The sequence below is a fragment of the Variovorax sp. HJSM1_2 genome (assembly GCF_049316285.1).
Lineage (GTDB): Bacteria > Pseudomonadota > Gammaproteobacteria > Burkholderiales > Burkholderiaceae_C > Rhodoferax_B.
The window spans coordinates 114,412-170,170 of sequence record NZ_JBMOXA010000008.1 but is presented as its reverse complement, the minus strand read 5'-3'; the positions used below and the strand labels follow the sequence as shown (position 1 = coordinate 170,170).

56 protein-coding genes and 1 tRNA gene (2 of these 57 running past the window's edge) are annotated in these 55,759 nt (G+C 60.9%); 16 read left to right on the top strand and 41 right to left on the bottom strand.

Annotation, left to right across the window (positions count from 1 at the left end):
- From lepA to ACFQ95_RS11310, 13 genes are all read right to left on the bottom strand, one after another.
- Positions 1–111: the beginning of a translation elongation factor 4 gene (gene lepA / locus ACFQ95_RS11370; protein WP_422831011.1), read on the bottom strand. It extends 1,698 nt beyond the left edge of the window; only the first 111 of its 1,809 coding nucleotides appear in the window; its start codon is at positions 109–111; its stop codon lies off the left edge, out of view.
- Positions 112–654: 543 nt separating this feature from the next.
- A complete protein-coding gene (locus tag ACFQ95_RS11365; RefSeq protein WP_422831009.1) occupies positions 655–2,133 on the bottom strand; it encodes a DegQ family serine endoprotease in 1,479 nt (492 codons plus the stop codon).
- A gap of 118 nt (positions 2,134–2,251) precedes the next feature.
- Positions 2,252–3,280, bottom strand: a complete 1,029-nt coding sequence (locus ACFQ95_RS11360; RefSeq protein WP_422831008.1) for a MucB/RseB C-terminal domain-containing protein — start codon at positions 3,278–3,280, stop codon at positions 2,252–2,254.
- Positions 3,281–3,357: 77 nt separating this feature from the next.
- Positions 3,358–4,191, bottom strand: a complete 834-nt coding sequence (locus tag ACFQ95_RS11355; RefSeq protein WP_422831006.1) for a sigma-E factor negative regulatory protein — start codon at positions 4,189–4,191, stop codon at positions 3,358–3,360.
- A 72-nt stretch (positions 4,192–4,263) separates the two neighbouring features.
- Positions 4,264–4,965, bottom strand: coding sequence for an RNA polymerase sigma factor RpoE (gene rpoE / locus ACFQ95_RS11350; protein ID WP_422831005.1), 702 nt, complete (start codon positions 4,963–4,965; stop codon positions 4,264–4,266).
- Between the two features lie 572 nt (positions 4,966–5,537).
- On the bottom strand, positions 5,538–6,782 hold the full coding sequence (gene fabF, locus ACFQ95_RS11345; RefSeq protein ID WP_422831003.1) for a beta-ketoacyl-ACP synthase II: 1,245 nt from the start codon (positions 6,780–6,782) through the stop codon (positions 5,538–5,540).
- Positions 6,783–6,929: 147 nt separating this feature from the next.
- Positions 6,930–7,169: an acyl carrier protein gene (gene acpP / locus ACFQ95_RS11340; RefSeq protein WP_422831002.1), complete on the bottom strand. Its 240-nt coding sequence runs from the start codon at positions 7,167–7,169 to the stop codon at positions 6,930–6,932.
- 124 nt (positions 7,170–7,293) lie between these two features.
- Positions 7,294–8,040, bottom strand: coding sequence for a 3-oxoacyl-ACP reductase FabG (gene fabG, locus ACFQ95_RS11335; RefSeq protein ID WP_422831001.1), 747 nt, complete (start codon positions 8,038–8,040; stop codon positions 7,294–7,296).
- A complete protein-coding gene (gene fabD / locus ACFQ95_RS11330) occupies positions 8,037–8,975 on the bottom strand; it encodes an ACP S-malonyltransferase (RefSeq protein ID WP_422831000.1) in 939 nt (312 codons plus the stop codon). Before fabD ends, fabG begins: the two co-directional genes overlap by 4 nt.
- A 51-nt stretch (positions 8,976–9,026) precedes the next feature.
- On the bottom strand, positions 9,027–10,004 hold the full coding sequence (locus ACFQ95_RS11325; protein ID WP_422830999.1) for a beta-ketoacyl-ACP synthase III: 978 nt from the start codon (positions 10,002–10,004) through the stop codon (positions 9,027–9,029).
- Between the two features lie 4 nt (positions 10,005–10,008).
- On the bottom strand, positions 10,009–11,058 hold the full coding sequence (gene plsX, locus ACFQ95_RS11320; protein ID WP_422830997.1) for a phosphate acyltransferase PlsX: 1,050 nt from the start codon (positions 11,056–11,058) through the stop codon (positions 10,009–10,011).
- 103 nt (positions 11,059–11,161) lie between these two features.
- Positions 11,162–11,344, bottom strand: a complete 183-nt coding sequence (gene rpmF / locus ACFQ95_RS11315) for a 50S ribosomal protein L32 (RefSeq protein WP_422830996.1) — start codon at positions 11,342–11,344, stop codon at positions 11,162–11,164.
- 188 nt (positions 11,345–11,532) lie between these two features.
- Positions 11,533–12,081, bottom strand: coding sequence for a YceD family protein (locus ACFQ95_RS11310; protein WP_422830994.1), 549 nt, complete (start codon positions 12,079–12,081; stop codon positions 11,533–11,535).
- Between the two features lie 25 nt (positions 12,082–12,106).
- Between ACFQ95_RS11310 and ACFQ95_RS11305 the strand changes: the two genes are divergently transcribed.
- Together ACFQ95_RS11305 and ACFQ95_RS11300 are read left to right on the top strand one after the other, a co-directional pair.
- Complete coding sequence (locus ACFQ95_RS11305; protein ID WP_422830992.1) at positions 12,107–12,706, top strand: Maf family nucleotide pyrophosphatase; 600 nt, start codon at positions 12,107–12,109, stop codon at positions 12,704–12,706.
- Complete coding sequence (locus ACFQ95_RS11300) at positions 12,706–13,488, top strand: SAM-dependent methyltransferase (RefSeq protein WP_422830990.1); 783 nt, start codon at positions 12,706–12,708, stop codon at positions 13,486–13,488. Before ACFQ95_RS11305 ends, ACFQ95_RS11300 begins: the two co-directional genes overlap by 1 nt.
- 6 nt (positions 13,489–13,494) lie before the next feature.
- Here ACFQ95_RS11300 and ACFQ95_RS11295 read toward each other — a convergent pair whose 3' ends face one another.
- The 5 genes from ACFQ95_RS11295 to ppc all read right to left on the bottom strand — a co-directional run bounded on the left by ACFQ95_RS11295 (position 13,495) and on the right by ppc (position 20,180).
- Positions 13,495–14,538 (bottom strand): S49 family peptidase, encoded by a 1,044-nt coding sequence (locus ACFQ95_RS11295; protein ID WP_422830989.1) that lies wholly within the window; start codon positions 14,536–14,538, stop codon positions 13,495–13,497.
- Positions 14,539–14,584: 46 nt separating this feature from the next.
- Positions 14,585–14,953: a Rieske (2Fe-2S) protein gene (locus ACFQ95_RS11290; RefSeq protein ID WP_422830988.1), complete on the bottom strand. Its 369-nt coding sequence runs from the start codon at positions 14,951–14,953 to the stop codon at positions 14,585–14,587.
- 35 nt (positions 14,954–14,988) lie between these two features.
- Positions 14,989–15,651, bottom strand: a complete 663-nt coding sequence (locus ACFQ95_RS11285; protein WP_422830986.1) for an HAD family hydrolase — start codon at positions 15,649–15,651, stop codon at positions 14,989–14,991.
- Between the two features lie 10 nt (positions 15,652–15,661).
- The gene (locus ACFQ95_RS11280; RefSeq protein ID WP_422830985.1) at positions 15,662–17,131 is read right to left on the bottom strand and encodes a mannose-1-phosphate guanylyltransferase/mannose-6-phosphate isomerase; all 1,470 of its coding nucleotides are present in this window, start codon (positions 17,129–17,131) and stop codon (positions 15,662–15,664) included.
- Positions 17,132–17,252: 121 nt separating this feature from the next.
- The gene (ppc, locus tag ACFQ95_RS11275) at positions 17,253–20,180 is read right to left on the bottom strand and encodes a phosphoenolpyruvate carboxylase (protein WP_422830984.1); all 2,928 of its coding nucleotides are present in this window, start codon (positions 20,178–20,180) and stop codon (positions 17,253–17,255) included.
- A gap of 44 nt (positions 20,181–20,224) precedes the next feature.
- Between ppc and hemC the strand changes: the two genes are divergently transcribed.
- The 4 genes from hemC to ACFQ95_RS11255 are packed head-to-tail and all read left to right on the top strand — an operon-like array spanning position 20,225 to position 24,340.
- Complete coding sequence (hemC, locus tag ACFQ95_RS11270; RefSeq protein ID WP_422830983.1) at positions 20,225–21,160, top strand: hydroxymethylbilane synthase; 936 nt, start codon at positions 20,225–20,227, stop codon at positions 21,158–21,160.
- A gap of 20 nt (positions 21,161–21,180) precedes the next feature.
- Positions 21,181–21,972: a uroporphyrinogen-III synthase gene (locus tag ACFQ95_RS11265; RefSeq protein ID WP_422830982.1), complete on the top strand. Its 792-nt coding sequence runs from the start codon at positions 21,181–21,183 to the stop codon at positions 21,970–21,972.
- A complete protein-coding gene (locus ACFQ95_RS11260; protein WP_422830980.1) occupies positions 21,969–23,060 on the top strand; it encodes a uroporphyrinogen-III C-methyltransferase in 1,092 nt (363 codons plus the stop codon). Before ACFQ95_RS11265 ends, ACFQ95_RS11260 begins: the two co-directional genes overlap by 4 nt.
- Before the next feature lie 2 nt (positions 23,061–23,062).
- A complete protein-coding gene (locus ACFQ95_RS11255) occupies positions 23,063–24,340 on the top strand; it encodes a heme biosynthesis HemY N-terminal domain-containing protein (RefSeq protein ID WP_422830979.1) in 1,278 nt (425 codons plus the stop codon).
- Positions 24,341–24,710: 370 nt separating this feature from the next.
- Here the strand turns inward: ACFQ95_RS11255 and ACFQ95_RS11250 are convergent, their stop codons facing one another.
- Positions 24,711–27,851 (bottom strand): Rne/Rng family ribonuclease, encoded by a 3,141-nt coding sequence (locus tag ACFQ95_RS11250; RefSeq protein ID WP_422830978.1) that lies wholly within the window; start codon positions 27,849–27,851, stop codon positions 24,711–24,713.
- A gap of 545 nt (positions 27,852–28,396) precedes the next feature.
- On the opposite strand from ACFQ95_RS11250, the gene ACFQ95_RS11245 reads away from it, so the two are divergent.
- From ACFQ95_RS11245 to ACFQ95_RS11215, 7 genes are all read left to right on the top strand, one after another.
- Positions 28,397–29,416, top strand: coding sequence for an RluA family pseudouridine synthase (locus tag ACFQ95_RS11245; protein ID WP_422830977.1), 1,020 nt, complete (start codon positions 28,397–28,399; stop codon positions 29,414–29,416).
- A gap of 79 nt (positions 29,417–29,495) precedes the next feature.
- Positions 29,496–31,235, top strand: coding sequence for a type IV-A pilus assembly ATPase PilB (pilB, locus tag ACFQ95_RS11240; protein WP_422830975.1), 1,740 nt, complete (start codon positions 29,496–29,498; stop codon positions 31,233–31,235).
- Positions 31,236–31,268: 33 nt separating this feature from the next.
- Entirely contained in the window at positions 31,269–32,486 is a 1,218-nt protein-coding gene (locus ACFQ95_RS11235; RefSeq protein ID WP_422830974.1) for a type II secretion system F family protein, read from the top strand.
- On the top strand, positions 32,486–33,337 hold the full coding sequence (locus ACFQ95_RS11230) for a prepilin peptidase (protein WP_422830973.1): 852 nt from the start codon (positions 32,486–32,488) through the stop codon (positions 33,335–33,337). The genes ACFQ95_RS11235 and ACFQ95_RS11230 overlap by 1 nt, the downstream gene beginning before the upstream one ends.
- A 3-nt stretch (positions 33,338–33,340) precedes the next feature.
- A complete protein-coding gene (gene coaE, locus ACFQ95_RS11225; protein WP_422830971.1) occupies positions 33,341–33,955 on the top strand; it encodes a dephospho-CoA kinase in 615 nt (204 codons plus the stop codon).
- 25 nt (positions 33,956–33,980) lie between these two features.
- On the top strand, positions 33,981–34,736 hold the full coding sequence (gene zapD / locus ACFQ95_RS11220; protein ID WP_422830970.1) for a cell division protein ZapD: 756 nt from the start codon (positions 33,981–33,983) through the stop codon (positions 34,734–34,736).
- A 45-nt stretch (positions 34,737–34,781) separates the two neighbouring features.
- Positions 34,782–35,018: a DNA gyrase inhibitor YacG gene (locus ACFQ95_RS11215; RefSeq protein ID WP_422830968.1), complete on the top strand. Its 237-nt coding sequence runs from the start codon at positions 34,782–34,784 to the stop codon at positions 35,016–35,018.
- A gap of 78 nt (positions 35,019–35,096) precedes the next feature.
- Here the strand turns inward: ACFQ95_RS11215 and ACFQ95_RS11210 are convergent, their stop codons facing one another.
- From ACFQ95_RS11210 to ACFQ95_RS11190, 5 genes are all read right to left on the bottom strand, one after another.
- Positions 35,097–35,582: an NUDIX domain-containing protein gene (locus ACFQ95_RS11210; protein ID WP_422830967.1), complete on the bottom strand. Its 486-nt coding sequence runs from the start codon at positions 35,580–35,582 to the stop codon at positions 35,097–35,099.
- Positions 35,579–36,457 carry an ATP-binding protein gene (locus ACFQ95_RS11205; protein WP_422830966.1) on the bottom strand — a complete coding sequence of 293 codons (879 nt, stop codon included), beginning with the start codon at positions 36,455–36,457 and terminating at the stop codon, positions 35,579–35,581. The genes ACFQ95_RS11210 and ACFQ95_RS11205 overlap by 4 nt, the downstream gene beginning before the upstream one ends.
- A gap of 71 nt (positions 36,458–36,528) precedes the next feature.
- Positions 36,529–37,758 carry a bifunctional glutamate N-acetyltransferase/amino-acid acetyltransferase ArgJ gene (gene argJ, locus ACFQ95_RS11200; RefSeq protein WP_422830964.1) on the bottom strand — a complete coding sequence of 410 codons (1,230 nt, stop codon included), beginning with the start codon at positions 37,756–37,758 and terminating at the stop codon, positions 36,529–36,531.
- 104 nt (positions 37,759–37,862) lie between these two features.
- Positions 37,863–40,634 (bottom strand): preprotein translocase subunit SecA, encoded by a 2,772-nt coding sequence (gene secA / locus ACFQ95_RS11195; protein WP_422830962.1) that lies wholly within the window; start codon positions 40,632–40,634, stop codon positions 37,863–37,865.
- Positions 40,635–40,808: 174 nt separating this feature from the next.
- Positions 40,809–41,744, bottom strand: coding sequence for a M23 family metallopeptidase (locus tag ACFQ95_RS11190; RefSeq protein WP_422830960.1), 936 nt, complete (start codon positions 41,742–41,744; stop codon positions 40,809–40,811).
- Positions 41,745–41,789: 45 nt separating this feature from the next.
- On the opposite strand from ACFQ95_RS11190, the gene ACFQ95_RS11185 reads away from it, so the two are divergent.
- The gene (locus tag ACFQ95_RS11185; RefSeq protein WP_422830959.1) at positions 41,790–42,095 is read left to right on the top strand and encodes a DciA family protein; all 306 of its coding nucleotides are present in this window, start codon (positions 41,790–41,792) and stop codon (positions 42,093–42,095) included.
- A gap of 150 nt (positions 42,096–42,245) precedes the next feature.
- Here the strand turns inward: ACFQ95_RS11185 and ACFQ95_RS11180 are convergent.
- From ACFQ95_RS11180 to petA, 6 genes are all read right to left on the bottom strand, one after another.
- A tRNA-Thr gene (locus ACFQ95_RS11180) sits at positions 42,246–42,321 on the bottom strand.
- 52 nt (positions 42,322–42,373) lie between these two features.
- Entirely contained in the window at positions 42,374–42,919 is a 546-nt protein-coding gene (locus tag ACFQ95_RS11175) for a ClpXP protease specificity-enhancing factor (protein WP_422830957.1), read from the bottom strand.
- Positions 42,920–42,938: 19 nt separating this feature from the next.
- On the bottom strand, positions 42,939–43,550 hold the full coding sequence (locus tag ACFQ95_RS11170; RefSeq protein WP_092758180.1) for a glutathione S-transferase N-terminal domain-containing protein: 612 nt from the start codon (positions 43,548–43,550) through the stop codon (positions 42,939–42,941).
- A gap of 100 nt (positions 43,551–43,650) precedes the next feature.
- A complete protein-coding gene (locus tag ACFQ95_RS11165; RefSeq protein ID WP_422831126.1) occupies positions 43,651–44,406 on the bottom strand; it encodes a cytochrome c1 in 756 nt (251 codons plus the stop codon).
- A 25-nt stretch (positions 44,407–44,431) separates the two neighbouring features.
- Positions 44,432–45,823, bottom strand: a complete 1,392-nt coding sequence (locus tag ACFQ95_RS11160; protein ID WP_422831124.1) for a cytochrome b — start codon at positions 45,821–45,823, stop codon at positions 44,432–44,434.
- 40 nt (positions 45,824–45,863) lie between these two features.
- Entirely contained in the window at positions 45,864–46,463 is a 600-nt protein-coding gene (gene petA / locus ACFQ95_RS11155) for a ubiquinol-cytochrome c reductase iron-sulfur subunit (RefSeq protein ID WP_422830955.1), read from the bottom strand.
- 161 nt (positions 46,464–46,624) lie between these two features.
- Here petA and mscL point away from each other — a divergent pair, with 161 nt between their 5' ends.
- Complete coding sequence (gene mscL, locus ACFQ95_RS11150) at positions 46,625–47,053, top strand: large conductance mechanosensitive channel protein MscL (protein ID WP_422830953.1); 429 nt, start codon at positions 46,625–46,627, stop codon at positions 47,051–47,053.
- A gap of 33 nt (positions 47,054–47,086) precedes the next feature.
- Here mscL and pdxA read toward each other — a convergent pair whose 3' ends face one another.
- Genes pdxA through ACFQ95_RS11135 form a run of 3 tightly spaced genes read right to left on the bottom strand, consistent with a single transcriptional unit; the run spans position 47,087 to position 50,321 of the window.
- Positions 47,087–48,151 carry a 4-hydroxythreonine-4-phosphate dehydrogenase PdxA gene (gene pdxA, locus ACFQ95_RS11145; RefSeq protein WP_422830951.1) on the bottom strand — a complete coding sequence of 355 codons (1,065 nt, stop codon included), beginning with the start codon at positions 48,149–48,151 and terminating at the stop codon, positions 47,087–47,089.
- Positions 48,152–48,159: 8 nt separating this feature from the next.
- Positions 48,160–48,930: a Nif3-like dinuclear metal center hexameric protein gene (locus ACFQ95_RS11140; RefSeq protein WP_422830949.1), complete on the bottom strand. Its 771-nt coding sequence runs from the start codon at positions 48,928–48,930 to the stop codon at positions 48,160–48,162.
- A 50-nt stretch (positions 48,931–48,980) separates the two neighbouring features.
- Positions 48,981–50,321: an MFS transporter gene (locus tag ACFQ95_RS11135; RefSeq protein ID WP_422830947.1), complete on the bottom strand. Its 1,341-nt coding sequence runs from the start codon at positions 50,319–50,321 to the stop codon at positions 48,981–48,983.
- 380 nt (positions 50,322–50,701) lie between these two features.
- On the opposite strand from ACFQ95_RS11135, the gene ACFQ95_RS11130 reads away from it, so the two are divergent.
- Positions 50,702–51,847, top strand: coding sequence for a trypsin-like peptidase domain-containing protein (locus ACFQ95_RS11130; RefSeq protein WP_422830945.1), 1,146 nt, complete (start codon positions 50,702–50,704; stop codon positions 51,845–51,847).
- Positions 51,848–51,962: 115 nt separating this feature from the next.
- Here the strand turns inward: ACFQ95_RS11130 and tatC are convergent, their stop codons facing one another.
- From tatC to hisF, 8 genes are all read right to left on the bottom strand, one after another.
- Positions 51,963–52,760: a twin-arginine translocase subunit TatC gene (tatC, locus tag ACFQ95_RS11125; protein WP_422830943.1), complete on the bottom strand. Its 798-nt coding sequence runs from the start codon at positions 52,758–52,760 to the stop codon at positions 51,963–51,965.
- A 113-nt stretch (positions 52,761–52,873) separates the two neighbouring features.
- Positions 52,874–53,338, bottom strand: a complete 465-nt coding sequence (gene tatB, locus ACFQ95_RS11120; RefSeq protein ID WP_422830941.1) for a Sec-independent protein translocase protein TatB — start codon at positions 53,336–53,338, stop codon at positions 52,874–52,876.
- 15 nt (positions 53,339–53,353) lie between these two features.
- Positions 53,354–53,587 (bottom strand): Sec-independent protein translocase subunit TatA, encoded by a 234-nt coding sequence (gene tatA / locus ACFQ95_RS11115; RefSeq protein ID WP_422830939.1) that lies wholly within the window; start codon positions 53,585–53,587, stop codon positions 53,354–53,356.
- A 104-nt stretch (positions 53,588–53,691) separates the two neighbouring features.
- On the bottom strand, positions 53,692–54,060 hold the full coding sequence (locus ACFQ95_RS11110) for a histidine triad nucleotide-binding protein (RefSeq protein WP_422830938.1): 369 nt from the start codon (positions 54,058–54,060) through the stop codon (positions 53,692–53,694).
- Positions 54,061–54,090: 30 nt separating this feature from the next.
- The gene (locus ACFQ95_RS11105; RefSeq protein ID WP_422830936.1) at positions 54,091–54,480 is read right to left on the bottom strand and encodes a DUF4870 family protein; all 390 of its coding nucleotides are present in this window, start codon (positions 54,478–54,480) and stop codon (positions 54,091–54,093) included.
- A gap of 3 nt (positions 54,481–54,483) precedes the next feature.
- The gene (locus ACFQ95_RS11100) at positions 54,484–54,873 is read right to left on the bottom strand and encodes a phosphoribosyl-ATP diphosphatase (protein ID WP_422830935.1); all 390 of its coding nucleotides are present in this window, start codon (positions 54,871–54,873) and stop codon (positions 54,484–54,486) included.
- Positions 54,874–54,877: 4 nt separating this feature from the next.
- Positions 54,878–55,282 carry a phosphoribosyl-AMP cyclohydrolase gene (hisI, locus tag ACFQ95_RS11095; RefSeq protein ID WP_422830933.1) on the bottom strand — a complete coding sequence of 135 codons (405 nt, stop codon included), beginning with the start codon at positions 55,280–55,282 and terminating at the stop codon, positions 54,878–54,880.
- A gap of 148 nt (positions 55,283–55,430) precedes the next feature.
- A protein-coding gene (hisF, locus tag ACFQ95_RS11090) for an imidazole glycerol phosphate synthase subunit HisF (protein WP_422830931.1) crosses the window boundary here: on the bottom strand, positions 55,431–55,759 show its 3' portion. The gene runs 451 nt beyond the window's last position; only the last 329 of its 780 coding nucleotides appear in the window; its start codon lies off the right edge, out of view — the gene reads right to left on this strand; it ends in the stop codon at positions 55,431–55,433.

The window sequence follows — 55,759 nt, the reverse complement described above, 5'->3', positions numbered from 1 at the left end:
CTCCATCTCGCGCTCGGCGAGACCGCCGCAGCGCTGGATCAATCGATCGGCCAACGTTGACTTGCCATGGTCAATGTGCGCGATGATGGAAAAATTTCTGATGTGATTCATCAACGAGAAGCTTTAAGTAATTGAATTTAATGAACACGTAAACGAAAAAAGGGCGCGTTTGGTAGAACGCGCCCTGAACCAACAATCTTTGGCAACTGCGATAGTTGGAACTTCATTGTAGGCAAAAAGGCTGATTCGCAAACCCCAACCCAGACCGGCCAGGCATCGTTGCAGTGTCACAACATGCATTTTATACACAACTTATACACAGCAACGGTGGATAGATATCTGGACAACTTGTGGGTGAACTGTGGATCACCTGTGCTCGACCGCATTCTGTCTCGCATGGTGGTTTTCACAAAACTCGATATGCCCAGAATGACTAGAGCAAGGCCTTGATTCTATACAAATTCGTCATAAGCCTTTTTAACAAGTTAGCAAGCACCAACACACCAACACCAAATTTAGCCCCGAATAATTTGTTACGACGCCCCAAAACCCTGGCAAATACCCCTTTGAAACCACCCAAAACCCGAGCTTCAGCCAGGGGCTTTGGGGGCATTCGGGAAGCGGTTGAGACCTTTAGCGACTGTCGGTCTGGGCCTACTTGGTGGGGCGAATGACGGCGTACTGTGCCCAGTCGCCACGTCGCACCAACACATTCACAGGCTTGGTTTTATCGGCCTTGGCGAGCGCGGCTTCAAACTCTTTGACACTGGCCACCTCGGTATTGGCAATGGCCAGAATCACGTCGCCTTCGCGCACACCGGCGCGCGCAGCACCTTCCACGGCAGCTTCCACCTTCACGCCGCCCTTGACCTTCAGCTCCTTTTTCTGCGCATCGTTCAGGTCGCTGACCGTCAGCCCCAGCACTTGGCCCGCCGCAGACGACTTGCTCGGCTTGTCTTCTTTGGCGGCCGCTTTCTTCACCGGCTTATCGGCTTCGACCTCGGCAATCGTCAGGCTCAAATCCTTGGTTGCACCGCGGCGGAACACGGTCACCGTGCTCTTGCTGCCGGGCTTGGTGTTGCCCACCATACGCGGCAGATCAGAGAACTTGTCGATCGCCTTGCCGTCAAACTTGACCACGATGTCACCCGCCTCTACACCGGCCTTTTCGGCAGGTGAGCCAGGCTCCACGCCGCTGACCAAGGCACCTTGCGGTTTACCCAGGCCGATCGACTCAGCCACATCCTTGGAAACTGGGCCGATCTGCACACCGATACGTCCACGCGACACCTTGCCGGTGGTGCGCAGTTGCTCGCTGATGCGCGTGGCCTCATCGATAGGGATCGCAAACGAGATGCCCATGAAACCACCGGAGCGTGAATAGATTTGGCTGTTGATGCCCACCACTTCACCACGCATATTGATCAGCGGGCCACCCGAGTTGCCGGGGTTGATGGCCACGTCGGTCTGAATGAACGGCAGGTAGTCGCCGGTGTCGCGCTGCTTGGCACTGACGATGCCGGCGGTGACGGTGTTCTCCAGCCCAAACGGCGAACCAATGGCCATCACCCATTCACCAACCTTCAAGCGGCCTATGTCGCCGATTTTCACCGCGGGCAGGCCGCTGGCTTCGATCTTGACGACGGCCACGTCGGTACGTTTGTCGCTGCCTATGATCTTGGCCTTGAACTCACGCTTATCGGTCAAGGTGACCAGCACTTCGTCGGCGCCCTCGACCACGTGGGCATTGGTCATGATCAAACCATCGCTGCTGAGAATAAAACCCGAGCCGACACCACGCGGCTGCTCTTCATCCGGCTGCTGGCGTGGCGTGCGCGGCCCTTGCTGGCGCGGCCCGTTCGGCGTATTCGGAATCGGCACACCAAAACGCCGGAAGAACTCCAGCATCTCTTCGTCCATGCCATCGGTGTCATTCTTGGCGGACACTTTCTCCAGCGTCCGGATGTTGACCACCGAAGGCCCGACCTGCTCCACCAGGTCGGTGAAGTCCGGCAACACCCGCGTTTGCGCGCTGACGGCTTGCACGGGTGCCAGCGTCAGGCCGGCCGTGCTGGCCATGGCGCAGGCCAGAGCCAACACACGCAGTTTTTTGGTATGAGCTTGCAGCAACATCTTCTCGCCTACTTTCAAAATGACAGAACAGTACCGGGCCAATATGGGGTCATGCGGGATGCATCCAATAGCCCAGCCGCGACATGCAGAAAATGGCCGACGGCTGGAATAACAGGCTTTAGTTCTTGCGCTCCAAGGCTCGGGCAAAGCTTTCCAGCGTGCGCGGTGGCACCTCGCCCACAATCGTCACCCACCAATCGCTGTTGCGCACCGACAAGGATTGTGTGGCGCCCAAGGCCATGTAGCCCGACTGCAAGTGCCGCTGCGGGTCGAACGCCTCAACAAACAAGGACACCGAGGCCAGGCCATCCGAGAAGATCCACTGCAGCGTGCCATTCGACAGCTCTGGCTGGGTGGCGGACACCTGGCGGCGGTAGCAGTTGAGCGGCTGAAAGCCGGGTATGTCGTTCTTCAGCACCCAGCCCTCTTCCAGAGCCGTAGTCTTGGTCATGGCGATCTTTTGGATCTTGTAGCCATTGGTGTTGGCCATCATCTGGGTCAGCTTGTCGATGCGCACGGGCGCATCGATCTGCAACTCGGAAAACTCCGCCTGCTCCAGCACCTTGCCCTTGCCGTCCAGGGTTTGCAGCTTCACCACCAGGCCGGACTTCTTCTCGCTCCAGATGCGGTAGCCGTAACGCAGCGCATCGCGCGGCTTCAGCAGCACCACATCTGCGTCATATCCGGCGACGCGGTCGCGGCCTATGCGTTTGGCGGTGTAGAGCGATGGAATCGCCGACCCGCTGGACTGCAGCAGATTGGTGAAAAGCCCCAGCGAGTCACGGCGCTCCATGACCGCGACCTTGCTGTCCGGCAGCAAAGTGACCACCTGGTTGTTGCGGCGGAACGTGGTGCGTGGCGCTCCCGTCAGCGCTTCCATGCGCTCGACCTGGTCTTCGCCTTCACACGCATGCCAGATGCGCGCACTCGACAAATTGCCCATGCCGGACGACACCACAAACGTGCCGATGTAGTCGCGCTTGCGTGACGCCTCGTGCATGCGCAGCAACCATTCGGCGACGCCGCGTTCGGACTCCGTCGCCTCCGATGCCACGGGCGCGCGAGCCTCGGCCGCCGGTGCCGATGCGGGCCAAAACGACCCATTGCCAGGGTTGGCCGTTTGCGCCGACACCACCCATGGAGCCATGCAGCAAGCCACAACGCTCACCCAACGGCCCAACAACTCACTTCGCATCAATAACTTTCCAACCAGTGCGCATGGGTTTACTGCTCAGGCGACTCAAACGTCGCTTCACGCAAGAATGGCGCAGGTGTTTGCAGGGCAGACGCCCCGCCAAACTGTTTGTGCGCCGCCATCAAGGCGTCCAAGCGAGGATTGCGGATCATGACCTGGGGTTCGCCGCTGGGCAAAGTGACGGTTTGCGCCGTCACACCTGCAGGCAAGCCTGCCACCGAGGCAGAAGCCGGCTCGGCGTAGGGCAACGACAGAGTCGATTCTGGCGCACCGAAGGTGGTGGAAACCAACACCGGCCCGGCGCCCTGCACCTCCGAAGCCAGCACCAGAGGAGAAGCCGAGGCATGGAAGGTGTCCGAGGCCAGGGCCAATTGCGCACCATTCAAGGCCGGTGCCGACACCGCCAACATGTTCCAGCCTATGGCAGACACAGCAGCCAACGAGGCAAAACCCGCCACCAGCTTCCAGCGGAAGCTGCTTTCGTTGGCCGCCTTGTCGACTTTGGTCTGGGCTTTACTCTTGGCATCAAATATGCTCTTCACGCCCGGTGCAGCTGCGGAGGACACTACCAATTCCGCAGCAAATTGCGGCGTGACTTCAGGCAAGGACGCAGGACGGTCAAAACGCGGCTCCTGCGCCAGACGGGCCTGGAAACGCGACAGAAATGCCGCGTCGCCAGCGCAGTCCGCCAGATCGGGCGCGCGCAAGACATCGCCCAGCAAGTGGTAACAATGCCAGTCTGCCTGCGCCGCTTTATCGTCGGCGAGATGCGCCAGTGTCTCTGCAAAAGCCGCGCCCTGCAGCTGTCCGTCCATCAGCGCAGACAACATTTCACGCTGCGTTTTGGTTTGTTCCGTATTCATTTCCATCACCCCGTATTCGGCGTCTCGGGCTCAAGCCAACCTGGCCGGCCGCCCCTTGCCATTTCCTTGCTCTCACCATCTTTTGCCTGTCTGTTTTTCCAGCAGTGGCTTGACCCGCGCGGAAATGGCTTCGCGCGCCCTGAAAATCCGTGACCGCACCGTCCCTATCGGGCAATTCATCGCCTCGGCGATGTCCTCATAACTCATGCCTTCGATCTCACGCAAGGTCACTGCCTGGCGCAAATCCTCTGGCAACGCATCCATGGCGGTGTTCACCATATTGGAGATCTGCTGCGCTGCCAGCACGGTATCGGGGGTCTCGTCACTGATTGGTTCGTTATCCCGGAAAGAAGTTTCATCATCTTCATCAGATGAACGTAACGCCGCCTCGCTGATGGTCGGGTCGCGCTTCAATTCCAGCAGGGATTTTTTGGCCGTGTTGACGGCAATACGGTACAGCCAGGTATAAAACTGCGCGTCGCCACGGAACTTGGGCAGCGCGCGGTAAGCGCGGATAAAGGTTTCCTGGGCGATGTCTTCCACCAGGTCGACATCACGCACCATACGGCCAATCAGGCGCTGAATCCGCCGCTGATACTTCACCACCAACAGCTCGAACGCTTTTTGGTCGCCCGCGACCGTGCGCTCGATCAGCATCAAATCGCTGTCGTTGGCCGCATTGCTGGTGACCTGCCGCACCGGCGCAGGGGTGGCTGGCGGGGGCAGAGCGGCAGCTTCAGGCGGCAGGGGCGGCAAAGGAGGCAAGCTCGTCATTCTTCAGTTCGCACCCATTCCGGTATCAGACGCTGCAGGCGGGTTACCCGAAGCGGTGCCGGAGGAATATAGCGCACGCCGCAAATCCCCCCAGCGCGCAGGATCATCGGCGCGCTGCAAGCCGCACCAACGTGACGTGCCGCCTTCAGCCGCGTCCAGACGCAGCAGGAACAAGCCCGCCACATCAAGACACAACAATGGCTGTACGGCAAAAAAAACTTCTGGCGCGGTGGGGTTGGCGGCAGTGGATTCAGCCCACCACACCTGCCCGTCCCAATGCAAGGCACCGGTGAAAAGTCGACGCCAACTGGCCCAGGCGGCTGCGCCACAGAGCAGAAGGGCAGCGCCACAGGCCGCCTGACGCCATGTCCATGGCGTGGGCTGCGAGCACCACCAGGCACAGGCTGCGGCTGCGCAAAACCAGATGGACCCCAGCCCCCAGCCCAGTGGGCGCGGGCGGCGCGCCGGAAACCGAACGGCTGGCGCGCGCTGCATGGTGGATTCAAACCAGATCCGCTAGGTCGCGCAAGGTGCGCTGCAATCCACACAAGCGATCAAGCGAGCTCAATCGATCAAACGCGCTTGAAAACCAGCGTGCCATTGGTGCCGCCAAAACCAAAATTGTTTTTGACGGCAATGTCGATCTTCAGGTCACGCGCGGTGTTGGCGCAGTAATCGAGATCACACTCTGGATCTTGGTTGAAGATGTTGATCGTCGGCGGGCTCTTCTGGTGGTACACAGCCAAGGCGGTGAAGACACTTTCAATACCGCCGGCACCGCCCAGCAAGTGACCGGTCATCGACTTGGTGGAGTTGACCACCGTTTTCTTCGCGTGGTCGCCCAGCGCCAGTTTGATGGCATTGGTTTCGTTCAGGTCACCCAAGGGCGTGGAAGTTCCGTGAGCGTTGAGGTAGTCGACCTGGTCAGGGTTCACGCCGGCGTTCTTCAAGGCCATCTGCATCGAACGGCGTGGGCCATCGACGTCGGGCGCCGTCATGTGGAACGCATCACCCGACATACCAAAGCCGGTGATCTCGGCATAGATCTTGGCGCCGCGCTTCACCGCATGTTCGTATTCTTCGAGCACCAACACACCGGCACCTTCGCCGAGCACAAAACCATCACGGTCTTTGTCCCATGGACGGGATGCGGTTTGTGGGTCGTCATTGCGGAAGCTCAGCGCGCGAGCGGCCGCAAAGCCACCAATGCCCAGCGGCGACATCGTGGACTCGGCACCGCCGGCCACCATCACGTCGGCGTCGCCGTATTCGATCATGCGCGCAGACAAGCCAATCGCGTGCAAACCGGTGGTGCAGGCGGTGACCACGGCGACGTTCGGGCCCTTGAAGCCAAAACGAATCGACACGTGGCCGGAAATCATGTTGATGATGGAAGCCGGCACGAAGAACGGCGACACCCGGCGTGGGCCGCGGTTTGTCAATTCTGCGTTGGTTTGCTCGATCATCGGCAGGCCACCAATGCCCGAGCCGATGTTGCAGCCAATACGCGTGGCTTCTTCTTCAGACAACGCATCGCCCGTAGCCAAGCCGGAATCGGCCACAGCTTCAATCGCCGCGCCCATGCCGAGGTGGATGAAGCGGTCCATATGGCGCGCTTCCTTCTCCGGCATGATGTCAGTGACATTGAAGCCTTTGACTTCACCACCAAACTTGCACGCAAAGGCGCTCGCATCAAAGCTGCGAATGGTATCAATACCGGACTTCCCAGCCAGCAAGGCCGACCAGGAATCGGCGACTGTGTTACCCACAGGGCTCAGGCATCCTAAGCCTGTGACAACGACACGACGACGGGACATAGTTGATTTTTTTGGTTAACCGCAAGAATGCGGGGAATGCCGCAAGTTGCGGCGCCGGCTTATCAAGAGCGAGAGCGGCGGACCATGGCGCCGGTCTCAGGCCGGAAAACTGCGCGACACCTAGAGGGGCATCGCGCCGCAACCGGCTTAGGCCTTTTGGTGGCTCGAAGCGTAATCGATGGCGTTTTGCACCGTGGTGATCTTCTCTGCGTCTTCGTCAGGGATCTCGATGCCAAACTCATCTTCCAGGGCCATCACGAGTTCAACCGTGTCCAGCGAATCGGCACCGAGGTCGGCCACGAAGGCTTTTTCTGGGGTCACTTGGGTTTCTTCCACACCCAGTTGTTCTGCAATAATTTTCTTAACGCGTGCTTCGATATCGCTCATGGTTCCCTCTAAGGGTTATAAAAGAATCCGCAATTCTAGCCAAGCCAGGAATTAGTTCCCGATTACGGCTGCCGAACGGATGGACCGGCTTGATCTTTACATGCTGCTCGACGGGTCGAACGGCTTACATATACATGCCGCCGTTGACGTGCAACTCTTGCCCCGTCACATAACCGGCGGCGGGAGACGCCAAGTAGGCCACAGCGTGTGCCACGTCTGAGGGCTGCCCCAAATGACCCAGCGGAATTTGACCGAGCAAGGCTTTTTGCTGCTCGTCGGCCAGCGCCGCGGTCATGTCGGTGTTGATGAAACCGGGCGCCACACAATTCACGGTGATGTTACGCGAACCGAGTTCACGCGCCAGGGCACGGGTCATTCCGGCCACACCAGCCTTGGCAGCTGCGTAATTGGCCTGCCCTGGATTGCCTGAAGCGCCGACCACCGAGGTGATGCTGATGATGCGGCCATAACGCTGCTTCATCATCGTACGCATCACGGCGCGGCTCATGCGGAACACCGCCTTGAGGTTGGTGTCCAGCACCGCATCCCAGTCGTCGTCTTTCATACGCATGGCCAGGGTGTCGCGGGTGATGCCGGCGTTGTTCACCAACACCTGCAAACCGCCCATTTCCTTGGCGATGCCATCGACCAGCGCTTCTGCAGCAGCCGCATCGTTCACGTCCAGCTTGGCACCCTTGCAGCCCGGGAAAGCCGCCAGCGCCTGGCTGATCTTGGCTGCGCCGTCGTCGGTGGTGGCCGTGCCAACCACCTTCAGGCCACGCAGCGCCAATTCATGGGCGATGGCTGCACCAATGCCACGCGATGCGCCGGTCACCAAGGCCACCTGGCCGGCAAACAAAACTTCACTCATGCCAACAATCCTTTCACTTCAGCCAGGCTGGCAGGGTCAAACAGCGGCACGCCGGTCAACTCTGCATCGATGCGTTTGGTCATGCCGGCCAGCACCTTGCCCGGACCGCATTCAACCAAGGTGGTCACGCCGCGTGCCTTGATGGCTTGCACACATTCCACCCAACGCACCGGGCCGAATGCCTGGCGGTAAAGGGCTTCGCGGATGAGGTCGGCATCGGTCTGCACGGCCACGTCGATGTTGTTGACCAGCGGAATCTGCGCTGCGGCAAAGGTCACCGTGGCCAGCTTTTCGCGCAGACGCTCGGCCGCCGGCTTCATCAGACTGGAGTGGAATGGCGCAGAGACCGGCAGTGGCAAAGCGCGCTTGGCACCAGCAGCCTTCAGCGCTTCACAAGCCTTTTCCACACCGGCCTTGCTGCCGGCGATGACGGTCTGGCCGGGGTCATTGAAGTTCACCGCCTCGGCGACTTCACCTGTAGCCTGCATCACTTCGGCGCAAATCGCCTGCACCTTGTCGGCGGGCATGCCCAGAATCGCGGCCATGGCACCGGTGCCTGCGGGCACGGCGTCCTGCATGGCCTGCGCGCGGAAACGCACCAGAGGCGCGGCCTGGGCCAACGTCAACACGCCGGAAGCGACAAGCGCCGAGTATTCACCCAGGGAATGGCCCGCCACCACGGCCGGCGCAGCACCGCCCTCGGCCAACCACACGCGGTAAGCCGCCACGGCCGCCACCAACATCACCGGCTGGGTGTTGACGGTCAGTGCCAGGGCTTCTTTCGGGCCTTGCTGGATCAGCAGGCCTACATCTTCAGACAAGGCATCCGAAGCTTCTTGAAGCGTTTCTTGCACCACGGGGTGATCAGCCCAGGCGTCGAGCATGCCGACGGACTGCGATCCCTGTCCCGGAAAGACAAAAGCAAATGAGTTCATGAACTTATAGATCAAAAATAGCGTTTACGCAGGCAGTACCTGCGGAGACAACTATAGTTTCAGGAGCACTGCACCCCAGGTGAAACCACCACCGACGCCTTCCAGCATCAGCGTGTCACCCTTCTTGACTTGGCCGCCCCGCACCGCAGCGTCCAAGGCCAGCGGAATCGATGCGGCAGAGGTGTTGCCATGTTGGTCCACGGTCACCACCACCTTGTCCATGGACAATTTCAGGCGCTTGGCCGTACTTTGCATGATGCGGATATTGGCCTGGTGCGGAATCAGCCAGTCGATATTGGCTTCGGTCAATTCGGCTTTGGCCAAGGTGGCGCGAGCGGCTTGCTCCAGCACACCCACAGCGAGCTTGAAGACGGCCTGACCATCCATCTTCAGGAAGGCAGTACCCAATACATCGCCACCCGACACATTGCCTGGCACACACAGGATGTCTACGTGTTTGCCATCGGCGTGCAGGTCGCTCGCCAGAATGCCTGGGGTCGCCGAGGCTTCGAGCACCACGGCGCCAGCACCGTCGCCAAACAACACACAGGTGGTGCGATCGGAGAAATCCAGAATGCGCGAGAACACTTCGGAGCCGACCACCAGGGCTTTGTTGGCGGCACCGGCCTTGATCATGGCGTCAGCCACGGTCAAGGCATATACAAAACCGCTGCACACGGCCTGCACGTCAAACGCAGCGCAGCCATTGGCGCCAAGCTTGTTTTGCAAAATGCAGGCAGTCGACGGGAACACCATGTCGGGCGTGGACGTGGCGACGATGATCAGGTCAATATCGGTGGCTTGCAGACCGGCAGCCTGCAGCGCGTTTTGCGACGCCTGCAATGCCAAATCACTGCTGACGACATCGGCGGCCGCAAAATGGCGCGCACGGATGCCGGTGCGCTCGACGATCCACTCGTCCGAGGTTTCAACGCCGCGGGCAGCCAGCTCGGTTGCCAGATCCGCATTGGTCACGCGACGCGGGGGCAGATAACTTCCGGTTCCGGTGATACGGGAATATCGTGTCATAGTTTTAGTGAGAGGCGGTCGCGGCCGCTGGCGCTACCCCTTCAGCGCGACGCAACAGCGGCGCTGCATGGGCAATACGCGCCTGAACGCGGTCCAACAGTTGATGGCGAGCCGCATCATACGCCCGGTTCAAAGCCTGCTCGAAAGCGAAGGCATCGGCCGAACCATGGCTTTTAAAGACCAGGCCCCGCAGCCCCAGCAGTGCGCCACCGTTGTGCCGACGGTAGTCCATACGACTCTTGAGCGCACTTAACACCGGATAAGCGACCAATGCCGCCATTTTGGTGAGTAAATTGCGCGAGAACTCAACTTTCAGAAAGTTCACGATCATCGTCGCAACACCTTCACTGGCCTTGAGCGCCACATTCCCCACAAAACCATCACACACCACCAGGTCGGCCACACCTTTGTAGATGTCGTTGCCTTCGACGTTGCCGATGAAGTTCAGGTCGCCCGCTGCGGCGGCCGCACGCAACAACTCACCGGTGCGCTTGATGGTCTCGTTGCCCTTGATGGCCTCTTCACCAATGTTGAGCAGGCCGACGGTCGGGTTTTCGTTTTCGGTGAGTGCGGCCACCAGGGCCGAGCCCATGACGGCAAACTGCAACAGGTGTTCAGGCTCGCAATCGACGTTGGCGCCCAGATCGAGCACCGTCGTGGCACCACCTGTGGCGTTCGGGATTTGTCCGGCGATCGCGGGGCGGTCTATGCCGTCCAGCGTTTTCAGCACATAGCGTGAAATCGCCATCAACGCGCCGGTATTGCCCGCAGACACGGCGGCTTGCGCAGCGCCATCCTTGACTTGCTGGATGGCCACACGCATGGACGAGTCTTTTTTGCGGCGCAGAGCCACCTCGAGCGGATCGTCCATGGCCACCACTTCGGTGGCCGGCACAAAGCGCGCGCGCGGATGCGCGAAACCCTTCAAACTGTCGGGCAAACCGACCAGCAGCAACTCGACGTCAGGGTGCCGCTCGAGAAATTGGCGGCAAGCAGGAAGGGTAACCTTGGCGCCATGGTCCCCCCCCATGCAATCAACAGCAATGGTGATCATGCGGGATCAATACAGCTCAAGTGCTGAAAGCGAATCACAGCGGGCAAGAAAAATGGCCCTTTGCCACCAGAGTAGCGCCGGGCCATGCGAGCTGAAAGCCAGATCAGGCTTCAGACTTGTTCTTCAGCACCTGACGGCCACGGTAAAAACCGTTGGGGCTGATGTGGTGACGCAGGTGGTTTTCACCGGTGGTGGGCTCAACAGCCACGCCAGGCACGTTCAGTGCGTTGTGCGAACGGTGCATACCGCGCTTGGAAGGAGACTTTTTGTTCTGCTGGACGGCCATGATTGGCTCCTGAGTAAATACGCTTAGAAGCTAAGCGGTTGAAATAGAGAGGAGTGGGCGAAATGGAGAATTTTGAACACCCCATACAGGAGCACCTCTAACCCTCCGCTCACCCAAGAATTATTCCATGGGCCATTTCGCACGAAGCCTTAGATTATAGCCCAAGTCTTTCGGAAGACCAAAACCGCTTATTCGAGCCCGCCACCGCGCAGCTTGGCCAGGGCCGCAAATGGTTTGGGCTTGTCGGCCATGGCCTTGTCAAAGCCCTCGTCCACCGCCTCGAATTTGACCTCGCTGGGGCAAACGTCATGCACCGGCACCAGAGGCATTTCCATCAGCAGTTCGTCTTCGATCAACGCGGCCAAGTCGAATTCGGGGTCCAGGGCCAGCACGTCTTCTTCGGCCTCGTCGTCTTCAGCCTCAGCCGTGGCCTCGTCAGCCACAAAACGGTAGGAACGATCGACCTCCAGCGCAACCTCCACGTCGGCCAGGCAGCGCTGGCAGGTCATGGGTAGACGTGTGTGGGCCTGCAAATGCAGCCAAATTTGGCCCGGACCACCCGTGACCGGGCGCAACTCGCCCTGCGCCGACCACTCCACCGGCACCTCGGCCGCCTCCTCACCCACGTCTTGCAACAAACGCTCGTATTTTTGCAGCGGATCGCTGGCGGAACGCTGGCCCGCGCTTTGGGCGAAGGCGCGTACGTCGAGGGGAATGGCGGAGGACTCTTTCTTCATCTGGCCAGTGTAAGAGAATCGCCCCATGCATTCCACAAACCCTTCTCAGAACCCAGTCGTCGTTCTTGGCTCCACCTCGCGCTACCGGCGTGAACTGATGCAACGTTTGCGCATCCCGTTTGACGTGGCAGACCCCGGCGTGGATGAAACCCCGCTGGCCAACGAATCCCCGCGCGACCTGGCGCTACGTTTGGCGCTGGCCAAAGCCCAAGCCGTGGCGCAAAGGTTTCCGAACGCGGTGGTGATCGGCTCCGATCAAGTCGCAGACCTGAATGGCGAGCCCATAGGCAAACCCGGCGACCACGCCCGCGCCACGGCGCAACTGCGCCGCATGCGCGGCCAGTCGCTGGTATTCCAGACGGCCGTGGCCGTGGTTTGCCAGGCCACGGGCTTCAGCCAAAGCGCACTGGCACCGGTGCGCGTGCGCTTTCGCGACTTGAGCGATGCCGAGATTGAGTCCTACCTGCTGGCCGAGCAGCCCTACGACTGCGCCGGCAGCGCCAAAAGCGAGGGGCTGGGCATCAGCCTGGTCGAAGCGATCGAAAGCGACGACCCCACCGCACTGGTGGGCTTGCCGCTGATCCGCACCTGCCAGTTGCTGCGCGCCGCAGGGGTGCAGATCTGATGAGCAGCACGCCAACCACCCCACGCGGCCGGCTCTACCTCGTCCCCGCCCCGCTGGACTTTGGCTGCGACAGCCAAGCGCCCCTGGCCGACGCCCTGCCCCAGGCCACGCTGCAAACCGCCGCACGCCTGTCGCACTGGATTTGCGAAAACGCCAAAAGCACCCGCGCCTACCTGAAGCGTGTCGACGCCTTGTTTCCATTGGCTCAGCCTGTGCAGGCGCAGCAGATTCAAGAATTGCCACGCGAAGTGCATAAAAAAGGCGATCACACCGGCAACTTCGATGCCACACCCTTGCTGGCGGCGGCACTGCAAGGCCACGACATCGGCCTGGTCAGCGAAGCCGGCATGCCCGCCGTAGCCGACCCCGGTTCGTCCGTGGTGCGCGCCGCACACGCCCTGGGTTTGGAAGTTGTGCCCTTGGTCGGCCCGGTGTCGCTGCTGCTGGCGTTGGCCGCCAGCGGCCTGAACGGGCAGAACTTCGCGTTTGTCGGCTACTTGCCGCAAGAGCCCGCTGCCCGCAACCAGCGCATCAAGGAGTTGGAGTCCCTGGCATTAAAAACCGGGCAGACCCAGATATTCATTGAAACGCCGTACCGCAACGCGTCCTTGCTGCAGGGCTTGCTGCAAACTTTGCAGCACAACAGCCGCCTGGCCGTGTGCAGCGGGTTGACGCTGGCCGATCAACGCATAGACAGCCGCAGCATCAAGGCCTGGCGCCAACTGCCCACACCGGAAGCGGCTGTGGGTGGACGCCCGGCGGTATTCCTGATTGGTCGCTAAGGCCTTTCAGCGCAGCGCAGGCGCGGTGTGCAAGGCACGCATGGCGCTGTCGCCGATGGCGGCGCCGAAGCGCTTCACCAAACGCTCGGCCACGTTGTCGCGGCGCGTGTAATCCACCAGCTCTTCGGCCTTGACCACTTCGCGCGCCACGTAGTCCAGGTTGCCCAAGCGGTCGGCCAGGCCAAGTTCGACGGCCTTTTCGCCGGTCCAGAACAGGCCGCTGAAGGTTTCTTCGTTCTCTTTCAGACGCTGACCGCGACCGGCCTTCACCGCAGCAATGAACTGGCTGTGAATCTGGTCCAGCATGTTTTGGGCAAACTCTTTTTGTTTGTCAGACAGCGGACTGAAAGGGTCGAACAAGCCCTTGTTCGCGCCCGCGGTCAGCAAGCGGCGTTCAACGCCGAGTTTGTCCATCAAGCCAGTGAAGCCAAACCCGTCCATCAACACACCAATGCTGCCGACGATGCTGGCCTTGTCCACGAAGATCTGGTCGGCCGACACGGCAATGTAATAGGCCGCCGAAGCGCAGGTTTCTTCGACCACGGCATACACCGGCTTCTTGTGCAGCGCCTTGAGGCGACGCACTTCGTCATTGATCATGCCGGCCTGCACCGGGCTGCCGCCGGGCGAGTTGATCAGCAGCACCACGGCCTGCGCGCCTTCGTCTTCAAACGCCGCCCGCATGGCGGCGTTCACAAATTCGGCACTGGCATCTGCACCAGCGGCAATTTCGCCTTTGATCTCGACCACGGCCGTGTGGGCGGTGGACTTGTCGGGCGCGGGCACGGCACGTGACAAGCCTATCCATGCGAGCGCGATGAAAAACGCCAGCCAGGCCAGGCGCACAAAAGTCTTCCAGCGGCGGGTGGATTTTTGCTCGGCCAGCGCGGCAAACGCCAGCTTCTCCAGCGTAGCGCGCTCCCAGCTTGGGTTTGCGGCATCTTTGGCGGAGGCCGCCGGTGCGGGCGCCTGGGTGGGCGCCGAAGCTGAAAACGAAGGCTCTCGATCGTAATGACTCTCGGGGCCTTGGGGTTGAGTGGGTTCGGTCATGGTCGCCAGTGTAAGAAACTTAAGTTGGTCCGTGCGGGATTCGTGGCTAAAACGCCAGCGCTTGCAGGGGATGTCGCGGGTGCCAATGCACCACACCATCGAATTCGGTGAGCTCTATCTTCACCAGCCCGCCGCGGCAGGGGCCACCGGCACAGGCACCGGTTTCTGGCCTGTAGGCAGCGCCGTGTGTGGCGCACAACAGCCAGTCGCCAGTGTCGTCAAAAAACCGATTCGGCTGGTAGTCCATTTCCATGGCGACGTGGCTGCAGCGGTTGAGATAAGCATGCGCCTGGCCCTTGTAGCGAATGGCGAAGGCGCGGCAGGTTTGGCCCAGATAGACCACGTCAAACGGCACGGCATCCCCACCGTTGACCAAGTCGCGGGCATTGCACAGGGGGATGGCAGCTTCGCTCATGGAGTGTGTTCAGCGCCGGTCTATCCAGCTGGCGCTCAAGCGTTCGCCAATAGCCAGGTGTGCAGATCTTTCACCGAATGCGCCACATACAGCGGCTGCAAGGCATGAAAGGCCGAAGGCTCGTGGGCGCCATAACTCACGCCCACACTGGCGCAACCGGCGTTCAAGGCCATTTGCAGATCGTGTGTGGTATCGCCAATCATCAGCGTGCGCTCTGGCGCCACACCAAACTCGCGCATCAATTCGACCAGCATGCGGGGGTGCGGCTTGCCGGCTGTTTCGTCGGCGGTGCGCGAGCCGGCAAACATGTCTTTCAGCGCCTCGGTGTGCAGCACTTCGTCCAAACCCCGGCGGGATTTGCCCGTGGCCACGGTGAGGATCTGGTTACGCGCTTTTAAGGCCGTCAGCATGGGCAACACGCCCTCGAACAGGCTGATGTCATCCTGGTGCTGCAGGTAATGGAAGCGATAACGCGCACCCAATTCGGGGTACTTCTCGGGCGGCACATCGGGCGCGGCATGGGCCAGCGCCTGCATCAAGGCCATGCCTATCACGTAGGAAGCGGCCTCCTTGGTGGGTACCGCACCACCCACATCACGCACCGCCTCCTGAATGCAGCGTGTGATGATGGCCGTGGAATCAAACAGGGTGCCATCCCAGTCGAATGCGATCAAATCAAATTTACTACTGGACGGCATGAAAATCCTGTTAACCGGCCGAGCGGCCGTAGACGTCCTGGAAACGCACGATGTCGTCTTCACCCAGGTAGCTGCCAGACTGTACTTCAATCATCTCCAGCTCGACGCGGCCCGGGTTCTCCAGACGGTGCGTCGTGCCCAGCGGAATGTAGGTGGATTCGTTTTCCGACACCAGAAACACCTCTTCACCACGCGTCACACGTGCGGTCCCGCTGACCACGATCCAGTGTTCGGCGCGGTGGTGGTGCATCTGCAGCGACAGGGAGCCGCCTGGCTTTACCACAATACGTTTGACCTGGAAACGTGCGCCATGGTCCACGCTGTCGTACCAGCCCCAGGGGCGGAACACCTTGCGGTGCAACTGGCCTTCGGAACGTGCGGACGACTTGAGCTTGTCGACGATCTTCTTCACGTCCTGGGTTTTGTCTTTGTGCGCCACCAAAATCGCGTCGGCGGTCTCCACCACCACGATGTTGTCCAGGCCTACGCAGGCCACCAGCCGGCCTTCAGACAAGGCCAGTGTGCCGGTGCAGTCGTGCATCAGCACATCACCCAGCGCCACGTTGGCACCTTCACTCTTGGGCAGCACCTTCCACAAGGCATCCCAGGCCCCGACATCGGACCAGCCTGCCGCCAAAGCGATCACCACACCCGGCGGCAGGCCGGGTTTGCCGCTGGCCTCGCCGCCGGCAATACGTTCCATCACCGCGTAGTCGATCGAGTCGCTGGGGCAGGTGCCAAACACCTCTTTGTCGACACGCACAAATTCACCATCGGCCGCCCCGCCCTTCCAGGCGGCTTCGCAGGCGGCCAGAATGTCCGGGCGGCACTGGCCCAGCGCGGCCAGCCAAACCGAGGCGCGCAGCATGAACAGACCGCTGTTCCAGGCGTAAGTGCCCGCGTCCAGGTATTGCTGGGCGGTGGCCAGGTCGGGTTTCTCCACAAAACGTGCAATCAGCCGCGCGGGGTTGGCCGGGTTGGCGTTGCTGAATACCTCACCCGACTGGATGTAGCCGTAGCCGGTCTCCGGGGCATCGGCGGTGATGCCAAAGGTCACCACCGCGCCATCCTGCGCCAAGGCAGCACCCTGGCGCACCACGGCCTGGAACGCGGCGGTATCCAGGATCACATGGTCAGCCGGCATCACCAGCAGAATCGGGTCCAAGCCATCGCGCCGCGCGGCCAAGGCCGCCAGCGTCAACGCCGGCGCAGTGTTACGCCCCACGGGCTCTAGCACCACGGTGCCGGGTTGTTTGATCAGGCGCAGTTGTTCGGCAATAACAAACCGGTACTCCTCATTGCACACCACCATGGGAGCGGCCAAAGTCACGCCATCAATGCCTTGCAGGCGGCGTACCGTGGCTTGCAGCAAGGTGTCATCGCCAATCAGCGGCAACAGTTGCTTGGGGTATTTTTCGCGTGACAGCGGCCACAGGCGAGTGCCTGAGCCACCGGAGAGGATGACCGGTTGAATCTGCATATAACTCCCTAAATGAAAGACGACAGCTTGCCAAGCCTGGCAGCCCGACTCAAATTGTTGTCAAACGATTATTGCAGAGGACTATCCCGGTTGGCACAGCGGTCCTTCGGTGCTAATCAGCTCAACCCGTGTTGCGCAGGCCCGCTGCAATGCCGTTGATCGAGATGTGAATCCCGGTCTGCACCCGCTGGTCTGACTGGCCCGTGCGGTAACGGCGCACCAACTCCACCTGCAAATGGTGCAGCGGGTCGATGTAAGGAAAGCGGTGACGGATAGACCGCTGTAACGAAGCGTTACCCGATAGGCGTTGTTTTTCACCCGTGATCAGCCCCAGCGCGTTGGCCGTGCGGTGCCATTCGGCCTCGATCGCCGTGAAGATCTTTTTGCGCAGGCGCGCATCAGCCACCAGCTCGGAGTAGCGTGAAGCCAGCGCCAGATCGCTCTTCGCCAGCACCATGTCCATATTGCTCAGCAAGGTACTGAAGAACGGCCATTGCTTGTACATTTTTTGTAGCAGCTGCAGCTGAGCCTTCTTGCCCTCTGGCCCGTTTTCATTCAGAAACTGCTCCACCGCCGCACCAAAGCCAAACCAGCCCGGCAGCGTCAAGCGGCACTGGCCCCAGCTAAAGCCCCAGGGAATGGCGCGCAGGTCTTCGATCTTTTGCGAGGCCTTGCGCGAAGCCGGGCGCGAGCCGATGTTCAGCTCGGCAATTTCGCGGATCGGTGTCGAGTCGAAGAAGTACGACGTGAAGCCCGGGGTCTCGTACACCAGCGCGCGGTAGGCCGCCATGCTGGCCAGCGACAAGCTGCTGGCCGCCTGCAAAAAGGCCGGCGTGGCCGGTTTGGTGGGCTGCAGCAGTGTGGCCTCGAGTGTGGCGGCCACCAGTGTCTCCAGGTTGCGCCGGCCAATCTCGGGGTTGGCGTATTTGGAGCCAATCACTTCGCCCTGCTCGGTCAGGCGGATCTGCCCGCGCACCGTGCCCGGCGGCTGCGCCAGAATCGCCTGGTAGCTCGGACCACCGCCGCGCCCCACCGTGCCGCCCCGGCCGTGGAACATGCGCAGCGTGATGTTGTGGCTGTTCGCCAATTGGTCGAACAGGTCGACCAGCGCAATCTCGGCGCGGTACAACTCCCAGTTGCTGGTGAAGATGCCACCGTCCTTGTTGCTGTCCGAGTAGCCCAGCATGATGTCCTGCTCTGCACCGCTGCGGCGCACCAGATCGGCCACGCCCGGCAGCGCATAGAACTCGCGCATGATGGGCGCGGCATTGCGCAGGTCTTCAATGGTTTCGAACAGCGGCACAACAATCAAGTCGTTGATGGCGCCAGCGGCCCCCACCTCGTCCAGCGTGCCGCGCATCAAGCCGACTTCTTTTTGCAGCAGCAGCACTTCCAGCAAGTCGCTCACAGTTTCAGTGTGGCTGATGATGTAGTGGCGAATGGCTTGCACGCCGTAACGCGCACGCACCGTGCGGGCGGCTTCAAAAATCGCCAATTCGCCACGTGTATGTTCGGAATACTCGGTGCCCAACACGCGCAGCGGGCGCGCGTCGTTCAGCAAGCGCACCAGCAACGCACGCTTGGCGGCTTCATCCAGCGCCGAGTACTTGGGTTCTATACGCGCCACGGCCAGCAACTCGGCCACAACCTCCTCGTGTTTGTCGGAGCTTTGGCGCAGGTCGACGGTGGCGAGGTGGAAGCCAAACACCTCGACCGCGCGAATCAGCGGTTGCAGGCGCTGGGTGACCAGCACCGCACCATGGTGCGCGCGCAGCGAGGTTTCAATGGTGCGCAGGTCGGCCAAAAACTCCTCGGCCTTGAGGTAGGGGTTTTGCGGCGCCACAGCGTGGCGTGCGGCCTCGCCGCCCGACAAGTCCTTCAAGGTGGCCGCCAGCCGCGCGTAGACACCGGTCAGCGCACGGCGATAAGGCTCGTCTTGGCGATGCACATTGCTGTCGGGCGAACTTTCGGCCAGGGCCTGCATCTCCGGGCTGATATCCACCAGCCGGGCCGAGAGCGACAACTCGCCGCCCAGGTAATGCACTTCCGTCAGATAGTGGCGCAACGCCATATCGGATTGGCGGCGCAGTGCGTATTCGAGGGTTTGCGCGCTGACATTCGGGTTGCCGTCGCGGTCGCCGCCAATCCACTGGCCCATGCGCAGAAAGCTGTGCACCGGGTTGTTGCCGAGTTCGCGTTCCAGGTTGGCGTAGATGCGCGGAATCTCGCGCAAAAACGTCGCTTCGTAATAACTCAGCGCGTTTTCAATCTCATCAGCAACCGTGAGCTTGGAGTAACGCAGCAAGCGCGTTTGCCACAGTTGCATCACACGCGCGCGCAATTGCGCCTCGTTGGCAGCCAGCTCGCGCGGCGTGAGCGCGTCGCGGTTGGTCGGCGTCATGGCGGCACGCGCGCGGATTTCGTCGCGTGTGGTCAACAGCAAGGCAATGCCGCGCTCGGCATCCAGAATGCTCTTGCGCTGCACTTCCGTGGGGTGCGCCGTCAACACCGGCGACACAAAGGCGTGCGCCAGGGTCTGCGCAATGGTTTTGGGGCCAATGCCGGCCCAGCGCAGGCGCGACAGCGCCACTTCTATGCTGCCCTCCTGTGTGTCACCAGCACGTTCGTGGATGGAGCGGCGGCGGATATGGTGGCGGTCTTCGGCCAGGTTGGCCAAATGACTGAAGTAGGTAAAAGCGCGTATCACGCTCACGGTCTGGTCGCCGCTCAAACCCTTCAGCAACTTTTTCAGTGCCTTGTCGGCTTCGGCATCAGCATCGCGGCGAAACGCCACCGAAAGCTTGCGCACCTGCTCCACCAGCTCAAAAGCGGCGTCGCCTTCCTGCTCGCGGATCACGTCGCCAAGCAGGCGACCGAGCAGGCGTATGTCTTCCACCAGCGGACGTTCGTTGTCCTTGGATCGCCCTCCGGCACGTGCCGTTTTTTCAGGTGTTAGCGCGGTTTTTTTAAGGGATGCGCTGGAGGGTTCTGCCGTGGTCATGCAATGCTTCCTGTTAGGGTCGAAACGAGGGTGACGAACGGCCCCCATGCTAGCATTGACGGCACTTACAAATTACAGACAGGTTACGTGTTTTGAGCCTCGCCGCCCCCTCCCACGCCTCCCGCTCCAGCATCGTCATCGCCACGCGGGAAAGCCGCCTGGCGCTATGGCAAGCGGAGCATGTGCGCAGCTTGCTGACACAGCGCGGCCACACCGTTGAGCTGCTGGGCATGACCACGCGTGGTGATCAAATTCTGGACCGTACGCTGAGCAAAGTCGGTGGCAAGGGCCTGTTCGTCAAAGAGCTGGAAAACGCGCTCGAAGACGGCCGCGCCGATCTGGCCGTGCATTCGCTCAAGGATGTGCCGATGGCGTTACCCGAAGGCTTCAGCTTGGCTTGTGTGCTGGAGCGCGAAGACCCACGCGACGCGTTTGTTTCCAACCGCTACGCCAGCCTGCAAGAGATTCCCCATGGCGGCGTCATCGGCACCTCCAGCCTGCGCCGCCAGGTGTTGATTCGTGCGCTGCGCCCCGATCTGCGCATAGAGCCGCTGCGCGGCAACCTCGATACACGTTTACGCAAGCTAGACGAAGGCCAGTTCGACGGCATTGTGCTGGCCGCCGCCGGCCTGATCCGCCTGGGCCTGCAAGACCGCATCCGCCACGCCTTTGAACCCGACGCCATGCGCCCCGCCGCCGGCCAAGGCGCGCTGGGTATAGAGATCCGCAGCGACAGAGCCGACCTGGCCGCACTGCTGCAGCCCCTGGCCCACCAGCCCACCTGGCTGGCCGTGGCCGCCGAGCGCGCCGTGAGCCGCGCCATGGGTGGCAGTTGCTCGATGCCATTGGCGGCGTTTGCCAGCTGGGACGGGCCGGTGCTGCGCCTGGACGCGGCCTGGGGCGATGCCGAAGGCCACACCAGTGCTTTGCTCACGGCCCACACCAGCGCGGCCATCACCGACACCGCCAGCGCCGAAGCGCTGGGTCAACAGGCCGCCACCACGCTGCAAGCCGCTGGCGCGCGGTAAACCCTCATTCGAGCTACACGATGCGTGTCATCGTCACCCGCCCCGAACCCGAAGCCACACGCTGGGTCGCCGCATTGCAGGCGCGTGGGTTTGATGCCGCCGCTTTGCCGCTGATCGACATCACGCCTGCTCGCAACCCTGCGCTTGTACACGCCGCCTGGCAAGGGCTCGCAAGCTACCAAGCGCTGATGTTTGTGAGTGGCAGCGCCGTCACGCACTTCTTTGAACAAAACAGGCCTTCAGCGCAATCTGAATATGCGCAAGCAGCTCCCGATATAGGAGCGACCAGGGCTTGGGCCACCGGCCCCGGCACCCAGGCCGCGCTGCTACAACTTGGCCTGACTGCTAGCCAAATCGACGCACCCGCGCACAGCGCTGGTCAGTTCGACTCCGAAGCCCTATGGCAATTGGTTGCGCCGAATGTGACGCCCGGCACCCGCGTGCTGGTGGTGCGCGGCGGCGGCGTTGACGGCGAAAGCGCGGGCCGCAGTTGGCTCACCGAGCAACTCGCCGCAGCGGGTGCCGTGGTCGACACCGTGGTGGCCTACGAGCGCCACCCACCGCAATTCACACCCGCACAACTGGCGCTGGCACAGAGCGCCACCCACGATGGCGCGGTCTGGCTGCTCAGCAGTTCTGAGGCCATTGGCAATCTCGAAGTTTGCTTGGCCGGGCACACCCTGGCCGCCGCCCGCGCCGTGGCCACACATCCGCGCATTGCCGATGCGGCGCATGCGGCCGGTTTTGGTGTTGTTTGCTCGTCACGTCCTACCCTGGACGATGTAGCCGCATCGATAGAATCCCTGATATGAACGCCGAGCTTCCCCCTACCGACGCAGCAGCGCCAGCCACGGCCTCCACGGCTGCGCCCGCCGCTGCTGCAACACCAGCCCCCGCCGCCACTCACGCTCCGGCCACACGCAGCAGCGGCTTCCAGCCCTTGGTGTGGATCGTGGGTGCCGTTGCGGTCGCCGGTTTGGCTGGCAGCGGCCTGCTGTGGCAAAAGCTCAGCACCATACAGGAACAACTGGCGCGCCAAAGCGGCGATGCCGGCACCAAATCCATAGAAGCCCACACCATCGCCAAGCAGGCGCAAGACCTGGCGCGCGACACCGCCTCGCGCGTCGCCGTGGCGGAGTCCCGCCTGTCGGAGGCCATGCTGCAGCGCGCGCAGATTGACGACCTGGTGCAAGGCCTGACGCGCTCGCAAGACGAAAACCTGGTGGTCGACCTTGAATCCTCATTGCGCCTGGCGCTGCAGCAGGCCCAGGTCACCGGCAGCGTCGAGCCGCTATTGGCCGCACTGGCCAGCGCCAACGAACGCATCACCCGCACGCCACACCCGCGCCTGGCCGGTCTGCAGCGCGCCATGACACATGATGTGGACCGCATCAAGGCGGCCAATGTCGTCGACACCCCCGGCCTGCTGGCCCGGCTCGACGACTTGTTGCGCCAGGTGGACGACCTGCCCACCTTGAACACCGCGCAGTTCCCGGGTGCACCTGCCGCGCTGCAGGCCGCCGCGCCAGTGCCTAGCGAATGGTGGCAACGCTGGCTGGGCAGCATTGCAGAAGAAGCCCGCAAGCTGGTGCGCGTCAGCCGCGTCGACCAGCCAGAAGCCGCCTTGCTCTCGCCCGAACAAACCGTTTTCTTGCGTGAAAACCTCAAGCTGCGCCTGCTCAACGCCCGCCTGGGCCTGTTGGCGCGGCAGATGGAATCGGTGCGCAGCGATCTGGGCGCGGCAACCACCATGCTCAACAAATACTTCGACCCGGCCTCGCGTAAAACACAAATCTCCGCCGGGCTGCTGCTGGACGTGCAAAGCCGGCTGAAGACCACCGAGTTGCCGCAATTGACCGAAACCCTGGCGGCCCTCTCCGCCGCCACGGCAGGACAATAAACATGCGTGTGATTGTTTGGCTCCTGGCGCTGTTTGCCACTGCCGTTGCCGTGGCCCTGATGATGGGCAACAACCAGAGCAACGTCACGCTGTTCTGGCACCCTTACCGCGTCGACCTTTCACTCAACCTGGTGCTGATCGCGCTGGTGGTTGGTTTTGTGGTGTTGCACCTGGCGTTACGCGCCCTGTCGGCCCTGTTCGCCATGCCCCAACAAGCGCTGCGCTGGCGCCTGCAGCAACGCGAACGTGCGATGCACGCCGCCCTGCTGGACGGCCTGTCGCACCAACTCGCAGGTCGCTTTCTGCGCGCCCGCAAGGCCGCCGAGGCCGCGCTCGAACAAGAGAAAGCCCTGGCGGCCAGCGGCCACCATATTGCCCATGCCGAAAAGCTGCGCGCGTTGTCGCACCTGGTGACGGCCGAAAGCGCCCACGCGCTGCAAGACCGCAGCACACGCGACGAGCACCTGCAACTGGCGCTTGCCAGCAGCGACCAGCGCGACGCCCAGGAAACCCGCGAAGGCGTGCAGATGCGCGCCGCACGCTGGGCCCTGCAGGACCGCGATCCGCAGCAGGCCTTGACGTGGCTCGACGGCATGTCCAGCGGCGCCGGCCGCCGCACGCTGGCGCTGCGCGCACGCTTGAAAGCCGCCCGCCTGGCCGGCCATACCGACTCCGCACTGGAAACCGCGCGCTTGCTGGCCAAACATCGCGCCTTCTCCGATGCCGCGGCACAGAGCCTGCTGCGCAGCCTGGCGCTGGAAACCATCAGCGACGCCTACGACGTGGCCCAGTTGCAAAGCGCCTGGGCCCGGCTAGACCGCAACGAACACCAGATGCCCGAGGTCGCCATCCATGCCGCTCAGCGCATGGTGCAACTTCAAGGCCCGGTGCACCAGGCGCGCCAATGGTTGCTGCCCGTGTGGGAACACTGGATGGCCCAGCCCGATAGCTGGACCGAAAGCCAGACCATCAAGCTGATCCACGCCCTGGAAGACGGCTTTGCCGCCTCCGACCAAGCCATAGACCTGCCCTGGCTGCAGCGCATAGAACAGGCGCAGCAACGCTTTCCACGCGACGCCAACCTGCAGTACCTGGCCGGCATGGCCTGCATGCAGCAGCAACTCTGGGGCAAGGCCCAGCAATTGCACACACAAAGTGTGCAACACCTGCAAGACCGCGAACTCAAACGCCGCTCGCTACGTGCGCTGGCGGTGTTGGCCGAGCAGCGTGGTGATGAAGCTGCGGCACAGGATGCCTATCGCCAGGCGGCGATGGTGTGATGGCCCAAGCCCTGTCCATGGGCTTGCCAGTGATACGCAGACCTTCTCAGACATGACCAACAGCGGCAGGCGCGCCTAGTCGATTCGATCGATATTCGATCGTTTCAACTACCGCCCCCTGCGCCGAAGGTCCACTGCTCGTTCTCCACACCCTTGCCCAAGGGGTCGCCAGGCGGCTAACACCTCAGCCGCCGTTGGGCTGTGCGCAGCTGAGCGCGTGGGGCAAGCTCCACACCGCCTTCAGGCCCCAGAGCAACAGGCATCAGCCCGCGCCAGGCCAGACCCGGCCGCTGCTTCACGCCATACCCATGCCCCCAAGCCCCAAAAAGAAAAGGACCCGAGGGTCCTTTTCTTTTGGCTCAGCCGACGTTTAGAACGGCAGCTGCATGTTGCGCAGATCACGCTTGGTTTCCACCAGCACCAGGGGCTCGGTGTCGATCACGACCGCCGGTGGGCGTTCGCGTGGCACGTGCACGGGCTGGGGTTCGGCGGCAATCGCCGCTTGCACCGCAGCAGCGCGGTCAGCGTCGGTGCGCACCCATTGCAGGCCAGAACTTTGCGCCACCTGGTCCAGCGCCGCCAGAGGCAGTTCGAACGTGGCAACCTTGGGCAGACCGCCCTGAGCGACAGCAGGTGCAGCCACAGCAGCCGTCGCCGCCTTGGGCACTTCGATCTGCGCAGCAGGCGCCGTGGTCAACGCGGCCACGGGGGCGGCAACAGGCGCAGCCACAACGGCCGTTACCGCAGACTCAGCGGCCGGCGCCGGGGCGGCCGCCAGTGCTACGTCGTTAGGTACAAAGGCGGCGGGCGCCTCGGAAGCATCGGCGTTTTCGCGTGGTGCGCGGTCTTTGCGGTCACGGCCATAACGGTCACGCGAACGTTTCTCGCGGCGTTGTGGTTCTGCGCCCTCGACAGCGGCTTCACCGCGTTCGATGGCTTGCGCATCACCGCCGACATCTGCAGCGCCGTCGGCCTCTTGCGCAAACGATGGCTGAGGCGCTTGCGACTCTTCCGCTGCGGCTACAGGTGCTGCAGCGGTTTGCGCGAAGTACGACGGACGCGCCGGGCGCTCGGTGGGCTCTTGCATGGGGCGATCGCTACGCTCTGCGCGGTCACCACGTTCCTGGCGCTCACCACGCTCTGCACGGGGTGGACGCTCGCCGCGGGGCTCACGCGGTTCACGGGCTTCACGCGGCTCGCGTGGTTCACGGGCGACTTCCTGACCGTTTTCGTCACGTGCAACGTCTTCACGCGGGCCACGGCCACCACGGTTGCCACGGCCGTTACGGCCTTGGCCTTCACCACGTTCGGTACGCTCGCCACGCTCGGCGCGTTCAGCACGGGCCTCGCCTTCGGTCACTTCAACGCTGCCAGATGCCACGGCACCAGTGGCTGCGGCTGCGGCGACTTCGGCGTCCGAACGGTTGCGACCACCACGGCCACCGCGTTCGCCGCGACCGTTGCGGCCACGGCCTTCTTCACCAGCGGCTTGTTCAGCACGGGGCTGACCTTCGCCACGGGCTTGACCTTCACCGCGCGGTGGGCGCTCGCCACGGGCTGGGCGTTCACCACGTTCGGCACGCTCACCAGCGTTGCGTGGGCCGCGGCCTTCCTGGCCTTCACGGGCTTCGCCATCACGCGCTTGACCATCGCGGCCACGGCCACGGCCACGACCACCTTCGTTGCGCTGGCCGCCACGGCCTTCGCGTTTTTCTTCGGTCTTCGCGGGTGCTGGGGCAGGTGCTGCCGCCACCGGCGTTTCAGCCGCAGGCGCGCCACCCAGGATGCGCTTGATCCAGCCAAAGAAGCCGGATTCAGCCGCGGCAGGCGCAGGCGTAGCGGCCACGGGTGCGGGCTGAGCCGCAGCCACTGGGGCTGCGGCTGCGCGCGGTTGTGCCTGAGGTGCCGGCGCATCGGGCAGCACACCCTTGATCACCGGGGTTTGCTTGTTGGTCGGCTCTTGCGAGCGGCGCGACACAGCCGTTGGATCGTCCATCTCTTCGGCCATCTTGTAGCTCGACTCGATGTGGTCCAGGCGCGGATCGTCGTGCTTCAGGCGTTCGAGCTTGTAGTTCGGGCGCTCCAGCGTCTTGTTGGGCACCATCAACACGTTGATGCGTTGCTTCAACTCGATCTTGGTGATTTCGGTGCGCTTTTCGTTCAGCAGGAACGAAGCCACGTCGACCGGCACCTGGCACAGCACCGAAGCTGTGTTGTCCTTGAGCGATTCTTCCTGGATGACGCGCAGGATTTGCAGCGCCGAGCTTTCGGTGTCGCGGATGTGGCCGGAGCCGCCGCAACGTGGGCAGGGAATCGAAGCGCCTTCGCTGAGCGCGGGGCGCAGGCGCTGGCGGCTCATTTCCATCAGGCCGAACTTGCTGATGGTGCCGAACTGCACACGTGCGCGGTCTTGGCGCAGCGCGTCGCGCAGGCGGTTTTCCACGTCGCGGCGGTTGCGCGACTCTTCCATGTCGATGAAGTCGATCACGATCAGGCCACCCAAGTCGCGCAGACGCATCTGGCGCGCCACTTCTTCAGCGGCTTCGAGGTTGGTGCGGGTCGCGGTTTCTTCGATGTCGCCACCACGGATGGAACGGGCCGAGTTCACGTCCACCGAAACCAGGGCTTCGGTGTGGTCGATCACAATCGCGCCGCCAGACGGCAGTTGCACCGTGCGGGCGTAGGCGGATTCGATCTGGTGTTCGATCTGGAAGCGGCTGAACAGCGGCGCGTCGTCGCGGTAACGCTTCACGCGGGCAGCATGTTCAGGCATCACGTGGGCCATGAACTGCTGGGCTTGTTCATAGACTTCGTCGGTGTCGATCAGGATGTCGCCGATGTCGCCGTTGAAGTAGTCGCGGATGGCGCGGATCACCAAGCTCGACTCTTGGTAAATCAGGAAGGCGCCCTTGCCTTGTTTGCCGGCGCCGTCAATGGCTGCCCACAGCTTGAGCAGGTAGTTCAAGTCCCATTGCAGCTCGGAGGCGCTGCGGCCAATGCCGGCGGTGCGCGCAATGATGCTCATACCGTTCGGGTACTCGAGCTGGTCCATGGCTTCTTTGAGCTCGGCCCGGTCTTCACCTTCGATGCGGCGCGAAACACCACCACCGCGTGGGTTGTTCGGCATCAGCACGACATAGCGGCCAGCCAGCGACACAAAGGTGGTCAGCGCCGCGCCCTTGTTGCCGCGCTCTTCTTTTTCGACCTGAACAATCAGTTCCTGGCCTTCACGAATGACTTCGTTGATACGCGCCTGGCTGACCGGCACGTTTTGCGAGAAATACTGTTTGGAGATTTCTTTGAATGGCAGAAAACCGTGACGGTCTTCGCCGTAGTCCACAAAGCAAGCCTCCAGGGAGGGCTCTACGCGGGTCACGACCGCCTTGTAGATATTGCCTTTGCGCTGTTCGCGCCCTTCCACTTCGATTTCGTAGTCGAGCAGTTTTTGCCCGTCGACGATGGCCAAGCGGCGTTCTTCAGCCTGTGTGGCGTTGATCAGCATCCGTTTCATGGTGCGGTTCCTTTTACTGGGCACTTGCAGCCCAGACTGTTCTTCGGTTTACATGCTCAAAATGAGCTTCTGATGCCGGAACAGACGCCTGAAAACGAATGGAATTGCCAGAGAGCCGCCACTATGTGAACCTTGGTTCAGACGCTAGCGGGGGCGAGGGCACATGGATCAAAACGGGGAATCGCAGGGCTTTATTTGCTATCAAATGTAGAGCTGGCTGCGCAGCACTGAAAAGCGTCACCACCCAATTCGCGCTGAAATGCGGCGGCCTGAGCCACCGCACGCAAAGTTGAATATAGGTTAGCAACACGACAGTTCTCGTTTCAATCCGCAAGGCAGGCAGGGCGTTTGCCCGGTCTGCCAGGTTTTGGGTATTCCGTATCAATGTTTACAGAGCGTCGGCTCGACCCACCACCAACTCCTGCCACCAGCACCAAAGGGTCACATGGTCTACAGGAAATCGGCCTGAGCGGCATCGACTTCACAGCGTCTTCGCTTTAGCACTCTAAAATTGAGACTAATCAAGTACTTACGACACGACGCTGGTGAAAAATATTATAGGGGCTAACAACCCACCTACCGCACCCGAGGTGAAATTGGTCACCGTGGACGACGGCAGCACGGGCCAAAGGCTGGATAACTTCTTGTTACGCCAGCTCAAAGGTGTGCCCAAAACCCACGTCTACCGCATCATCCGCAGCGGCGAGGTGCGCATCAATAAAAAACGCGCCTCAGCTGACACCCGTGTGGAAGAAGGTGACGTGATTCGTCTGCCGCCCGTGCGCATGGCCGAACGCGTGGAAACAACATCGGGCTCGGCCACGCCTGCCGCCGCTGCGGCACCCGCGCGTGAATTCCCCATACTGTTTGAGGACGAGCACTTTCTCGCCATCAACAAACCCGCCGGCGTGGCCGTGCATGGCGGCAGCGGCGTGAGTTTTGGCGTGATCGAGCAGTTGCGCATCGCGCGCCCACAAGCACGCTACCTGGAACTGGTGCACCGGCTGGACCGCGAAACCTCGGGCATTCTGCTGATCGCCAAAAAGCGCAGCGCCCTGCTGAACCTGCAAGACCAGTTCCGTGAACGCGAAACCGGCAAGACCTACCTGGCGTTGACGCTGGGGGCCTGGCCGGCGAATAAGAAGGTGCTGGACAAACCGCTGCACAAATACCTGCTGGCCGACGGCGAGCGCCGCGTCAAGGTGGTGGCCAAGGACGACCCCAACGGCATGCGCTCGCTGAGCCTGGTGAAGATCCAGCAAAAGCTCGACGACTACTCCTTATTAGAAGTGACCATCAAAACCGGCCGCACCCACCAAATTCGCGTGCACCTGGCCAGCGAAGGGCATCCGATTGCCGGTGACGATAAATACGGCGACTTCGAGCACAACAAGCTGATGCAAAAACACGGACTCAAACGCATGTTCCTGCACGCCTGGAAGCTGCAGCTCAGCCACCCCGCCACCGGTGAAGCCTTGGCGCTGCAAGCCGATTTACCGCCCGAACTGCAGAGTTTTGTGAGCCAACCCTTACGCCCACACTGGGCGCCGTCTGGCTCGTCCTAACAACACTGTTGACGTTTACAGGGGCAAATGAATAGGCGATGATCAAGTAACCTTTTGCTACCTGCTACATTTTGGGCTTATGGCCGTTGTCGACACATTCAAACAGGACGCCTCTTCTGTAGCCCTGCCCGGGTTAGCAAGAGCGTTGATTCTGGCCGGCAAGCTGGGGCAAAAGGCCGCTGAAGACATCTATAGCAAGGCCAAGTCCAGCCGCACCAGCTTTATCGCGGAGTTGGTGGGCTCGGGCTCGGTGTCGGCCTACGATCTGGCGCACACCATGTCGGTGGCTTTTGCCGCTCCATTGCTGGACCTGGACGCCATAGACCTGCAGCGCCTGCCGCGTGATTTACTGGACCCCAAGATCTGCCAGGCCTACCGCGTGGTGGTGCTCAGCAAGCGCAACAACCGCCTGATCGTCGCCACGGCTGATCCGGCCGATCAGGACGCGGCCGAGAAGATCAAGTTCTCAACCCAAATGGGCGTGGACTGGATCATTGCCGAGTACGACAAGCTCTCCAAGCTGGTCGATGCGAGCACCATGTCCGCCGGCGACGCGCTAGACGGCATCACTGGCGGTGACTTCGAGTTTGACGACGCCATGATGGCCCCGCATACCGAAGTGGCCGACGTCAGCAGCAGCACCAACGAAGTTGAAGATGCGCCGGTGGTGAAGTTCCTGCACAAGATGCTGCTCGACGCCGTGGGCATGCGGGCCTCTGACTTGCACTTCGAGCCCTATGAACACCAGTACCGCGTGCGTTTTCGCATTGACGGCGAGTTGCGCGAGGTCGCCTCGCCGCCGGTGGCCATCAAGGACAAGCTGGCTTCGCGCATCAAAGTGATCTCGCGCCTGGACATTTCCGAGAAGCGTGTGCCGCAAGACGGCAAGATGAAGCTCAAGGTCGGCCCTGAACGGGTCATAGACTTCCGCGTAAGCACTCTGCCAACACTGTTTGGCGAGAAGATCGTGATCCGTATCCTCGACCCCAGCAGTGCCAAGCTCGGTATTGAAGCACTGGGCTACGAACCCGAAGAAAAGGCGCGCCTGCTGCACGCCATTGGCCGGCCTTACGGCATGGTGCTGGTGACCGGACCCACGGGTTCGGGCAAGACCGTGTCGCTGTACACCTGTCTGAATTTGCTCAACAAGCCGGGCGTGAACATCGCCACGGCCGAAGACCCGTCTGAAATCAACTTGCCGGGCGTGAACCAGGTCAACGTCAATGAAAAGGCCGGGCTGACCTTTGCCGCCGCGCTGAAGTCGTTTCTGCGCCAGGATCCGGACATCATCATGGTCGGCGAAATCCGCGACCTGGAAACCGCCGACATCTCCATCAAGGCCGCGCAGACCGGACACTTGGTGCTGTCCACGTTGCACACCAACGACGCGCCCACCACACTCACGCGTATGCGCAACATGGGTATTGCGCCGTTCAACATCGCCTCGAGTGTGATCTTGATCACCGCACAACGCCTGGCGCGCCGCCTGTGCAGCAACTGCAAGGTGCAGATCGACATTCCCCCCAAGGCTTTGCTTGACGCCGGTTATGCAGAAGAAGATCTCGACGGCTCGTGGAAGCCTTATGGCCCCGTAGGCTGCTCGGCCTGCAACCACGGCTACAAGGGCCGTGTTGGCATTTACCAGGTGATGCCGGTGAGCGAAGAAATCCAGCGCATCATCCTGCGTGATGGCGATGCACTGGAAATTGCCGAGCAAGCCACGCGTGAAGGTGTACGCAGCCTGCGCCAATCAGGCTTGGTCAAGGTCCGGCAAGGCATGACTTCGCTGGAAGAAGTACTGGCCGTCAGCAACGAATAACACGAACAACACCGGAAGCGACCAAGGCAATTCATGGCAACTGCAGCGTCCAGGGACATCAAAGAGTTCATCTTCGAGTGGGAAGGCAAAGACCGCAACGGCAAGCAGGTGCGCGGTGAAACACGGGCGGTGGGCGAGAACCAGGTCCAGGCGACCTTGCGCCGCCAGGGCGTGTTTCCCACCAAGATCAAAAAGCGCCGCATGCGTTCGGGCAAGTCGATCAAGCCCAAGGACATCGCGATTTTCACGCGCCAGCTGGCCACCATGATGAAGGCCGGTGTGCCGTTGCTGCAGTCGTTTGACATCGTGGGCCGCGGCAATGCCAACGCCAGTGTCACCAAGCTGCTCAACGACATCCGCACCGATGTCGAAACCGGCAGTTCGCTGAGCGCGGCGTTCCGCAAGTTTCCCATGCACTTCAACAGCCTGTACTGCAACCTGGTGGAAGCCGGTGAAGCCGCGGGTATTCTGGAGTCGCTGCTGGACCGCCTGGCGACCTACATGGAGAAGACCGAGGCCATCAAGTCTAAGATCAAATCGGCATTGATGTACCCCACTTCGGTGATCGTCGTGGCGTTTGTGGTGGTGTCGGTGATCATGATTTTTGTGATTCCGGCGTTCAAGGAAGTGTTTGCCAACTTTGGCGCAGATCTGCCGGGACCGACGCTGATGGTGATCTCCATCAGCGAGGTGTTTGTGGCCTATTGGTGGCTGATTTTTGGCGCCATTGGCGGCGGCTTTTACTTCCTCATCCAGGCCTGGAAGCGCAGCGAGAAAGTGCAGATGTTCATGGACCGGGCGCTGCTGAAGATGCCCATCTTCGGCATCATGGTCGAAAAGGCCGCTGTGGCGCGCTGGACGCGCACCCTGGCCACCATGTTCGCGGCCGGCGTTCCACTGGTAGAGGCGCTTGATTCCGTGGGCGGTGCCGCCGGCAACTCGGTCTATGCCAAAGCAACCGAAAAGATCCAGCAGGAAGTGGCCACCGGCACCAGCTTGACCAATGCCATGACCAATGCCAACGTGTTCCCGTCCATGGTGCTGCAGATGTGCTCCATAGGTGAAGAATCTGGCTCTATCGACCACATGCTGGGCAAGGCCGCCGACTTTTATGAAGCCGAAGTCGACGACATGGTGGCCGGTCTGTCCAGCCTGATGGAGCCCATCATCATCGTGGTGCTGGGGGTGATCATCGGCGGCATCGTGGTGTCCATGTATTTGCCAATCTTCAAGCTGGGCGCGGTCGTCTGATGCAGCAGTTGATGTGGATTGATGCCGCGCTGGGCGGCATTCTGGGCTTGATTGTGGGCAGCTTTCTGAACGTGGTGATCCACCGCATGCCGAAGATGCTGGAACGCCAATGGGCACAAGAGTACGCTGATCTGCAGGGCCAGGAAACACCTGGCGAGGACGGCGCTGGCACCTACAACCTGCTACGCCCGGCCTCTGCCTGCCCCAAGTGTGCGCACAAGATCCGCTGGTATGAAAACATTCCGGTGTTGAGCTATCTGTTTTTACGTGGCCGTTGCAGTGGCTGCGGCACAGCCATCAGCCTGCGCTATCCGCTGGTGGAACTGGCCACTGGCGCGCTGTTCGCCTTCTGTCTGTGGCAATACGGCTGGACCGTGCAGGCGCTGGCCTGGTGCGGTTTCTCGGCCGCGCTGCTGGTGCTGGCGCTAATCGATTGGGACACCACCCTGCTGCCCGACGACATCACCCTGCCCCTGCTCTGGGCCGGCCTGGTCTGCGCCGCGCTGGGCTGGACGCCGGTGCCGCTGGTGGCTTCGCTGTGGGGCGCCGTTGCTGGCTACCTTTTCCTCTGGTGCATCTTCTGGGCGTTCAAGCTGCTGACCGGCAAAGAGGGCATGGGCTACGGCGACTTCAAACTGCTGGCTGCCCTAGGCGCCTGGTTCGGCTGGCAGGCCTTGGTGCCCATCATTCTGGCGTCGTCGGTGATTGGTGCCATCATCGGCGTCGGCATGAAGTTCAGCAGCAATCTGCGCGAAGGCGGCTACATCCCGTTTGGGCCTTTTCTGGCGGGCGCAGGTTTTGTGGCCATGGTCTTCGGGCCCAATGCCATTCTGCATTTCATCGGGCTTTAGGCCATGACCCGCAGCGCCTTTCGGCTCGGCCTGACAGGCGGCATCGGCAGCGGCAAAAGCACGGTGGCGCGTATGCTGGTGGAGCGCCATGGCGCGGCACTGGTGGATGCCGATGCCATCTCGCGCGCCACCACGGCCAGCGGTGGCGCGGCGATCAACGCCATCCAGACACAGTTTGGCCCGGCTTTCATCAACGCTGACGGCGCACTCGACCGCGAGCAGATGCGCGAACTGGTGTTCACCGACCCCACGGCCAAGAAGCGGCTGGAGCGCATCGTGCATCCGCTGGTCACACAGGCGATCTTGGCGCAGGCTGAAGCGGCCGTCGCCAATGGCTATCGTTGTGTGCTGCTGGACATTCCGCTGCTGGTGGAATCGGGCCACTGGCGTGCCCGCCTGGACCGTGTGTTGGTGGTCGATTGCCTTGAAGAAACACAGGTGGCACGGGTGGTGGCACGCAACGCCATGCCCGCAGAGACGGTGCGCCAGATCATCGCCAGCCAGGCCAGCCGAGCACAACGCGCGGCATCGGCCGACATGGTGCTGTTCAATGATGGGTGTACGCTTGATTCATTAGGTAACGAGGTGGCGCAGATCGCGGCACACTTCGGGCTATGATTCCCGCACTCAAAAAAGACTTGGCGTGATCCTCTACGAATACCCCTTTAACGAACGCATTCGCACTTACCTGCGCCTGGAACATCTGTTTCGCCGCCTGGGTGAGTTGACACCTCGCGAACATCCGCTGGACCACCATTACGCGCTGGCCACGATCTTCGAGGTGATGGATGTGGCAGCCCGTGCCGACTTGAAGTCCGACGTCCTCAAAGACCTCGAAAAGCAAAAAACGGTGCTCAACAGCTACCGCGGCAATCCATCCATCTCGGAAGAGCGCCTGGATGAAGTGGTGCACCAGCTCGACAGTTGCTTCACAGCCCTGCACAACCAGCCGGGCAAAGCCGGCCATTCGCTCACCGAAAACGATTGGCTCATGAGCCTGCGCAGCCGCATCAACATCCCGGGCGGCACCTGTGAATTCGATCTGCCGTCTTATTACGCCTGGCAGCACAAGCCTGCCGATGTACGGCGCCAGGCCATCGAATCCTGGGCGGCAACGTTTGGCCCGTTGGCCGAATCGATCCACCACCTGATGAAGATGCTGCGCGAATCCGGCTCACCGCAGAAGGTGATGGCCGTGGGCGGCCAGTTCCAGCAAAACCTGCCACAGGGCCGTACCTACCAGTTGCTGCGCCTACGCATAGACGAAGGGCTGGAGCTCACGCCCGAGATCAGTGGCAACCGGCTGATGGTGTCGGTGCGCCTGATGCGCCACGGCGAAGACGACAGGCTGCACTCCGCAGCCGAAGACGCTTCGTTTGAAATCGCGCTGTGTGCTTGAAACACCGGCCAGAACACCCATGTTGGCCTGATGGCCGAACCGCAGATGTCCGAACCCTCCTCACCTCTCCCGCCGTTTGAAGCCGCCGTCCAAGTTGACCGCTGGGTGAACTGCCCGATCTGCAAGGGACCAAGTCTTTTTGCAGCGCGCAACCGCTACCGCCCTTTCTGCAGCGAGCGCTGCAAGAACATAGACCTAGGCGTGTGGGCCAGCGAAAGCTACACCATGCCAGCCGACAACCCGCCAGACGACCAGGTCTACGGCGACCCCAAACTGCAATAAAAAATCCGCCACGGACCAGCCTGGCGGATTTTTTATTCGAGAACCAAATTGACCGTTTACGCTTGTTTCGCAAGCGTATCAAGCTACTGAAATAGTAGCACCTTGAAAATCGCGCTCTTGGGCCAGCCAGTCCAGCACCGGCACGGCGCCCGGCAACACCGGGCCCACATTCACGGGCAGCGATTGCCAGCTGAACGACTGGGCCTCACGCATTTGCAGTTCGCCTGACCAGGCGCGGACCTTGCAAAAGTTCAACCGCACCAGCGCATGCGGGTAGTCCACCAACTCGGTACGCCAGGACTCGGCAGCCGCAATGTCGATGCCCAGTTCCTCATGCAATTCACGGCGCAGCGCCTGCTCTACGGTTTCATCTGCTTCCAGCTTGCCACCAGGAAACTCCCAGTAGCCGGCATACACCTTGCCGACCGGGCGGCTGGTGAGCAGAAAGCGGCCGTCCGGCTGGATCAGCACGCCCACCGCCACATCCACCACGGCACGGTCGGCACCGCCCTCTCGCGGCAAGTTGCCATCGGCCACCAATGCTGTGCTTGTGGCCGTGCTCATGCGGCCGCGCTGTGTTGACCAGCGTAGTCGCGCGCAAACTGGTAGGCCACACGGCCACTGCGCGAGCCACGCTCCAGCGCCCACACCAGGGCTGCAGGGCGCACTGCATCGATGGCGGCTTGGCTCACACCAAACGAGCCCAGCCACTGCGCCACGATGGCCAGGTATTCGTCTTGCGAAAACGGGTAGAAGCTGACCCACAGGCCAAAACGCTCGGACAGGGAAATTTTCTCTTCAATCACTTCGCCGGGATGGACTTCGCCATCTTCGGTATGGGTGTAGCTGAGGTTTTCCTTCATGTACTCGGGCAACAGATGGCGCCGGTTGCTGGTGGCGTAGATCAGCACGTTGGCGGTGGACGCAGACACCGAGCCATCGAGAATCGATTTCAGCGCCTTGTAGCCCGACTCGCCATCTTCAAAACTCAGGTCGTCGCAGAAGATGATGAACTTCTCGGGCCGGTCGGCCACCACGTCGATGATGTCGGGCAGATCGGTTAAATCGGCCTTGTCGACCTCGATCAAACGCAGGCCCTGGGCGGCATAGGTGTTCAAGCAGGCCTTGATCAGCGACGACTTGCCGGTGCCGCGCGCACCGGTGAGCAGCACGTTGTTGGCCGGGCGGCCTTCGACGAACTGCTGCGTATTACGCTGGATTTTCTCTTTCTGGCCGTCGATTTCCTTGAGCGCATCAAGCGACATGGCGGCCACGTGGCGCACCGGCTCCAGGCCACCATGGCCCGAGCTGCGCTTGCGGTAGCGAAAAGCGATGGAGGCCGTCCAATCGGGTGCCGACAGGGGCTGCGGCAACACCTGCTCAATACGCTGCAGCACACGCTCGGCGCGTTCGATCAACCGTTCAAAATGTTCGTTCATGCTCTTCTCGGCGGCTGTTGGGGCGCCAGAGGCTAACACCCCTGGGCATGTCTCTGGTCTATCGACCGGCCTTATGACCGGTAATCGGCATTGATCGTCACGTATTCGTGGCTGAGGTCACAGGTCCATACGGTATCTGCGGCGTCGCCTCGTCCCAGCACCACACGCACGGTGATTTCGCTTTGTTTCATCACGCGCTGGCCGTCTTCCTCGCGGTAGGCCGGGTTGCGCCCGCCCTTCACCGCCACATGCACGTCGTCGAGGAACAGATCAATCAGCGTCTGGTCCAGATCGGCAATGCCGGCATAACCCACGGCAGCCAGGATGCGACCCAGGTTAGGGTCGCTGGCAAAGAAAGCGGTTTTCACCAAGGGTGAATGCGCGATAGCGTAGGCCACCTGACGGCACTCGTCGCCGGTCTTGCCGCCTTCCACCCGCACGGTGATGAACTTGGTGGCACCTTCGCCGTCGCGCACAATGGCCTGGGCCAGCTTTTGCGCCACTTGCAGCAGGCCGGCCTTCAGGGCCTTGCCGTCGGCACTGTCCCAGGAGCTGACTTCAGCGTGGGCCGCCTGGTGTGTGGCGATCACCATGAACGAGTCGTTGGTGGAAGTGTCGCCGTCTATCGTCACACGGTTGAACGAGGCATCGGCCAAGGTCTTGGCCAGGTCTTGCATCAAAGCCGGCGCGATCTTCGCATCGGTGGCCAAAAAGCCGAGCATGGTGGCCATGTTCGGGCGGATCATGCCGGCGCCTTTGCTGATGCCGGTGATGGACACCTTCACACCGCCCAACACGACTTGCGTGCTGAAGGCCTTGGCCACGGTGTCGGTGGTCATGATGGCTTCGGCGGCGCGGCCCCAGTTGGCTTCCTTGGCGTCGGCCAAGGCTGCGGGCAAGCCGGCTTCGATACGGTCATGGGGCAGCGGCTCCATGATCACACCGGTGGAGAACGGCAAGATCTGCTCGGGCGCCAGATCGAGGTGGCGCGCCAGCGCGATGCAGGTGGCGCGGGCACGCATCAGGCCGTCTTCACCAGTGCCGGCGTTGGCATTGCCGGTGTTGACCACCATGGCACGGATGCCGAGATTGCGCGCCAGATGGTCGCGGCCGATTTGCACCGGCGCGGCACAGAAGCGGTTTTGCGTGAACACGCCGGACACGCTGCTGCCTTCATCCAACAGCAGCACCGTCAGGTCTTTACGATTGGCCTTGCGCACACCGGCTTCGGCGATGCCCAGACGGACACCCGGCACAGGCAACAGATCGGCAGGATTGGGGGGCAACAGATCAACGGGCATGATGAACTTTCTGTGGTGGTTCTAGATGTTCAAAAGACAACGCACGTGGCGCCATCGGCCAAACGCCCGTGGGCCGCAGGGCCCACGGGCGTTCTCATCACAAATTAAGCCAGCTTACCGTGACAGGCTTTGTACTTTTTGCCGCTGCCGCAGGGGCAAGGGTCGTTGCGCCCGACATTGGCAAATTCACTGCCTGCCGCCGCGGCCGCAGCTGCGCTGGCCACACTGCTCAGGGCCGGGCGGGTTTCGGCTTCACCGGATTCATTCGGTGCGCTGTAGGTCACGTTGGAGATGCCATCACCACGTTGTTCCAGCACTTCGGCGGCTTCAGCCGCTTGTTCGCTGGTTTGCACCTTCACGGTCATCAAGACCTTGGTGACGTCGTTCTTCACGGCATCCAGCAGTTGGCCAAACAGTTCAAACGCTTCGCGCTTGTACTCTTGCTTGGGTTGCTTCTGGGCATAACCGCGCAGGTGGATACCTTGGCGCAGGTAATCCAGCGCGCTCAAGTGTTCACGCCAGTGTGAATCCACGCTTTGCAGCAGCACCATGCGTTCAAACTGCGTAAAGTTGGCCCCGCCCACCAAGTCGACCTTGGCCTGGAAGGACGCGTTGGCACTCTTGACCACGCGCTCGACAATTTCTTCGTCGGTGATGGCCGCCGCACCTTGCACTTCGGCGGTTAATGGCACTTCCAACTGCCACTCCTCGCGCAGCGTGCGTTCCAGCGCCGGAAGATCCCACTGCTCTTCCACCGATTCCACCGGCACGTGCTGGCGTACCAGATCGGTGAAGCAGCCTTCACGCAAGCTGGTGATCTGCTCGGCCAGGTCGCCAGCGTCCAGAATGTCGTTGCGCTGCTGATAGATCACCTTGCGCTGGTCGTTGGAGACGTCGTCATACTCCAGCAGCTGTTTACGCACGTCGAAGTTACGCGCTTCGACTTTGCGTTGCGCGCTCTCGATGCTGCGTGTCACGATGCCGGCTTCGATGGCTTCGCCTTCAGGCATCTTCAAACGGTCCATGATGGCGCGCACACGGTCGCCCGCAAAGATGCGCATCAAGGTATCGTCCAGGCTCAGGTAGAAACGCGAAGAACCTGGGTCACCCTGGCGGCCGGAGCGGCCACGCAACTGGTTGTCGATACGGCGCGACTCATGACGCTCGGTGGCGATGATGCGCAAGCCGCCCAGGGCTTTCACCTTTTCGTGGTCTGCCGCTGTTTGCGCGCGCACACGCTCGATCTCGGCGGCCTTGGCGGCTTCGTCCAGCGTGGCGTCGTTTTCGACTTGTTCCAGGGCCTTTTCCAGGTTGCCGCCGAGCACGATGTCGGTACCGCGGCCCGCCATGTTGGTGGCGATGGTGATCATCTTGGGACGCCCCGCCTGGGCCACGATATCGGCTTCACGCGCGTGCTGCTTGGCGTTCAGCACTTGGTGCGGCAGGCCTTCCTTGTTGAGCAGCGCGTCGATGATTTCAGAGTTCTCGATCGACGTGGTGCCCACCAGCACGGGCTGGCCGCGCTCGTAGCATTCGCGAATGTCCTGGATCGCCGCCTGGTACTTTTCGGCCGTGGTTTTGTAGACGCGGTCGAGTTGGTCGTCTCGTTTGCTCGGGCGGTTTGGCGGAATCACCACCGTTTCCAGGCCGTAGATTTCCTGGAATTCGTAGGCTTCGGTGTCGGCCGTGCCGGTCATGCCCGAGAGTTTGTTGTACAGGCGGAAGTAGTTCTGGAACGTGATGGAGGCCATCGTCTGGTTTTCCGCCTGGATGGCAACGCCCTCCTTGGCTTCCACGGCTTGGTGCAGGCCGTCGCTCCAGCGGCGGCCGGTCATCAGGCGGCCGGTAAATTCGTCAACGATGACGATCTCGCCGTTTTGCACCACGTAATGCTGGTCGCGGTGGTACAGGTGTTGCGCCCGCAGCGCGGCGTAAAGGTGGTGTACCAGGCTGATGTTGGCCGGGTCGTAGAGTGATGCACCTTGGGGAATCAGTCCTTGCTCGAACAGAATGCGTTCGGCGTTTTCGTGGCCGGCTTCGGTCAAGAAAACCTGGTGCGATTTTTCATCAATGGTGAAGTCGCCGGGCGTGATGATGCCCTCGCCGGTGCGCGGGTCGGCTTCGCCTTCCTGGCGTTTGAGCAGCGGCACCACTTTATGGATCGCCAGGTACAAAGCGGTATGGTCTTCGGCCTGGCCGCTGATGATCAGCGGCGTGCGCGCTTCGTCGATCAGGATGGAGTCCACCTCATCGATGATGGCGTAGTTCAGCATACGCTGCACACGGTCGTTCACCTCGTAGACCATGTTGTCACGCAGGTAGTCGAAGCCGTATTCGTTGTTCGTGCCGTAGGTGATGTCGGAGTTGTAGGCGGCCTGCTTTTCTTCGCGAGCCATCTGCGGCAGGTTGATGCCCACCGAAAGCCCGAGGAAGTTGTACAGCCTAGACATCCAGGTCGCATCGCGGTTGGCCAGATAGTCGTTCACCGTGACCACGTGCACACCCTTGCCGGACAACGCGTTCAGGTACACCGGCAAGGTGGCGGTGAGTGTCTTGCCTTCACCCGTGCGCATTTCGGAAATTTTGCCGTTGTGCAGCGACATGCCACCGAGCATTTGTACGTCGAAGTGGCGCATCTTCATGACACGCTTGGACGCTTCGCGCACCGTGGCAAATGCCTCCGGCAAGATCGCGTCCAGCGTTTCCCCGGCAGCCACACGCTCCTTGTAGGCCTGGGTTTTGCCACGCAACTCATCGTCACTCAGCTTTTCGAACTGGGGCTCCAGCGCGTTGATGCGCTCCAGGGTCTTGCGGTACTGCTTGAGCAGGCGCTGGTTGCGGCTACCGAAAATTTTGGTGAGGAAATTGGTGGTCATGTATGCAAAGTCACCGCACCTGCCAAACAAGCAGCGCAGAGAGCAAAATCCCTAAAACGTTTGGAATCAACTGAGGCCGCAGCGAAGAATCTCAACCCACGGTCAGCGGGACGATCACGATTTTCTTCGCCAAAACCGAACGATTTTACCTATGTGAAATAACGCGCCCGTTCACTAGGGCGACTTCGTCGCCACAGAGCGTGTATTTGGCAGATCACGCCCCGCGACCAGAAACTTTTCCGGATTTTGCGGCACCCCTTGCACCAACACTTCAAAGTGCAGGTGCGGCCCCGTGGAACGCCCAGTAGTGCCCACTTCGGCGATTTTTTGCCCGCGACGCACAAGATCACCCTTCTTCACCCACACCCGAGAAGCGTGGGCATAACGGCTCACAAGGCCGTTGCCATGGTCGATTTCAAGCATTTGGCCGTACTCGGCGTGGTATTCCTGCGTGACCACCACACCGCCTGCAGCGGCCACGATGGCCTCGCCCTGTGCGGCCTGAAAGTCCATGCCGGTGTGTAATGCCGAGCGCCCGGTCAGTGGATCGATGCGCCAACCAAAAGGCGAGCCCAGCACGCCGGTCGCGGTGGGCAGTTGCGTCGGAACCATTGATTTGCGGATCTTTTCGTCCAGCAGGCGTGACTCCACCATGGTCATCCAGTCAGAGCGCTGCTCCGCCGCGATATTCAACTCCCGCAGCAGCGCATCCAACTCCTGCACCGTCAGGGAGCGGCTGGCGATCAGGGCGCCGCCCTGTCCTGCAGGCGGCGGCGCCTTGATGGCACTGACGCCAGCAAGACCCGATACCCGTTCGCCCAATGAATCCAGCTGCAACAACCGGGCCTGCATTTCGCCCACTTTACGGGCCATGGCATCCAGGTTCTCGCGCATGAAGCGCTCCCGCTGCGCCATTTCATCGTTCAGCACAAAACGCCCCAGGCGCCCACCACCCTCACCCGCACCAGCCACCACCAGCCAGTGGTACACGCTGACCGTCATCAACATCAGAAAAACCGAGGCCAACACGCCAACCAACAACAGCCGGGTACCACTGAGATGGATCGCCCGGCTTCTGGCCAGCCAAGCGTCCGTGATAATCAAGTGCATTCGCTCGTCCCCTTTATCAGGCACCCATGTGCCTCAGCACCCACCATGCGTTATAGCCACCAAACCGTCACCGCCCTGAAAGCGGCTGAAGACGCCCCATCGCTCAAGCGATTGACGGCCTTGGTGAAGGATTCCGCGCAACGACTGAAAGCCGTTGAGCCCCTTATTCCTGCAACATTGCGCCCACATATCAAAGCAGGGCCGATTGACGGCGACGTGTGGTGCTTGCTGGTAGAAAGCTCTGCCGCGTCTGCCAAGCTGCGGCAACTCGCACCCGCGTTGCTTGCACATCTGCGCACAAAGGGCTGGCAGGTTACTTCAATTCGGCTCAAGGTTCAATTGAAGAACTGAATCGCCGGGTTTCTGACAGCGAAATCAACGACCGGGTGATTGACAATGCCCGAATGAAAAAAAGCAGCACAAGGCCGCTTTTAAGACAACTTTTCAACCCCGGCAGCAACGCTATCGAGGACTCAAGTTTGGAACACGTGGTGTGTGGAATGGTGCCGATTGTCGGAATCGAACTGACGACCTACCGCTTACAAGGCGGGTGCTCTACCAACTGAGCTAAATCGGCACAGCGCTGCATTTTACAGATTCCTTTGCAGGTTTCTGGCTGCAGCAAAAACTTACTTCACACGTTTCAGCGCGGGCCGAGGACCAGGGCCACGAGGTGGTGGCTCGGGCGCATCTTCAGCAGAGGAGCCGTCAGCCACACCCAGCGGCACGATGTTGGAGTGGTCTTCTTCGGCCACACCTGACTCGGCTGCGGTCCCTACATCCGGCACTGAACGCAATCCGCTCTTAGCCGATGGGGGAGGCAGTTCATCGCCCCGCGCCGCAGATGTGGCCACTGGAGCGGGAAACGCCATGCCTTGCCCGTTCTCACGCGCATAAACAGCGATGACACGCCCGACAGGCACCAGAATTTCCCGCGCTGTACCGGCGAACCGGGCTTTGAATTCAATGAACTCATTGCCCAGCTTGAGCGAACTCGTGGCGTCAAAACTGATGTTGAGGACGATTTCGCCGTCTTTCACATACTCTCTCGGCACCTGTACCGAATCGTCCACCAACACGGCCACATAGGGCGTAAAACCGTTGTCAGTGCACCATTCATACAGCGCCCGAATCAGATAAGGGCGGGTCGAGGTCGATTCCAATGCGTTCATCATCAGTTGGGGCCGATCAAGCTTACTTACGCATCACTTTTTCAGATGGCGTCAGCGCTTCAATGTAGGCCGGGCGCGAGAAAATACGCTCAGCATACTTCAACAACGGGGCCGCGTTCTTGCTCAGGTCGATGCCGTAGAAGTCCAGGCGCCACAGCAACGGGGCAATCGCCACGTCCAGCATGGAGAAGTTCTCGCCCAGCATGTACTTGTTTTTCAAGAACACCGGAGCGAGTTGTGTCAAACGGTCGCGGATGTGGGCACGAGCCTTTTCCAGGGCCTTTTCGTTGCCCTTGGAGGCGCGCGACTCGAGTAAGCCCACATGCACGAACAGTTCCTTCTCGAAATTGAGCAGGAACAGGCGCACGCGCGCACGGTCGACGGGGTCGCCGGGCATCAGTTGCGGGTGTGGAAAGCGCTCGTCGATGTACTCGTTGATGATGTTCGATTCGTACAGAATCAAATCGCGCTCAACCAGGATGGGCACCTGGCCGTAGGGATTCATCACGTTGATGTCTTCTGGTTTGTTATACAGATCCACATCACGGATTTCAAAGTCCATGCCCTTTTCGAACAAGACGAAACGGCAGCGATGAGAAAACGGGCAAGTGGTTCCCGAATAAAGCACCATCATGGCAACAAGCTCCTAAAAATCAAAAGAGTGGGAGGTCGTGCCGACGTCCCACTCTGAAAAAGCCGCTAACGCCAAAACGGCGTAACAGACTCGCTCTTAACTACTTGACGTCTTTCCAGAACGCGGCATTCAAACGCCATGCAATGAAGGTAAACACGCCAAGAAAAATCATCACCCAAACGCCCACCCGCACACGGGTGTTTTGCGCCGGCTCGGCCATCCACTGCAGGTACGAGACCAGATCGCCGGTCGCTTGGTCAAAGGCCAGCGGCGACATGGTACCCGGCTTCACTTGCTCCCAACCCTTGAACACATGCACTTCGTGCCCGTGTTCACTGGTCACCTCATAGAGGGGCTTTCGCTCACCTTGCAACTCCCACAGGGGGTTGGGCATGGCTACCGAGGGAAACACCATATTGTTCCAGCCAGTGGCCTTGGTGTCGTCGCGGTAGTAACTGCGCAAGTAGGTGTAGAGGTAATCAGCCCCTGTTCCGCCGTGGCCCGCGCGTGAGCGCGAAATCACGGTCAGGTCGGGAGGATTGGCCCCAAACCAGTCTTTTGCCTGTTTGGGATCGATCGCCGCACGCATGGTTTCGCCGACTTTGTCGGTCGTGAACAGCAGATTATCCTTTATCTGCTGATCACTCAGTCCAATGTCCTTCAAACGGTTGAAACGCATGAAGGCTGCGGAGTGGCAATTGAGACAGTAATTGACGAATAATTTGGCCCCATTTTGCAGGGCAACCACGTCGTTGGTGCGATTTGGCGCCTTGTCCCAGGCGAAGCCTCCCTCGGACGCTTGCGCCCCGGTCAGCACACCAGCCACCAAGCACAAACCAGCCATCAATTTTTTGATTTTTTTCATCGTCGAGCTCTCTGGCTTAGTGGGCAGCAAAAACAACGCGTGAGGGCACAGGCTTGGTTTCGCCTTTGGCGCTCCACCATGGCATCAACAAGAAGAAGCCAAAGTAGAACAAGGTCCCGATTTGCGAAATCCGCTCGCCCGCTGGCGACGGTGGCTGCACGCCCAGGTAACCCAGGACGAAGAAATCGACCACAAAAATGGCGTAGATGTATTTATGCCAGCTCGGACGGTAGCGAATCGATTTCACACCGCAATTGTCCAGCCACGGCAAGAAAAACAAGATGATGACCGCGGCCCCCATGATCACCACGCCCCAGAACTTGGCGTCCGTGCTGTACATGAAGGCACACACACCCAGGGCGACAACCAAAGCCACGCCCTTGACCAGACCCGGCAAACGGGTCTTGACCGCAGTGAACACCGCAGCACCCAGCACGCAGGCCATCAACACGTATTTCATTTCATCGGTGATGGCACGCAGCATCGAGTAGAACGGCGTGAAGTACCAGACGGGCGCGATGTGCGCCGGCGTCTTCAAGGAGTCGGCCGGAATGAAGTTGTTGTACTCCAGGAAGTAGCCGCCGAACTCGGGGGCGAAGAAGATCACTGCAGAGAAGGCCATCAGGAACACCGCCACACCCAAGATGTCGTGCACCGTGTAGTAGGGATGGAACGGAATACCGTCGAGCGGGTGGCCGTCTGCGCCCTTCGTGGCCTTGATTTCAATGCCGTCGGGGTTGTTCGAGCCGACTTCGTGCAGCGCAATGATGTGTGCTGCCACCAGGCCCAACAGCACCAGCGGCACTGCAATGACGTGGAAGCTGAAGAAGCGGTTCAGCGTCGCGTCGCCCACCACGTAGTCACCACGGATCAGCAGCGCCAGGTCTGGGCCAATGAACGGAATGGCGGCAAACAGGTTCACGATCACCTGCGCACCCCAATAACTCATTTGGCCCCAGGGCAGCAGGTAGCCCATAAAGGCTTCTGCCATCAGGCACAGGAAGATGGCGCAGCCAAAGATCCACACCAACTCACGTGGCTTGCGGTAGCTGCCGTACAACAACCCACGGAACATGTGCAGGTACACCACCACAAAAAACGCCGAAGCGCCGGTGGAGTGCATATAACGGATCAGCCAACCCCAGGGCACATCACGCATGATGTATTCCACGGAGGCAAAAGCCAGCGTAGCCTCGGGCTTGTAGTGCATGACCAGGAAAATCCCGGTCACGATCTGGATCACCAGCACCAACATGGCCAGCGAGCCAAAGAAGTACCAGAAGTTGAAGTTCTTGGGCGCGTAGTACTCGCTCAAGTGCTCTTTGTAGAGCTTGGATGCCGGAAAACGGTTATCTACCCAATTCAACAACTTTGCAGAGGCTGCTGCGTTGGGGGAAATTTCTTTCATTTCTGCCACGGTATGCTCCGGTAGAACGTGCGGTCAAGAATCAGGCTTTTTTGTCTTCGCCAATCAACAAACGAGAGTCCGTCACATACATGTGCGGCGGCACCTCAAGGTTGTCTGGCGCTGGCTTGTTCTTGAACACCCGGCCGGCCATATCGAAGGTTGAACCGTGGCAAGGGCAGAGAAAACCACCCTCCCAGTTGTCAGGCAGGGACGGCTGCGCCCCTTTCTGGAATTTGTCAGACGGGGAACAGCCCAGATGCGGGCAAATCCCTACCGCGACAAAGATGTCTGGTTTGATGGAACGCCCCTCGTTGCGCGCGTAGGCGGGCGTCAACTCATCGGGTTTGCGTTCGGATTTTGGATCCGCCAGTAGCGGATCATTCTTGGGCAGGTCTGCCAGCATCTCTGGCGTGCGCTTGACAATCCAGACGGGCTTGCCGCGCCATTCAACCGTTATCTTCTCCCCCGCTTTCAGGTTCGAAATATCCACCTCTACGGCAGCCCCCGCTGCTCGCGCCCTCTCCGATGGGCTGAAAGAACTGACAAAGGGTACGGCAACGGCTACTCCGCCTACCGCCCCAGCGCAACCGGACGCAATCATCCACGTCCGTTTGCTATTGTCGACTTGTGTCTCGCTCATGGGGAAAATCCTCAATGATCGTCGTTGTTATGTTTCGCCAAAATGATTGTAGCGGAGCGATTACAAACATCTCAACGTGCTTAGAGACACCGAATATGGCAGACGCTTCATTTTGTGGACAATAGGTGCTCGTACCAACGATTGAATGGGAGTGGACACAAATGGGAATGCTCAAAGAATTTAAAGAGTTCGCCGTCAAGGGCAATGTCATCGACCTGGCCGTGGGTGTGATCATTGGTGGCGCCTTTGGCAAGATCGTCGACTCGGTTGTCGCCGATCTGATCATGCCTATCGTGGGCCTGGTCTTCGGCAAGCTCGACTTCTCCAACATGTTCATCGTGCTGGGAGCCGTGCCGCCGAATACGGCGATGACTTATGACGCACTGACAAAAGCCGGCGTGCCACTGTTGGCCTATGGCCACTTCATCACCATTGCGGTGAACTTCATCATTCTGGCGTTCATCATTTTCATGATGATCAAACAGATCAACCGCCTGAAGAGAGACACGCCCGCAGAGGCACCTGCCCCAGCCGCCACACCCGAAGACGTGTTGCTGCTGCGCGAAATTCGCGACAGCTTGAAGAAGTAATACGGGGGCGGCAAGCCCCTGCCGCCAACAAGCCTAGGCTTGGCTGGGCCCAAGTAATTGCCGCGCCATGTGCAGCGCCTCGATCAGGCTCGCGGCGCTGGCTTGGCCGGTACCAGCGATGTCGAACGCCGTGCCGTGGTCCGGGCTGGTCCGCACCAGCGGCAGGCCCAGCGTCACGTTCACGCCTTTGTCTACACCCAGATACTTCACAGGAATCAAACCCTGGTCGTGGTACATCGCCACCACCACGTCAAACTCGCCGGGCTGGCCATTCTTCGCACGCGCCCGCATGAACACGGTGTCAGGTGCAAACGGACCGTGTACGTCCAAACCTTCGGCACGCGCCGCAGCCACGGCGGGCTGAATCGTCTCCAACTCTTCTCGACCAAACAGCCCGCCCTCACCCGCATGCGGGTTCAAGCCAGCGACGGCAATACGCGGCGCACGCCCCAAACTGGCGGCCACGGATCTGTGGGTGATACGCAACGTTTGCAGCACGTTGTCGAAGCTCACTGCCTCAATAGCGTCGCGCAGTGAGATGTGTATGCTCACCAGCACCGTGCGCAACTCGTCATTGGCCAGCATCATGCGCACCGGTACATCGTGCACGGACTGTTGTAAATAGGTTGCAGATTCGGCCTGCAGCAATTCGGTATGCCCTGGAAAGGTCACACCCGCCGCCGCCAAGGCCTCCTTGTGCAGTGGTGCGGTGACCAGGGCGGCCACCTCTCCGCGCAACGCCGCGCGGGCAGCCCACTCCACAGCATCGGCCGCAGCACGCCCGGCAGCGGCACTCACGACACCCAACGCAATCTTCAGCGGTGCCAATGGCTGCGTGACCTGCAAAACAGGGATACACCCCGGCGGCACAAACCACGCCTGGGCGGCGTTTTCGAGCACCGCCACCGGCAGTGGCGCGCCGCCGTGGGGGCAGACCATACGGCTGGCCTCACGCATCACAAACACATCACCAGCGACAAAGCTGCCACGCGTCAGCGCCGGCGCCTCGCGGTAAGCCTTGGCGATGATCTCCGGACCAATGCCGGCCGGGTCACCGAGTGTGATGGCGAGCGGCAATGATGTTGCTGGAGCAGACATAAAAATACTCAGGCGGGGTTGTCGATGTCGATGAAGCTGTGCTCCAGACCGAGTTGTGCCGCCACATGGCCGGCCACCGCAGGGGCGCCATAACGTTCACTCGCATGGTGGCCGCAAGCGATGAAGCTCACGCCGCACTCGCGCGCGTAGTGGGCCTGCGGTTCCGAGATCTCCCCGGTGATGAAGGCTTGCGCGCCAGCCGCAATCGCGGCCTCAAAGTACGACTGTGCACCACCCGTGCACCACGCTACATTTTGAATAGCGCCTGGTGCTCCAGGTACAAGCGTCACAGGTCTCTTGAGACACAACTCCACGTGGGCGGCCAAGGCATCACCACTGGCAAATACGCCGCCGTCGCTGCGCTGGCCCAGGAAACCCAGGTCGTTATCGCCAAAGCGTCTGCCTTCGGTTGGCGTGCTCAAGCCCAATTGCAGACCCAGTTGCGCGTTGTTGCCCAGTGTGGGATGTGCATCCAGCGGCAGGTGGTAGGCGAAAAGATTGATGTCATGCGCCAGCAGCAAGGCCAGGCGCTGCTTCATCCAACCGGTGATGACACCGCTTTGGCCACGCCAAAACAAACCGTGATGCACAAAGATGGCGTCCGCCCGCGCTTCGATGGCAGCTTCAATCAGCGCGCGGCTGGCGGTGACGCCCGAGACAATGCGTTGAATCTCGGGCTTGCCCTCGACCTGCAGGCCATTCGGGCCGTAGTCTTTGAAGCGGGCGGGCTGCAGCAACGTGTCGAACGTTTGCAGCAATTCCAAACGGGTGGTGCTCATGCGGCGATTGTCTCAGCCCCACCACCGGTTTGCGGAAATCAGGCTAGGAATCAGGCCTTGTGGGCCTGCGTTTCCATGTGGCTGCGCGACGAGATCGGCAGCAAGCCCAGGATCAGGCCCAGTGCAGCCAAGGCGGCCACGTAGTGTGCAGGCGCCAGCACGTCTTTCTGCAGCCACAACGAGATCACGATAGGTGTTGCCCCACCGAAGATGGCATACGCCATGTTGTAGGCAAAGGACAGGCCAGAGAAGCGCACAGCGGCCGGGAAGGCGCGCACACCGATCACCGGCACCAGCGAAATCGAGCCCACGAACAAACCAACCAGGCCATAGGTCAACACCAGCGACAGCGGCGTGCCAGGCAGGCCGTGGTAGAACAGGTAGGAGGTCAGCAGCAAGCCACCATAACCGACGATCATCATGGCGCGTGTGCCGAAGCGGTCGGCGCCCCAGCCCATCAGCGCACAGCCTATGGTCAGCGTCAACGTGGCAAAGGCATTCGCCCACAGCGACAGTTGCGGCGACACGCCATGCACCTTTTGCAGGTAGCTCGGCGTCATCAACACCACCACCACAATGGCGGCCGACAACACCCAGGTCAGCAAGCCCACCACCACCACGGCTGCACGGTGGTCGCGCAGAATGGTTTTCAGCGGCAACTCGGCATCGACCTTGCGGCGCTCGGCCAGTTGCTTGAAGACGGGTGTTTCGTGCAAGAAGCGGCGCAGGTAGACCGACACAAAGCCAAACACACCACCCAGAATGAACGGAATGCGCCAGGCAAAATCATTCACCTCGGCCGGCAGGTAGTAGGTGTTGATGGCCACGGCCACCAGCGAGCCCAGCAAGATGCCGCCGGTGATGCCCGCAGTCAACGTGCCCACGGCAAAGCCGTAGCGGTGCGATGGCACGTGTTCGGCCACAAACACCCAGGCGCCAGGCATCTCACCGCCAATGGCAGCGCCTTGCAGCACACGCATCGCCAGCAGCAGCAGCGGCGCAGCCACGCCAATGCTGGCATAGGTGGGCAGCAGGCCTATGACCAGCGTGGGCAAAGCCATCAGGAAAATGCTCAAGGTGAACATGCGCTTGCGGCCCAGCACGTCGCCGAAGTGGGCGATCAAAATCCCACCCAAGGGGCGCGACAGGTAACCGGCGGCAAAGATGCCAAAGGTTTGCAATTGGCGCATCCAGTCCGGCATCTCCGCTGGAAAGAACAAGTGGCCCAGCACGTTGGCAAAAAACACGTAGACCACGAAGTCGTAAAACTCCAGCGTGCCACCCAGGGCCGACAGGCTCAGCGTGCGAACGTCACCACGTGACAGGGAAGGCGACGAAGGCGTCGCGGCAGGCGCATGTGCACCCGCGGTAAGGGATGGGGAAGCAGACATCTTGACTCTCAAAGCAGTAGAAGAACTGCTGCGCATCAGAACGTGTGGACGATCCAAGCACTGCCAGGGATGGGGCAACGCAGCCAAACGGCCATTCAAAGGAAACCCGGGGATCAGGGCTAGCTGCAGGCGCAGGAGCGGGTAGCTCTGGCACAGGGAACGGTTCAGGCTGGCACAGACTGTTTCAAATATTATAGGTGTTTACCCCATTCCACACCGCTAGCATGGGCAGTGCCGCAGCAGCCACCTCGGCCATGCGCGAAACCCTTGCCGGGGACGCATTTTGGCGGCGGGGCGTTGCCGTTCTCAACGACAATTCATCACCCCATTCGCTCACCAAATCACTGCCGCTTCGGCTCCCTACACAAGCATTCCAAACCATGAAGCGCCTTTGGCTCGTTTTTGCCCAGTCTGTCACCGTCCTGTTGGCCGCCTACTTTGTCGTGGCCACACTCAAGCCCGAGTGGATAGGCCGCCCCACACGCGGCGGCTTTGGCTCGGTGTCCTTGATAGAAGCGCCCGCTTCGACCAGCACAGCCCCGGTGGCTGGCAGCTTTAGCGCGGCGGCGCGCCAGGCGTCGCCCGCCGTGGTCAGCATCAACACCAGCAAGATGGCCGCGCGCGACCCGCGCTCCAACGACCCGTGGTTTCGCTTTTTCTTTGGCGACCAAGGCAGCCAAACCCAGGCCGGTCTGGGCAGCGGCGTGATCGTCAGTCCCAATGGCTATATCCTGACCAACAACCATGTGGTTGAAGGCGCCGACGCGATTGAAGTCATCCTGACCGACAGCCGTCACGTCACCGCCAAGGTGATAGGCACCGACCCCGACACCGATCTCGCCGTGCTGAAGATAGATCTGGACAAGCTACCGGTGATCGTGCTCGGCAACTCAGACGCCTTGCTGGTGGGCGATCAGGTACTGGCCATCGGCAACCCCTTTGGCGTAGGCCAGACCGTCACCAGCGGCATCGTCAGCGCCTTGGGCCGCAACCAGTTGGGCATCAACACGTTTGAGAACTTCATCCAAACCGACGCCGCCATCAACCCCGGCAACTCGGGCGGCGCGCTGGTCGACGTGAATGGCAATCTGATGGGCATCAACACCGCCATCTACTCACGCTCCGGTGGCAGCATGGGCATTGGTTTTGCCATTCCTGTGGCCACGGCCAAGCTGGTGCTCGAAGGCATCGTCACCGAAGGCCAAGTGCGTCGCGGCTGGATTGGCGTGGAGCCCAATGAGCTGTCGCCCGAGCTGGCCGAAACCTTTGGCGTCAAGGCCGACCAAGGCGTGATCATCACCGGCGTGCTGCAAAACGGCCCCGCCGCCAAGGCTGGCATTCGTCCGGGCGACGTGATCACCAATGTGGCCAGCAAAGACGTGCACAACGTGTCGGAGCTGCTGAGCAGCGTGGCCGCCTTGAAGCCTGGCACCACGGCCACCTTTGAAGTGCTGCGCCAGAGCAACAAGCTAAGCCTGGAGGTCACACCCGGCCTGCGCCCGACACCACAGCGCCCCACGCGTTAAGGCGCGAACCCCACAAAACAAAGGGCCGCAAACTGCGGCCCTTTGTTTTTGCTATCTATTTAGCAGCATCTCACGCTTTCACTAAAAGCCTGAGAGGCCAATTTTTTCTAAGTGATTAGGCCTTGGCCTCGGCTTCATCGGCATCTTCCGGCGCCTTGGTGTGGATCAAAAAGAACTGCGCGGCGCGAATGCCGATTTCGTACAGCAGGCACATGGGAATGGCCAGCGCCAGTTGCGACACCACATCCGGCGGCGTGACGATGGCAGCGATGATGAAGGCCAACACCACAAAGTAGCCGCGGAAGGCCTTGAGCTTTTCAATGCTCACGATGCCCATGCGCGCCAGCACGATGACCACAATCGGCACCTCGAACGCCAGGCCAAAGGCGAAGAACATGGTCAGCACAAAGCTCAAATACGCCTCGATGTCAGGCGCGGCGGTAATGCTTTTCGGCGCAAAGCTCTGGATGAACTTGAACACCTGGCCAAAAACGAAGAAATAACAAAACGCCACGCCGATAAAAAACAGCAGCGTGCTGGAAATCACCAACGGCAGCACCAAACGGCGTTCATGCTTGTAAAGCCCTGGGGCCACAAATGCCCAGGCCTGGTACAGCACCACCGGCAGGGCGATCAAAAAGGCCGCCATGAACATGATCTGCAACGGCACCAGGAACGGCGAGATCACCGAGGTGGCGATCAGCGTGGCGCCCTTGGGCAGCGTGGCCACCAGCGGTGCGGCCAGCAGGTCGTACAACGCGCCTGGGCCGGGGAAAACAGACAACACCCCAGCCACCACGGCAATGGCGATGATGGCTTTGATCAGCCGGTCGCGCAGCTCCACCAGATGCTGCACAAAAGGCTGCTCGGTACCGGCTAACTCGTCTTCTTCTGGTTTCTGCGGATCGGACATGGTGGGGAAGAAATGGAAATCAAGCCGGCGTTAAACCGAGAGCACATCCCGAAAGCGCCACCACCGTCGATGGGGCAGCGCAGGGACGATAAAGAACAGAAGGTCCGATCAACTTAGTTGATTTTTTGCGGCCGGTAACGCGCCACACGGGCCGCCCCCGACAAGGCCTTGGTGCGCACACCTGCACGCGCCTTGTACCACTGCGGCATGGCCCCCTGCTTCACACGCCAATTCTTCTTGGGGTGTTTGTACTCGGGGTAATGCACATAGGGCTCATCGGCCAGGCTGCTGGCAGAGTAATCAGGCGAGCCGGCGATGGATTGCTCAAACTCGCTGGCGCTGGTCTGTACGGAAGTCTGTACATCGCGGGCGGCGCCCTCGATGGTGTCCTTCATCTTCTTCAGCTCGTCCAGATCCATGGAGCGGTTGACTTCGGCCTTCACGTCGGACACATAACGCTGCGCCTTGCCGAGCAAAGTGCCCACGGTGCGCGCCACGCGCGGCAGCTTTTCGGGGCCGATGACCACCAGGGCCACCGCGCCGATCAGCGCCATCTTGGAAATGCCGATATCAATCACGCGTATTCGCCTTGATTAAGACTTGGTCTTGGCTTCGACGTCGATGGTGGTCTTCTCGGCCGCAGCAGCGTTCGCGACCTGGCCAGCCGGCTTGTCCTCGGGCGTGGTGGAGCCCTCTTTCATGCCGTCCTTGAAGCCCTTGACCGCACCGCCGAGGTCACCGCCTATGTTCTTGAGCTTCTTGGTGCCGAACACCATGACCACGATCAACAACACAATCAACCAATGCCAGATGGAAAATGAACCCATGGTGAACTCCTAACAATTTGTCTAGATTTTAGTCGGCTGCAAAGGCTTCACCTGTGCGCCGTACGGAATATGACCCTGGTGTTGACCCAGGGTTCAAAGCTTCATCATCCCTTGAGCCAAGGACGGGGCCCACCAATCACATGGAAATGCAGGTGGTGGATCTCCTGCCCGCCCTCGTCGCCGGTATTGGCCACGACGCGGAAACCGCCGCTGGGATAGGGATTGCAGCCCTGCTCTGCCGCCAGCTTGGGCGCCAGCGCCATCATGTGGCCCAGCAAAGGCGCATGCTCGGGCGTGACCTGGGCCAACGACGGAATATGCGCCTTGGGCACCATCAGAAAATGCACTGGCGCCCAAGGATGGATGTCGTGGAAGGCGAAAACCTGCTCGTCTTCATACACCTTGCGCGAAGGGATTTGGCCCGCAATGATTTTGCAGAACAAACAATTGGGATCGTGGTTCACATCAGACATGAGGGCAGACACGGGAGTGGACGTACGGGTTTAGAGGCCAACCGGCTGGCTGGCATTCATGGCCACCATGCCGCGCACGATGCGGTACAGGAACCAGATGGAGATGATGCCCCAGGCGACAAAGCCCGGCAGAAAAAACAGCAGGAACAACGGGAAGGTGATCACGTAGAACACACCGGCCCACAACACCGAGCGTATGCGCCACGAAAAGTGGCTGGCCTGCCAGGTGCCTTCGGCCTCGGGCTTTTTCACCAGGTCTATGACCAGCGCGACGATGAGCAAAAAGATGCCCGGCTGCGCGCCCGGCAACACCGCGCCCACCGCGACGATCAAGTGCAACAGATAACTCACCCAGCCAATCGACTTGAGGGACTGGGCTTTTTCGCTGTCTTTGACCTGCACGTCGATGATGTCGCTCATGTCTTAGCCTTTTTGCTCCGAAGCTTCACGGTCCTGCGCTTTGCGCAGGGCTTTTTCTTCAATGCCGCTGGTGCCTTCACGGCGCTCCAACTCGGTGATCACGTCCGCCGGTTTCAAGCCATAGTGCGCCAGCGCAATCATGGAGTGAAACCACAGATCAGCCACTTCGTAGACCAGCTTTTGCGGGTCGCCGCCATGGTCCACATCCTTGGCGGCCATCACGGTTTCGGTGGCTTCTTCGCCAATTTTCTTCAAAAACGCGTCCGGGCCTTTGTGCAATAGCCGTGCCACGTAGCTGGCCGAGGGGTCGCCGCCGGCGCTGGGTTTACGCGATTCGATGACGGCGGCCAAACGGGCCAACGCGTCTTGCGAGCTTGTAGAAGAAGAACTCATGCGCTTATTTGTAGATGGATTCCGGGTCTTTCAAGACCGGTTCGACCGCACACCACTGAGGCGCGCCGTCTGCAGATTGTTCCAGGCTGCTGAAAAAGCAGCTGTGGCGGCCGGTGTGGCAGGCAATGCCGGGCTCATGGCCAAGCTGCGTCACCTTCAGCAGCACCACGTCGTTGTCGCAGTCGATACGGATGTCGTGCACGGTTTGCACGTGGCCCGACTCCTCGCCTTTGAACCACAGCTTGTGGCGCGAGCGGCTGAAATACACAGCGCGCTTGAGCTCTGCCGTTTTGGCCAGGGCCTCGCGGTTCATCCAGGCGAACATCAGCACGTCGCCGCTGCTCGCTTCCTGTGCGATCACGGGCACCAGGCCCTGCGCATCCCATTTCACTTCGTCTAACCAGTTCATGTGTGGATTGTGCGTGATTTGCCTGGACGGCTTGCCCATAGCCCCACGAACAGCTTTTTAAAGTTAAGAGTGAAATTGGCTTCTTGCGCCTACTGCATCTGCGGCGGCAGCTATCATAAATTCACAATATGACAGCTTCCGCTCTGGCTCAGGTACGCACCGGAATGCCGCGCTCGGCCATACGCTGCTTGGCTTGGCCCACGGTGAACTCACCATAGTGGAAGATGCTGGCGGCCAGCACTGCATCCGCGCCGCCCTGCTGCACACCATCGGCCAGGTGGTCCAGGTTGCCGACACCGCCCGAGGCGATCACCGGCACACTCACCGCATCGCTCACGGCGCGTGTCAGCGCCAAGTCAAAGCCCGACTTGGTGCCGTCGCGGTCCATGCTGGTCAGCAAGATTTCGCCCGCGCCGCGCTGCGCCATCTCGGTGGCCCAGGCCACGGCGTCCAGGCCGGTATTTTTGCGGCCGCCAT

What these genes read in the sequence shown, in the direction of transcription:
- ACFQ95_RS11310 (WP_422830994.1), bottom strand. Translation starts at nt 12,081, where the DNA reads ATGAAGAAAGAGTCCTCCGCCATTCCCCTCGACGTACGCGCCTTCGCC.
- ACFQ95_RS11300 (WP_422830990.1), top strand. Translation starts at nt 12,706, where the DNA reads ATGAGCAGCACGCCAACCACCCCACGCGGCCGGCTCTACCTCGTCCCC.
- ACFQ95_RS11175 (WP_422830957.1), bottom strand. Translation starts at nt 42,919, where the DNA reads ATGATGAACGCATTGGAATCGACCTCGACCCGCCCTTATCTGATTCGG.
- ACFQ95_RS11100 (WP_422830935.1), bottom strand. Translation starts at nt 54,873, where the DNA reads ATGAGTTCTTCTTCTACAAGCTCGCAAGACGCGTTGGCCCGTTTGGCC.
- rpoE (WP_422831005.1), bottom strand. Translation starts at nt 4,965, where the DNA reads ATGACGAGCTTGCCTCCTTTGCCGCCCCTGCCGCCTGAAGCTGCCGCT.
- ACFQ95_RS11230 (WP_422830973.1), top strand. Translation starts at nt 32,486, where the DNA reads ATGCAGCAGTTGATGTGGATTGATGCCGCGCTGGGCGGCATTCTGGGC.
- ACFQ95_RS11170 (WP_092758180.1), bottom strand. Translation starts at nt 43,550, where the DNA reads ATGATGGTGCTTTATTCGGGAACCACTTGCCCGTTTTCTCATCGCTGC.
- pdxA (WP_422830951.1), bottom strand. Translation starts at nt 48,151, where the DNA reads ATGTCTGCTCCAGCAACATCATTGCCGCTCGCCATCACACTCGGTGAC.
- argJ (WP_422830964.1), bottom strand. Translation starts at nt 37,758, where the DNA reads ATGCCCGTTGATCTGTTGCCCCCCAATCCTGCCGATCTGTTGCCTGTG.
- fabG (WP_422831001.1), bottom strand. Translation starts at nt 8,040, where the DNA reads ATGAGTGAAGTTTTGTTTGCCGGCCAGGTGGCCTTGGTGACCGGCGCA.
- pilB (WP_422830975.1), top strand. Translation starts at nt 29,496, where the DNA reads ATGGCCGTTGTCGACACATTCAAACAGGACGCCTCTTCTGTAGCCCTG.
- ACFQ95_RS11105 (WP_422830936.1), bottom strand. Translation starts at nt 54,480, where the DNA reads ATGAGCGACATCATCGACGTGCAGGTCAAAGACAGCGAAAAAGCCCAG.
- ACFQ95_RS11285 (WP_422830986.1), bottom strand. Translation starts at nt 15,651, where the DNA reads ATGCCGTCCAGTAGTAAATTTGATTTGATCGCATTCGACTGGGATGGC.
- ACFQ95_RS11110 (WP_422830938.1), bottom strand. Translation starts at nt 54,060, where the DNA reads ATGTCTGATGTGAACCACGATCCCAATTGTTTGTTCTGCAAAATCATT.
- ppc (WP_422830984.1), bottom strand. Translation starts at nt 20,180, where the DNA reads ATGGGGGCCGTTCGTCACCCTCGTTTCGACCCTAACAGGAAGCATTGC.
- ACFQ95_RS11190 (WP_422830960.1), bottom strand. Translation starts at nt 41,744, where the DNA reads ATGCACTTGATTATCACGGACGCTTGGCTGGCCAGAAGCCGGGCGATC.
- ACFQ95_RS11365 (WP_422831009.1), bottom strand. Translation starts at nt 2,133, where the DNA reads ATGTTGCTGCAAGCTCATACCAAAAAACTGCGTGTGTTGGCTCTGGCC.
- petA (WP_422830955.1), bottom strand. Translation starts at nt 46,463, where the DNA reads ATGAGCGAGACACAAGTCGACAATAGCAAACGGACGTGGATGATTGCG.
- ACFQ95_RS11305 (WP_422830992.1), top strand. Translation starts at nt 12,107, where the DNA reads ATGCATTCCACAAACCCTTCTCAGAACCCAGTCGTCGTTCTTGGCTCC.
- tatC (WP_422830943.1), bottom strand. Translation starts at nt 52,760, where the DNA reads ATGTCCGATCCGCAGAAACCAGAAGAAGACGAGTTAGCCGGTACCGAG.
- ACFQ95_RS11260 (WP_422830980.1), top strand. Translation starts at nt 21,969, where the DNA reads ATGAACGCCGAGCTTCCCCCTACCGACGCAGCAGCGCCAGCCACGGCC.
- ACFQ95_RS11185 (WP_422830959.1), top strand. Translation starts at nt 41,790, where the DNA reads ATGCGTTATAGCCACCAAACCGTCACCGCCCTGAAAGCGGCTGAAGAC.
- rpmF (WP_422830996.1), bottom strand. Translation starts at nt 11,344, where the DNA reads ATGGCCGTCCAGCAGAACAAAAAGTCTCCTTCCAAGCGCGGTATGCAC.
- ACFQ95_RS11235 (WP_422830974.1), top strand. Translation starts at nt 31,269, where the DNA reads ATGGCAACTGCAGCGTCCAGGGACATCAAAGAGTTCATCTTCGAGTGG.
- coaE (WP_422830971.1), top strand. Translation starts at nt 33,341, where the DNA reads ATGACCCGCAGCGCCTTTCGGCTCGGCCTGACAGGCGGCATCGGCAGC.
- plsX (WP_422830997.1), bottom strand. Translation starts at nt 11,058, where the DNA reads ATGATCACCATTGCTGTTGATTGCATGGGGGGGGACCATGGCGCCAAG.
- ACFQ95_RS11130 (WP_422830945.1), top strand. Translation starts at nt 50,702, where the DNA reads ATGAAGCGCCTTTGGCTCGTTTTTGCCCAGTCTGTCACCGTCCTGTTG.
- secA (WP_422830962.1), bottom strand. Translation starts at nt 40,634, where the DNA reads ATGACCACCAATTTCCTCACCAAAATTTTCGGTAGCCGCAACCAGCGC.
- ACFQ95_RS11295 (WP_422830989.1), bottom strand. Translation starts at nt 14,538, where the DNA reads ATGACCGAACCCACTCAACCCCAAGGCCCCGAGAGTCATTACGATCGA.
- ACFQ95_RS11325 (WP_422830999.1), bottom strand. Translation starts at nt 10,004, where the DNA reads ATGACACGATATTCCCGTATCACCGGAACCGGAAGTTATCTGCCCCCG.
- acpP (WP_422831002.1), bottom strand. Translation starts at nt 7,169, where the DNA reads ATGAGCGATATCGAAGCACGCGTTAAGAAAATTATTGCAGAACAACTG.
- ACFQ95_RS11280 (WP_422830985.1), bottom strand. Translation starts at nt 17,131, where the DNA reads ATGCAGATTCAACCGGTCATCCTCTCCGGTGGCTCAGGCACTCGCCTG.
- ACFQ95_RS11160 (WP_422831124.1), bottom strand. Translation starts at nt 45,823, where the DNA reads ATGAAAGAAATTTCCCCCAACGCAGCAGCCTCTGCAAAGTTGTTGAAT.
- fabD (WP_422831000.1), bottom strand. Translation starts at nt 8,975, where the DNA reads ATGAACTCATTTGCTTTTGTCTTTCCGGGACAGGGATCGCAGTCCGTC.
- ACFQ95_RS11255 (WP_422830979.1), top strand. Translation starts at nt 23,063, where the DNA reads ATGCGTGTGATTGTTTGGCTCCTGGCGCTGTTTGCCACTGCCGTTGCC.
- hisI (WP_422830933.1), bottom strand. Translation starts at nt 55,282, where the DNA reads ATGAACTGGTTAGACGAAGTGAAATGGGATGCGCAGGGCCTGGTGCCC.
- ACFQ95_RS11360 (WP_422831008.1), bottom strand. Translation starts at nt 3,280, where the DNA reads ATGGCTCCATGGGTGGTGTCGGCGCAAACGGCCAACCCTGGCAATGGG.
- ACFQ95_RS11210 (WP_422830967.1), bottom strand. Translation starts at nt 35,582, where the DNA reads ATGAGCACGGCCACAAGCACAGCATTGGTGGCCGATGGCAACTTGCCG.
- mscL (WP_422830953.1), top strand. Translation starts at nt 46,625, where the DNA reads ATGGGAATGCTCAAAGAATTTAAAGAGTTCGCCGTCAAGGGCAATGTC.
- ACFQ95_RS11355 (WP_422831006.1), bottom strand. Translation starts at nt 4,191, where the DNA reads ATGAATACGGAACAAACCAAAACGCAGCGTGAAATGTTGTCTGCGCTG.
- ACFQ95_RS11290 (WP_422830988.1), bottom strand. Translation starts at nt 14,953, where the DNA reads ATGAGCGAAGCTGCCATCCCCCTGTGCAATGCCCGCGACTTGGTCAAC.
- ACFQ95_RS11250 (WP_422830978.1), bottom strand. Translation starts at nt 27,851, where the DNA reads ATGAAACGGATGCTGATCAACGCCACACAGGCTGAAGAACGCCGCTTG.
- ACFQ95_RS11205 (WP_422830966.1), bottom strand. Translation starts at nt 36,457, where the DNA reads ATGAACGAACATTTTGAACGGTTGATCGAACGCGCCGAGCGTGTGCTG.
- ACFQ95_RS11215 (WP_422830968.1), top strand. Translation starts at nt 34,782, where the DNA reads ATGTCCGAACCCTCCTCACCTCTCCCGCCGTTTGAAGCCGCCGTCCAA.
- tatA (WP_422830939.1), bottom strand. Translation starts at nt 53,587, where the DNA reads ATGGGTTCATTTTCCATCTGGCATTGGTTGATTGTGTTGTTGATCGTG.
- ACFQ95_RS11140 (WP_422830949.1), bottom strand. Translation starts at nt 48,930, where the DNA reads ATGAGCACCACCCGTTTGGAATTGCTGCAAACGTTCGACACGTTGCTG.
- ACFQ95_RS11135 (WP_422830947.1), bottom strand. Translation starts at nt 50,321, where the DNA reads ATGTCTGCTTCCCCATCCCTTACCGCGGGTGCACATGCGCCTGCCGCG.
- ACFQ95_RS11265 (WP_422830982.1), top strand. Translation starts at nt 21,181, where the DNA reads ATGCGTGTCATCGTCACCCGCCCCGAACCCGAAGCCACACGCTGGGTC.
- fabF (WP_422831003.1), bottom strand. Translation starts at nt 6,782, where the DNA reads ATGTCCCGTCGTCGTGTCGTTGTCACAGGCTTAGGATGCCTGAGCCCT.